Origin of the sequence: Luteibacter sp. OK325 (assembly GCF_003050935.1) — a bacterium.
Lineage (GTDB): Bacteria > Pseudomonadota > Gammaproteobacteria > Xanthomonadales > Rhodanobacteraceae > Luteibacter.
Genome location: NZ_QAOX01000002.1, coordinates 748,731 through 806,401 on the forward strand (window position 1 = coordinate 748,731; position 57,671 = coordinate 806,401).

Below are 57,671 nucleotides of genomic sequence, written 5' to 3' on the forward strand. Positions count from 1 at the left end.
CACCCGGACCTTTTCGGCCTGCATGCCGTTGAAGCCGCCGGCTTCCTTCGGACCACCATAAAACGCGGTACCTGGACCGTTGGGATTGGCGTTGTCGCACTGCGCGTAAAAGCCAGACCGACAGAGTGGACAGTAGCCGCACGCGATCGTCGACGGCACCACCACCCGGTCACCGACCTTGAGGTTGCGCACCCCTTTGCCGATGCTCTCAACCACGCCCACGCCCTCGTGGCCGAGGATGGTACCGGGCTCGACGCCGGCCATGGTGCCCCGAATAAAATGGAGATCAGTTCCGCAAATGGCCGAGCTCGTCAGACGAACAATCGCGTCCGTGTCGGCTTCGAGCTTTGGTTCGGGTACTTCGTCGAGGCGGATGTCACCGAGGGCGTGGAAAACGACGGCTTTCATCGAGACGTCTCCTGACCAAAAGGGCCAAGCTAGCGATCGCCCCGTGACCTCTCAATCAGGACGGAGCGGTCATGGGCTCACCCGCTTTTGACAGGGCCTCCTCCAGTTCGCCGAGCCCCAGCTACAATGGCGAATGCCCGAAGCCATTACTCCGTCGACCACGCCGCTCGTCCTCATCGTCCACGACGACGTGGCTGTAGCCGAGGCGGTTGCCATTGCGCTGGAGGCTACCGGTGCAAGTGCGGTGCAGGTCAATCGGACCAGCGACGCGCGGCTGGTCATCCAGGGCGCACCCGGGCTGACGGCGGTGATGGCGCGATGCTCCCTCGATCTTCCCAACGAGCAGCCCTTGTTGGCTTGGGTGGGCGAGAACCGTCCGGAGGTGGCCCTGGTCGCGCTGTGTTCGACGCCCGGACATAGCCACGAGCAGCTTCCCGCCTGGTGCCAGCTGTTGAGCCCGCCCTTTGATGGTGTCGATCTCAAGCGCGCCCTGGTGGAAGCTCGCCTGACGGTGTTCGCGAGTCGGGCTTAGCTGTTCGAGGGCCTTTGCGCCGCGCCACTCAGATGCGCAGTGTTTCCCAACTCCCGTCCGCGCGCTCGATCTTGACGACGGCTGTGCCGCCCGCGTTGAGAACCATGCGGGCGTGATCCGCAGCGAAAGCCACGGCCGATTTTTCGTCGGCTCGTTGCTCTTCCTTACGCCCATCGGAACGCACACGCCACTGGCCGCGCGTCGTTGACGGAGGCGCGATGTAGATGACGACCTCGTCGCTCATGGCTGGCTCCTTCCCATGGGTCAGCCCAAACCCTAGCTCGCAAGATGTCACGATTCGCTAGAGGGTCGGTGAAGAAAACGCCGTCATAGTTCGCGATGGGCGGACGTGTTTTCCGGCCTTACGAGCGACCGGGATGAAGCACCACCTTCGTCCAGCCGTTCTTACGGTCGTCGAAGTTGCGGTAGGCATCGGGTGCCTCTTCCAGCTCCAGCTCGTGCGAAATGATCCTTGACGGCGCGGCCTTGCCCTGGTGAATCAGTTCACGCAACCGGCGGTTGTAGTGCTTCACGTTGGCCTGGCCCGTGCGCATGAACTGTCCCTTGAACCAGAACGTTCCCATGTCGAAGGCGATCTTGCCTTCCTTGGCCAGGTCATCCTCCGCGCCCGGGTCCTTCGGTACGAACACGCCGACCACACCAAGGCCACCGGTCGGGCGAACCGATGCCACCAGGTCGTTCATCGTGGCGTTCGGGCGCTCGTGCCCGTGGTGGTCGTGGCACTGGTAGCCCACGCATTCGCAGCCGCGATCGGCGCCGCCACGGGTGAGTTCCAGGATCCGGGCGACATGGTCGCCCTTGGCATCGTTCACGACCGTGGCGCCGAATACCTCAGCCAGCTTCAAACGATCCGGATGGCGGTCCACCACGATCACCTGGGAGGCGCCTTTGATCTGCGCCGACAGCGCAGCCATCAAGCCGACGGGGCCAGCGCCGTAGATCACGATGCTTTCGCCCGGCTGAAGGCCGGAGAGTTCGGTGGCGTGCCAGCCGGTCGGGAAGATGTCGGAGAGCAGGACGTAATCCAGTTCTTTTTCCCGCGCGTCCTCAGGCAGCACAAGGCAGTTGAAGTCCGCATACGGTACGCGCAACAGCTCGGCCTGGCCGCCACTGTAAGGGCCCATGTCCGCAAAGCCATAGGCGGCGCCCGCGCTGCCCGGGTTGGTAGTCAGGCAGAAGCCCGTCAGGCCCGCTTCGCAGTTGCGGCAGAATCCGCAAGCGACGTTGAAAGGCAGCACGACGCGGTCGCCGACTTTCACGCGATCCACCGCCTGGCCTACTTCGATCACCTCGCCCATGTTCTCGTGGCCGAGAATCTTGCCCTTTTCCACGCTGGTGCGGCCCTCATACATGTGAAGGTCGGATCCACAGATGTTGGTGGTGGTGATGCGGACCAGCACGTCCGTAGGTTTTTCAATCCGGGCATCGGGTACCGCGATGACGGCAACATCCTTTGGACCGTTGTAAACCAGCGCTTTCATGGCCTCTCCTCGGGTTGGAAAGGCGCACGATGCGATATGCGGTGGTTGTGAATCGTCCTGTTCGTGTGATGGGGCGTATACACGGATGAAGGCGCCCGGCCTTACCGCTCTGCCGATGACCCGGCTGCACGTTGAACCGACAAGAAATTCTAGCGGTGGTTGAGGCGGCCTTGGATGAATAGTTCTTCGATGGTCGTAACGCTCATGGTTTTCCCTCCCAGGGATTTGATTGTGGAACCGTTGGATGCTCGCTTGCTCACCCATCCTTGACGGCCCCTTCCCTCCCAAGTGGTCTTCTCGGTCATGCATCGCCGGCATTCTTGCCGGCGACTAGACGAGGAGAGGATGCATGGGCTGGAACGACCACATCGACAACGACCTGACCGCCCTGCTCAAAGAGCTCATTTCCGCAGGATTTGTTTTTGAAGGAGGGGCGCCATTCGATGTTGCCCAGAAGGTCATCGCCGACGGGAAAGTAAGCCTGACGCCTGTCGAGACGAACGTATTTGAAGAGCAGCTTGTCCCTGCCCTCAGGGCGCTCGAGGAGGCGAAACTGGAAGACGATGTCGAGGACGCGTTGGGACTGCCGCCGCCGGGCGGCGACAGGCCTCCTAGACCTGGCTAACGGATGCCCTCGTCACGCTTTGAGGCCTTGTCCATTTTCTCCTCGCCTTCCTTGATTTCCTTATCACGTTTGTCCTGTTGCGCTTTGTCCTGGTGGGCGACCTTGTTGAGGTTGCGGTCTCCGGATTGGGGCTTGTGGTTCTGGTCAGCCATGGCACTGTCTCCTCTCAACCGTGGTCTTCGTCGTCATGGGTTTGCTGCGTGGACTCCGCGTCCTTGGGTTTCTTCTCGACCCGGTCGCCGGTGCCGGCATCGAACTCGCGGGGATTGCGGGGGGTGTCTTTGTCGTCTGGTTTGGTCATCGCCAAGCCCTCAGAGGATGGAGGCAAGAGCATCAACCTCTCTGTGTCAGGACGAACCGACAGCGGCGTGAAGGACAGCATCAACTCATCCCCTCGCGGGCTAACGAAGCTCAATGTTTCTTGTCCGCCGCACGCATGGTCTCCGTACTGCCGTTGGTCCCCTGCCCTTCGACCGGGCTGGGCACGGGCACGCCGTAGCTGTCACGAGGACCCGACGGGGGCTTTTGGTTCCGCTTGGTATTCAGGCCATCAGTGAGGCGCTGTTCGCTTTCGGCCTTCCGCGTCTTCGGGGTTTCCACAACGGTCTGGGCGCCTGAGTTGGCGGTTTGCTTTTTGACTTCCACACCGGCGCCCGCTTGTTCCTGTGCGTAAACCGAGGTGCACAACAGGGCGCAGACTACAGCAGCGTGCATGACAGTTTTCATGGAAACGGTCCTCCGGAGGCCGACCGCATGATGTAGCTGAAGCGGGTGAACACCGAAGCTGGGCAGTGTGAAATGAGCGATACACGACTGCGCCTGCATCCATTGCCAGACCTTCCGACTACAAGACCGCCGGCGGGAATGTAGACGTATCAGGCTCCCTTGGAACGAGGGCCCCCGCAGCCATGACCCTCAACACGGCGTCGGCCAGGACAACGCCACGCAAGTCGAATTCGGCTTTTTGCCCGCGAACCGACACGATGGTCAGTGATGTACCCGTTCGGACCGCCGCATACATGCTGCGTTTTTCCCTCGCGCTGTGCGGCGAAAGGACACGCGTCCCGCCCTTGCACACCACATCAAAGGAAAGCCACGCGCCGCCGACCTTATAGCGAACCGTCCTGGGTGCGCTTTCACAGGGCGCTTTCGGATCGCCGTCGGCAAGGCCGAACACTGTCTTGAGTGAGCTTTTCCAGGTCCAGGCGGCCAGCCGGACGTCGCCGCCGTTTCCTGGAGCCAACACCATCAGCCCGCCCATGTTTTTCCATCGGGAAGAAACGGGGGGATCCGCATCGGCGCTCGTAAGCTGGTCCAGGTTGGCGAACGCGTCATCGAGCGCTTTTTGAGCCGCCCGCTTATCACCCGCCGCCTGTAAGGACGAGGTCGCCACGAGCGTGGCAGTAAGCCAAATTATTGTCAGTTTTCGTCGGCGCGGCGCGCCCATCCTCGTATCCTCAATGGGACTAGTGCCTACCGGCGGATCGACGCAGTGGTTGGCCTTGCAAGACTCGTCCGAATCCGGTGTCGCCCCCCCGTAAACTTACTCCAGACATAATCCGAGGTCGCCGGGCAAGATATCCCCAAGGAGACCCATGATGCGTAAGAGCAATTTCACCGAGAGCCAGATCGTCGCGACGCTTAAGCAGGTCGATCGGGGCCGTCGAGAAACAAAGGCACGTGAATGAAGCAGACAACCTTAGCGTATTCATTACGAACTTCAGGCAGCGAACAACCGGGCTTCGATCCGTCTCACGCGACGACAGCCGTCAGCATACGAGTGCGCCGCAGTCGGCGCGACCAGAAATGCTCACGAGGTAGATTGTAAAGGGGTCCCCCGCGAGTTCGCGAAGAAGAAATCGAAGTGTTTGCACAGTATGCAGCGTTTTACCCTTCGCTCGCGCGCCCTCCTCCGTTCCGTCGTAAGCATTTAGTGCCTTGCAAACACTCCTCAGAATCGATTTCCCACAGGTTCGAAGCTTGGGATCACTGGATTCAAGTAGGTGAGAATACAATTTCGATAGTTCGACGGCTCCGCGAAACCCAAGCGGCCGAATCACATTCAGTCCTTCTTCGAGATATTCCCAGGCTAGTGCCTGACTCATGCAATCGGTAATGAAGTTGAACGAAAGTCCCGATCGCATGGAGATTCGAATGGGGTCACAGTACGCGATCTGCGTAATGGTCGTAATGTCTTCCTTTGCAAGACGCGTCGAAATGTCGTTGTTCACACCCTGAAGCTTCATGACTTCGTCCGTTTCCGAGCGAAGGCTAAGAAACTCAGAGAATCTCGATTGACAAAGAAACAGACGGCGAAGCATTCGGTGGGTCTCACTTAATGGAAACGCGGCAATCGCGAATGCAATGAACGCCGCTGCCGTCATCCTTTCGGGTTCTGCGCGGGGCGGGATGGAGGCATAGAAGTAAACAAAGGCGTACCCAAGCGGAATCGAACCTGCGATACGTAGCGTACCCCAGTGCACATCAGACGGAGAAAAATCGAGCCGGCGCGCACGCGTTATGAAATCATTCGTTACCCATATGAACGCGCCGGCAAGCGCGGTCATCGCAGGAATAGGAAGCGCGAATACCAACGGAATCCGTGCCGAGCAAGTGACTGCGTCGCAGAGTAATGCCGCCAAAGCTGTCACCTCGACGTACGCACCTATTGTCGCCACAACACTCACAATGACGAGGGGCCAGTTAAACCAATGCTCTCCGTACCATTTTTCATATTCAGACTTGAGCTTTTCGGCGTTCTTGATTGGCGTATCCGAGACGTCGGTTGCCTTGCAAAACATCCTGAAGTAGTAACCTGCCGCGAGAGGGCTTTGCCCATCCAGAATCTCCAGCTGTTTGATCTTTTGACCCGCCTTCATGTATCGGATAACGGGGAACACAACTATGCAGGGTATGAAGACGATGATCAGGCACTGCACCAACAGAGAGGTCAAGTGATAGCTCATGAGATCACCTTTTATTTTTCGAATGCCGATTTCGCCACCGAGTGGGATGGGATCGGCACGATAACTGTCGGTTGCCGATGCCCGCGGTGACGCCTCGAGTCCATGACATCGATGACTATCAGCCGCCGTCGCTTCCATTGACAATCATCCATTCGACCTAAGTAAACGGACCATATCTGCCTTGCCGAAAATGTCGTGTAACAGGTTTGGCACAGTAGAGAGCGGTCACTTGGAGGCTATCAATGATGCGTGTTTACGCACTCCGACACAGGCATAGATAAGCGAATAATCGTCGGCTCACGTCAGAGGTTCGTGCTTCACGCGCCGATCGGCGCGCTGCGCAGCCATCTACCGACAGAACTCAAGGGACCGCTCGGTGTACACGGCACTTGAACTCGGCGACCGTGGCTAAAGTGCACAACGAGATCCGTGCGATGCTTGACCTTCCTTCGCAGAAATGCGCTCCTCCCCAGCCGAGCTTGGCAGTCATAGATACAACTCACGGGAGTAGTTTTCTGCTGTGCTCGTTAGACCCGGGTCCGGACGATTCGGATCGAGGAAGTTGCCCCCTTCATGCCAGAAACCACGCTTGAAGCCTTCGCGGCCCTCGCCGTGTTTGCCGATCCAACAGGTGATGACGACGCGCCAGTCCCAAAGAGCTTGCTGCGGACCTGTGCTGTGGCAGCGGGCGGCCGCAGTGTCAGCGTCACCGTTGACACCGTGGGCAACACCAAGGGGGAGACGCAACTCGCAACGCTCTATCTCGAGTCCATCGGACGCTATTCGAAGCGGTTCGATGTGGTCGAAGCCATCGCGCGTCAGACCGGGCGCAAGACGGTCAAGGGCAAGCCACTCAAAACCCTCCCCGCCCAGATGCGTCATGCCTACGTCGGGTTTTCCCGGCCCACGCGTTTTCTGTGCCTCGCCGTCAACAGTGAACGGCTCAACGCGGATGACCGGAAAATCCTCATCGATACAGGGTGGCGCGTGGACGACATGGGCTGACGACTCAATCATCGACCGCGCCGTGAACCTGATACTAGGGCTCGCAATTGTGTGCGCCGCCCCGGTGGCAGCTCATCCAGGCAGGCGCACTACAACGTGAACTCCGCAAGGAGCAATGGGCGCTAGATGCCCCTGCCACGGCCCGGATGAAACACGACCCGGGCCCTGGCAGCGTGCCTTCGGCGTGATGCGGCCAAACGGTAGACAGCAGGCATCAAAGCCGCGCCCGCCCACGCCCCTCGCCCTGCCCCTGCGGCAACGCCTGGTTCAACCACCAGCGCTCGATGATGGCGCGTGGTGCAGGCGACAGCTTCTCGTCGGGCGTCTCTCCTTCGCAGTCTTTTGCATCTGGCGACAGGCCGTGTGCAAGCAGCCACGTGCAGACCCAGGGCGAATCAGCCAGGTGAAGCAGGGATTCTCCGACGTCGGAATGTTCCGCATGGAAATCGGCAAAGCCTTCGAAGAGCGGCATCAGGTGCACGTCGCCCGCGCGCGAGTCGAGGATGGCAGCCAGACCCAGCGCGTCGGCACCGGACCAGTCCTCGTACGGATCGCCAGGGTTTTTTCCACACGAGAAAAAGCGCCCGGCTTCCATGGCCCCGAGTTTGAGCAACCCGTGGACGCGCGCGGAGTCTCGTTCGCGCAAGGCGTGGACAATCTCGACCGTCGCGTCGAAGCGGGCAATGAGCGGCGGGGTGCCCGATGCCGAACTCGGCCGCACGGTGTCCGCATGCTCATAGCCCAGCGCCGCCATGTCGGCCACGACACCTGGGGATACGACGTGGGCGACCAGGGCGTCGGGCACGGGGCGAAGACAGCGCTCAAACCATGGGTAGTTCTTCCCCCGAAGGGCCATCACCAATGGGATTGGGGTCCCGTCCACGTCTAGATGGCCGGGTGTTGCATTGGCACCAAAAACCTTGGTGCCGGCGAGCTTGCCGAGCGCATCGAGCAGCTGCGCGCGCAGGCCTTCGGGCACGGGCGCCCCGTGTTCGAGCAGATAGCGCGCAACGACGTGGTGCCAAGCGAAGTGCAGCAACGTCCGTCCGCGCGAATCGACCTGGTTGATGTTGCCGCCCCGGTTCAAGAGGAGCGGGAGAAAAAGCAACTCCCCGCGTGTGCTGTCGACGAGGGCCGCCATGGACGTGGGCGTCAGGCCGACGACGTCGTCATCATGGATGTCCGGGGTGTAGGACAGGCACTCAAGCGTGGGGTCGGCGCGGTCGGCAAGGCACATCGCCGCGTGGGCAAGGTCCCGATACTGGATTGCGAGGCCGAGGGCCAGGGTTTCATTGATCGGGCCGAACCGCGACGTGTTCGGAGGCAATATGCAGGGCATTCTTGGCATGGGTCTCATCCTTGAGGGTTGGTCGTTCCAACCTACCCAGGAATCGGAGTCCGTCAAGGGGGACACAAACGGATTTTGAGTCCGCCGCGTAACCGGCTGCCAGGCCGGCTTCCCTGGACGACGACATCCTTTGTCGCCTAGTCCGTACAAATTCGTCGAACAGGGGCTCGCCCGCCCCTTCAACGAGGGCATGCTGGTTGGGACCGACACGACGAACAGTGTTCGTTCCGAAAACACGCGCGATTGCGACAGAGTTTATGTCTGCAAGATGACACCTCTCGCAGCAGCCAAATAGCAGAAGCGCACGCCCATTGTCTGTAGGGGAAGTCCGACAGCCCGCAATTTGTGACGGACGTCGCGGGTTGTCCAGCACTTTTGCACTGCAAGGTTGCAAGACGTTGCAACCCGACCTAGAGTCAGGTCGCAAGTTCATGGAGGATGGGCGCATGGAAAGCGGACTTTTTCGCAAGGAAGCTCTCGATAGGAAGCGCGGCGACGCACTCGGTCCGGTGCGTATTGTCGCCCCCCTCTCGCAACGCTACGCCATGCTCGCGTCAATGGCGTTCGCCGTTTGCGTGATTGCTTGGCTCGTACTGGGAACCTACACGCGCCGCGTACATGTGTCTGGCGTTCTTGTTCCCGCCGCAGGATTGATTGACGTGTCTGCCCGCACCCCAGCCACCGTCACCGCCGTCATGGTGAGAGAAGGCGAGCATGTCCGGCAAGGACAACCCGTTGTCGCTTTGTCTGCCGAGCGCAGCAGCGAAGCGCTCGGCGCGACGTCCGCGTCAATCATTGGCAATCTCCGTGCGGACGTGCAGCGTGTCGAAACAGACATTGCCCAGGCAAAGCGGCTCAGCGAGGAACAACTGACCGCACTTCGCGGACAAATTGCCACCGCGAGACAGCAGGTAAGCGACATCGACGGGCAGATAGTCCTTCAGAAAGCCCAGATCGATTTGCAGCAGGCGATGCTCGTGAAAGTGGCGCCATTGCTGGAGAAAGGATTCATCTCGGCTTTCCAGGTCCAGCAACAAAAGTCCGACTTGCTCAACACGCAAGTCCAGGTCAAAACGTTGCAGAGGCAACGCGCAGACACTGCGCAGCAGCTCTCAACGGCGCTCGCCCAGATTGCGCAGACGCCCATGCAATTGTCGGCCAAGATCAGTGAGCTGAACGGACAAAAATCTGCAGCGGAACAGGCCTTGGCCCAGGCTGAAGCCGAGCGCTCCATGGTCCTGCTGGCACCAACGTCCGGCGAGGTGTCCAGCGTCCTTGTCAAGTCCGGACAGGCAGCAGCAGCTTCCCAGACCCTTGTCTCTATCGTTCCGGACGACACGAAACTCGTTGCGCAGCTTCTGGTCAAGAGCGAGGCCGTTGGACTTGTCGGTGTTGGCAGGGACGTCGCCATTCACCTCCAGGCCTACCCCTACCAGAAGTTTGGCGTCCAAAAGGGCGTGATTTCGTCCATCTCGCGAAGTGCCATGAACCCGCAGGAAGTCGCTTTCATTCTCGGCCAGGCCCAGGTCGAACCCGACCCTTTGTACCGGATTGATGTTGCGCTCGCGTCCCAGCAGGTCACTGCCTACGGCCGTTCAGAGCTCTTGAAAGCAGGGATGACCCTCGATGCCGACCTTCTCCTCGACCGGCGCAGCCTCATTGAATGGATGTTCGAGCCGCTCATTGGCATGAAGAAGCGCTTTGAGGACCACCGGCCGTGAGCACGCCCGCAGAGGACAAGATCGTGGACGGCGAAGGCTGGAGCGAGCTTCTCCAGATGCACCCCCGCCGTCGCCTTCGGCTCGTGCGCCAGACGGAAGCGGCCGAATGCGGGCTTGCCTGCCTGTGCATGCTCTTGGGGTACTTCGGCCATCACACCACCATGTCGGAACTTCGCCAGCGGTTCCCGGTGTCCATCAAGGGCACAACGCTCGGTGAACTGGTTCGCTGGTGTGAGGCGTTGCAGCTGGTCGCTCGTCCCGTCCGGCTCGAAGTCGAGGAACTCGGCGACCTCCAGCTCCCGGCAATCTTGCACTGGAATCTCGACCACTTCGTTGTCCTGAGCGAAGTTTCCAGCGCACACGTCGTCATCCAGGACCCTGCCGGCGGCACGCGGAAGGTTTCAACGAAAGACGTTGCGTCCATGTTTACCGGCGTGGCGCTTGAGATAGGGAAGGGCCCTGCTTTCCAGCGCAAGAAAGCACCTCCGTCTGTCTCACTTCGAAAGCTCGCCGGGTCGGTCAGGGGCATCGGGTCGTCGCTGCGCAACATCTTTGGCTTTGCCATCGCGCTCGAGGTGATTGCGCTGCTGATGCCACAGCTGCTGCAAGTCGTCGTAGACCAGGTCCTTGCGGACTCGGACCACGACCTGCTCATGATGGTCGGTCTCTCGTTCGTCATGCTCGTCGTCGCCCAAACGGTCATCACGGCGTTTCGCACATGGTCTGTGGTCTGGCTGAGCACGCATTTTACGATGAACTGGACGGGCCACGTCTTCCAGCACCTGATGCGGCTGCCGCAAATCTACTTCCTCAAACGCCATCTTGGTGATGTCGTATCCCGGTTCGGGGCCATCTCGGTCATCCAGCAGAGCCTGACCACCCAATTGGTCGGCGCCATGCTTGACGGCCTCATGGCCGTGGCGACGCTCGTGCTTATCGCCATATACAGCCCCGTGCTGACATGCATCATCGTCGCCAGCGTCAGTGTGTATGCCCTGCTCCGCATCGCGTACTTCCGCTCGTTCCAGGAAGCCAATCTCAGCCAGATTGTGATGAACGCCCGGCAGCAGACCAGCCTCATGGAGTCCATCCGTGGTGTGCAGACCATCCGGCTGAACAACCAGGCAGCCATGCGCTCCGCGCGTTATCTCAATCACACCGCTGACGCGCTCAACACGCAGGTCTCCGTGCAGCGGCTGACCCTAGCCTTTGACGCGATGAGCGGATTGTCTTCCGGCCTCCAGCGCGTGGGAGTCCTGTGGCTGGGCGCGTGGCTGGCACTGAAGGGCGATATGACGGCGGGCATGCTCATGGCCTTTGTCAGCTACGCAGACCAGTTCACCACGCGTGCTACTGGCTTTGCCGACTACCTCATCCAGTTGCGCCTGCTCAGACTCCAGGGCGAGCGCCTTGCCGACATCGTGATGATGCCGCCGGAACAGCACCTCCACGGCACCTATGCGGGCCCCACGCCGGCGCCGTCCATCCGGTTCGACAATGTCAGTTTCCGGTATTCGGAGTCGGACCCGTGGATCCTGCACCGGGCGTCGTTTGAAATTGCTGCCGGGGAGTGCGTGGCCATTGTCGGGCCCTCCGGGAGCGGCAAGAGCACTGTCTTGCGCCTTCTCCTCGGGCTCCTGGACCCACAGGCGGGCAAAATTTACGTAGGTGGCATCGAGTTGTCGCAGCTCGGCAAGAGCGCACTCCGGTCTTTGCTTGGAACCGTGTTGCAAGACGACAAGATGTTTGCAGGAACTGTGTCCGACAACATCTCCTTCTTCGATGACGACGCAACGCCCTCCGATGTCCGCGACGCCGCAAGGCGCGCTGAAATCGACGACGACATCAGCGCCATGCCAATGGGCTACCACTCCTTGGTCGGCGACATGGGGTCGAGCCTCTCGGGGGGTCAGCAACAACGGATTTTTCTCGCGCGGGCCCTGTACCGGAAGCCGTCCATTCTCGTTCTCGACGAGGCCACCAGTCATCTGGACATCGAACGGGAACGTCGGATTGCAGCGCTCTTGAAAGAGATGCAGATGACGCGGGTCTTGGTCGCCCACCGACCGGAAACCGTCTCGACGGCTGACCGGGTCCTTGTTCTTTTGAACGGCCAGCTGATTGCAGCGAGCATCCAGACCGCCAGTCCGTCCACGGCCGATGCCGACGAGACAGAGGCAGCGTGAAGCTTCTGCCCATTGAGATTTGTCTGGTGCCGGCCCCTGTCGCCGGCCCGGATGACAAACCGAAGTCCGGGACGGTGAATTTCCGGACACCCTCACATGGAAAAGATTGCAATGCGTACTCTTACTAAGGACGAGCTTGAGTTGGTTGCGGGTGGCCTTGATACGATTGTCGTTAACGGGCCAGGTGGCTCGGGTGACGGCGGCGGCAATGGCGGTTGGGGCGGCGGTGCCGAGGGCGGCAGCGGCGGCGGTGGTGGTGGCGGCAGTGGCAGCGGCAGCGGTAGTGGTGGCGACAGTCCGGCACACGGTGACGCGCCGCCGGTTGATGCAAACTTCACGTTCCACGCCTCCGACAACGCGCAGTCGCCGGGTGTCAACCACGGCAACTGGACCTTGTCTGCGGGGGACTGGGCCTTCTCGGGCGCCATGGACATCACCGACGCCGGTCACATCAACACCCTGTCTGCCAATGCGAGCCTGACGACGCCGAACGGAACCTTCGTGTTCAGCTCGTCGAGCCCGGGCACGGGCTTCGTCCCGAGCGTGGTCGGCGGATATGACTGGGATCTCGGAAACGGGTTGCAGCTTCACTTTGATGCTGGCTTCAACACCGGCAACGACGAAGTGTCTGCCCATCTCCAGGTCAAATACACTTTCTGATTCACCGGAGGGGCGCGCGCGCCCCTCCACCATTTAGGTAAGACTTCCGTGACCAACGCTCATACCAGATTGTGCCTCCTGACCGCCCTTCTCTCCGCAAGCCTTGCGTCGGCGAGTGTCGCGGCGCAAACCCCCGGCAAGCCTGCACTGAAGTACAACGACATGTCCGACAACACCGGCGTCATCAAGGCGGTCGAAAGCGGAGACAGTGAGGCGTTGCTCGCGCTGGAGAAAAGGCCGCCCTCGCCGCTGACTGCCCTGTTTGCGAAGGCTGCCCGCGCGCGCATCGGCATGGATTTCCAGGCATCAACGGCGGCAGCAAACCAGTGCATTGAAGAGAGTCAGAAACAGAAAAACATGGTCCAGGAGCTTGCCTGCGCCATGCTGAAAGCCGGCAACGAGCTCCTCCAGGATCACCCCGGCGAGTGGGCGCGACAGCTGAATGCCATGAGGACGAAATTCTATCCTCTGCTGCGGCAATCGCAGGGTCAGGCGTTCGCGTTGAGCGATCTCGAGAAGATCCCGGATTACGCACCGTTCCTGCAGTTCAAAGACGACGTTGCCATCGAAGGCAACAGCGGCGCGCCGTGGTCCCTCGGCATCCACGTTCTCAAGAAGGGCCCGCTCAATCCGGTATCAACCATTGAGCCCATGGCAGTCGAGGTCCGCTCCGGGGAGACCCGTTTTGATGCGGTGCTCGACACCGCAGGGCTCATGTCCCTGCTCAACAGCCCGACAGCGGAAGCTCTCGGCATTCACGCCATTCCCCACTGGATTTCGACCGGTAGCGGCGACTCGGGGCTTGGCACGGTGCCTTCCCTCTCCATCGGCCAGGTAACCTTGCGCAATGTGCCCATTGCGGTGGGGTCGTCGGGCACCCCCAACGTCATCGGGCTGGGCACCTTGCGCCAGCTGGGCCAGGTCACCTTTTCGTCGAAGGTGGTTGTCGTCGGTGCAGATGCCCCGGCCCGTTGCCAGACCCATCCCCTCGTCATGCGCTCCACCCTCATTGGGACCGCGCCAAAGCTCATTGTTCCCATCGAGGTCAATGGCGGCCGCGTGCGCGCCGTGCTCGACACCGGCTTTACGGGGGTGCTTGACCAGTACGGCACGGACAACCCCGACGAGCTCAACGGCAAGGTCGAACAAACCATGCAAATCACGGCGCAGGGCCCCGTTGCTTCGACGTATGTGGTCAAGAGCAAACAGATTGGTCTCGGAGACGCAAGCCAGCAGGTCGCCGTCCGGGTGCGCGCGGCAAAGTCTGGCGTGATCTATGTGGCCGGCCTCAAGCTTCTCGACGGCACCAGCGCCTATATCGATTTCAACCGCCGGGTGATGTGCTTTGGCGGTTGAGGCAGGCTCGCTGACGTTGAAGCGGGCGCAATGAAGACGGCCCGCACCCGAACGGCTGCGCCAGCTCAGGCCACGATAAAGGTGGTGACCCGGCAAGCGGTGGTGCCGCCGACGGCCGCCAGCCTTTCACCTCGGTTGATTGATATGGCCCGGGAAGCGGATTTATTGCTGCCGTCCCTTGGGATTTTTCCTCTTCACCTGGCGGTGTCCGAGCTGGTGCCGGAAGACGACGCCGTTTGGACGGCGCTCGAGCATCCGCTGTCGTTTGCAGCACCGGCCTCAGAAGTGGCTGACGGCTGGTTGCGCACGCAAGACGAGCTGCGCACGCTCCAGCACCGCCAGGACGCCCTTCGGGACGCGTTGGCGGCCCCTGACATCGAATCACTCATGCGCTTGCTCCCGGCTCTTTGTAGTGGCGTCACCGGCCGTGCGGCCGTGACCCACCCTTCTGGCAGAAACCGGACCGAGCCTTTCATGGGCGTCAGCGTCGCCTTCCTCTCCCCCGAGGAAGGCATCGCATCATTTGAGCGCATGCGCGTGTGGCTTCGTGAGAATGCCGACCTTCCAGCGGTCATACGCGCGAGTGTGGCCCTCGCCACCGTGACCAACGTGCATGCCTTCGGCGACGGCAACGGCCGCGTGGCAAGAATCCTTGCCAACCACGTGCTGCTGGCCAACACCGCCCCGGGCGCTTACGTCCCGTTGCATGAATACGCCCTGGGCAGCCGCAGGAGCCTCACGTTTCGCATCCGGGAAGCGGAGCTGCGGAACGACTGGTCCGGTCTTGTCGGCTTTGTCTCCACGGTGGTGACCCACTGGGCGACCCGTTCCACCACATAAACCCGCCTACACCCATTATTGGACCCGCCATCATGGACACCCGGACGCATCAGGACCCTGCGACAGAACGATTCCTGGCAGCGGCGGCGGCCTCGTTTCCGGTCTTTACACCGAGCGAGCGCGAGAGCACGCCCCAGAACTCGACCCCGTATGTCATTGGCATCGACAGCTTCAAACGGATAGCGTCCACGTGGCCCGGCCGGGAGGATTTGGTCGGCAAGCTGGTTGCAGCACTGGACGGGGCCACCCACGCTGGCATCGCGGTTGACTTCGTGCTCATCGGCGGCAGCTTTACGGTCCTTGCCAACAGTGCCCCCCGCGATCTGGATGCGGTGTGCCTTTACCGCGTGGCCGATGAGCACCTGTTCGACGCCGGCCAGCTGAAGGTGCTCCAGTCGGCGTGGAAAAGACTTGGCCTGGACGCCCGGCTGGTTCCCTGCGATGGCGACCCACTCGTTCTCATCAAGACCATTTCATACTTCAGCGTTCTGTATTCCAAAAAGACCGGAGACATGGTCGTCAAGCAGGGCCTGGTGCTGGTCGATTGCAGGGACAACGGCACGTGATGGACAACGACATCCGCGCCATTGCCATGTACCTGCCGCAATTCCACCCGGTGGAGGAAAACGACACGTGGTGGGGAAAGGGCTTTACCGAGTGGCGCGCAACGAGCCGCGCGCGCCCTGCCTTCGAAGGCCACCTCCAGCCGCATGAACCAGCGGATCTGGGCTTCTACGATTTGCGCGTCGGGAAAGTCCGGCAGGCACAGGCTGACCTTGCCCGCACCTACGGCATCCACGGTTTTTGCTATTACCACTACTGGTTCGACGGCAAGCGCATCCTCGAACGCCCTCTCGACGAGGTCCTCCGGCTCGGCTCCCCCGACTTTCCGTTCTGCCTTGCCTGGGCAAACGAGCCCTGGGTCAGGAGCTGGACCGGCCAGCCGGACGATACGCTCGTCCCGCAAAGCTACGGCGAAGGCTGGGAAACCCGGTTTTTTCTCGACACCCTGCCTTACCTGAAGGACCCCCGTTACATCAGGGTCAAGGGTATGCCCTTGCTGCTCGTGTCCCGGGCGCTTGCCATCCCCGACGTCGGCCGTTGCGCAGCGCTCTGGCGAGCACTGGCGACGTTGCACGGACTCGATGGCCTGTATCTCGCCGCCGTCCAGTCCAAAGACATGGTCGACCCCCGCTTGTGCGGATTCGACGCGGCCGTGGAATTTCCACCGTTTGGCGCGCCGATCCTCCGGTATCCGAACGCATCGCTTCCTGGCAAGGCGCCGGAGTTCCAGGGAACCGTTGCCTCCTACGAAGGGTTCGTCGACACCTGCCTCGAGAAAGACAACCCGCCGTACACGTGGTTTCGCGGCGTCATGCCCGGATGGGACAACTCGCCCAGACGCGGCGACCACGCTATGCTTTTTGCCGACGGCTCACCCGCCATCTATGAGCGCTGGGTTTCTGGCGTGTCCAGGTGGACCCATCGTCACAGGGAAGACAGCGAACGACTGGTGTTTGTCAACGCTTGGAACGAATGGGGAGAAGGCGCGCACCTCGAACCTGATCTTGCATCGGGTCACGCCTATCTCGAAGCAACGCGGGCAGGCCTTGCCTGTGTCCTGGTCGAGAGCGCCATCGAAGTCTGACCCGGACATCCCGCTTCGTAGCGAACCGCCGCGCAGTGCGAACGCGGTTACCGAGGGTCTGGCGTGGCTGTCATGTTGCCATTGTCGATGACCCAGCGCGTCTTGGCCTTGCCAGCGGCGTCAAACAGTTTGAGTTCCCCGCCTTTTCCCCGAGCGGTCAGCTCAAGCAGGCTCTTGTCTCCGACAGCGGCATCGGGATTTTCAAGAACGAAAGTGGCGGACCTGTCCTTGTCATCGACATACATGCCGATGGCGTCGCGCTCGGGATAATCAAACGCAATGCCGCCCCGACCATTGCTGAGCCATGACATGCCACCGCGCTCGTTGCCGTCAGTGTCGTGGAGCGTAATGCCGACGCCCGCCCCAATGCGGTGGAAATTCGCCGGAACCACCCCTTTGATTTGGGGTGTAAAGGAATCGCCGACCGTCAGCCTGTCATGACCCTTCTCGTCCAGGAACTCCATCGCGGCCGTCCGCTCATCGTGGCGGATGCGAGCCGGAACGTCCGGAAACGGCGCACCGATGAGAATGCGGGGATGACCGTTGGCATCCTCAATCACGAGTCCCTTGGCGTGAATGACGTCGGGCTGGCTCCGTGTGGGTCCGGCGACGGCGAAGGTCGTGCCCAATCCCATACAGAGGACTGCCAATGCGCCGCAGATGACGGTGAGCTTCGTGTTGCGGGCCTCCAGTGTGGCCAGCCGTGTTTCGATGTCCATGTCTTCCCTTTTCGATTGGCACGCATTGTGCCATGCATGTGGATGCTGTTTGCCCGCAAAGGGTTTATAGCATCGGTGCGTCGGAATTCGGAGGACACCGTCACGGCGCCGAACAACCGTCGTTTTACGCGTGGAGATCCTCCCCGCCATGCCTCAGTGAAGCGATGGTGGGGTCCCGGCCTCGCTCTAGACAGTGATGCAATGTGGCCCCTCCAAACGTCGCTGAGCCCGTCCGCACATCGCTCGCCCGGCTCACCATCAGGGCGGTTCCCCGAGAGCTCTGGCAATACAATGAGGGACACGGGCATGCGCCGACGAAAGTGCCAGGTGCCACTTGGGGATTTGACGAGGTAGTGCGGGATGCGCATGCGAGACCTTATGTGTCCCGAAATGTGTCCCGATTGCGTATTTCGCTGACCACTCCAAGTAACTGCTTTTACTATGACATTAGTGGTATGGCGGAGAGAGTGGGAGACCGTACGTCGATCCACCCCACCCCGCAAAACATGCCTTTTTCGGTGGCGACCGCCCGCAACAAAGTGCCTAGGGAAGGTGTCCACGCAACGTAGCACCCGCCGCGCGCTGAATCCACGTCGGCTGCCCCTCTCATCAAGGCGCCGCTTGGGTGATAACATCTCGCGCCGATCGCGAAACTCACGACGGTAGTCGTTCGCCCCTTCCCAAGATCGAACAGCTGTATCGACGAAGGCAAGATACTTCAGAGAGGCGCCGAGGGATGTCTCGAAGGGCAGGCTGACGTCGTCCGTAGAAAGCTCAACCCATCGTTTCAACTCGCTCAAGTCTTTAATCGGCAGCACGTCGCATCCTGACGGTTCGGATGCCCGCACCCGGCGCGCGCAGTCTTCGGCGCCGCGCAGTCACTGGGAAATATTTGGCGTCAAGCGCGGCCATTCTTCCGCCCGCGGCGCTACAGGCATGATCGGCTCATGCCTGTAGCAGCTGAATTGGCAAAGACCACAGCCCCTCACGCCTTGGTGCGCCCGGTCTCATATCGCAAGAGACCGCCAGTTTGCATATCGGCCAAGACGTCTGCGAACTGTTCCGACTTATCGGCAGAAACACTGAGTGCGAGCAGATTTTCTGACGACCATTCCATGATAGGACCTTCCGTTTCGATGCGCTCAAGCGCGGCCTCCCGGCGGTCTGGTGCCACATCCCCGAACCATACTCGATACGTCCACTGCCCCGACGGCTTTGGAATCTCGAGGATGCTGCGGTCGGCGTCTACGACTACTTCATCTCCCAAAGAAAGGTCATAGGCGAAAAAAGAAATACAGCACAGTACAAAGCGGGTATCGCTCAGCCTCTCCCACCATAGCTGTTCCCAATGGCGCTCGTCGCCTTCACCTTCGATAGGCATCCGAAAAACGAAATTCGACCGCACCCGCCAAACCGGGTCTGCATGCACCGCGACATAGTCTCCCTGCTGATACTTCATGCTTCTATTCCGACTGAAAAGTTCGTCGCTGTGTCGTACCAATGCAACATCATGCCGATGGAACTCGCAGCAATACTGCAAGATTTTCCACCACAGGGAACTCGTCCACTACTTTCCACCAGGGTCGGCCACCTCGACCGACGTAGCATCAATTAGTTCGAGACCAAGATCGCGACACGCGGCAAGACGAATAACAGCACCTCTTCCGCTGGCGTCGCTTCGAACGATTCCTGTCGCCTTTACGCGGTGGCCGTCGAGCAGCGAAGCCTTGCCCGAGAGCACGTCGTAGTTCATCAACGAAATACATTTCCGGGTCTCCCACCGTTCATGGTCGTTCCAGCTTGCCCAAAGGTTCTGGTCCTCACTGCGGAGAGTAATCCACGCGGTGAGCGTGACTCGCTTCCCGTTGTAAAGGTCGGGGTGCGCGAGAACATCTTCCATACGAGTGGTCGCCCCCTGATTTCCACCGGCAGGGATGGAGCACGAAAACAACAAGAGTGACGCTGTCAGTAGTGAAACCTGTGCTCGCATCATCAATTCTCCGGGCCCGAAAAGTCAGGTCCAAGTTGCTGCTTGTCTAAACTTTTCTGAAGCGCGTCCGATTCATGTGCCGACATACGACCCTCCAACATCTGGAACTGAAGTCTGCCATTCACCAATTCCGTCACACCGACCCGTCCCTCACTCACTACGCCGTTCGGGAGACCCTGTGCGAGGGGCCGAGCGTCTGCAGGGCTGACTACGCCGTCGGAACGCCCATCAATATGACCGTGTATGACAGCAACGGCATCCTCCGGCTTTGCGGCTGTTGCGGAGTCGGTTGTGCGACTACTCGAAGTAGTAGCGTCGGTTGACGCTATGGCGCCAAGTTCTCCTTTGGCATCCCGCTTGATGAAACCGATTTTCTCTTTCGTTTCTTTTGCGCTAACACTTACCGCACCCATGCCCGATACCATGGCGGCACGCACCGTCGGCGAAGCTTGAACGGTCTCTCCAGCTGACCGACTAGCGTTGTACGTGTCAGACTGAATGCAGACAAACTTGCTTTGGCCAGGGCAGGATGAGCGTCCATCAAGGTCAATGTTCGTTATTGGGTTGTCGTTGGCGTAGCTGTAGCGGTTGAACCCATGAGAATCTCCGGCCTTGAGCATAACGGGATCCCGACTGAGGAAGCGACCCGCCGTGGGATCGTAGTATCTCGCTTGCATGTAGATGAGCTCCGAGTCCGGGTCGTTCACGTGGCCCGAATAACCTGGTCCGACTTCTGGCGCGCCGAGCGCCTGAATGCCGTAGGGCCGGTAGTCGGCGTTGCTGATGACATTGCCGGCCGCATCAGCCTTGGCCAGAACCGTCCCTTGGGGACTGGTGTAGTAATAGGTCACCGTCGCCGCAGCGAATGCCCCCTGGGCGAATGCGAGGGCGAAACCGGTAACTGTCAGGAAGACAGCAATACGGGGTGGCGCCCTGCGCACAGGCCAACCTGATGCCGTGATACCGATGCAGCGTTGCCTAATCCGGTCGAGAATCTGCTTCATCATGTCGGTTGCCTGTCCTTGCATTGGTTTTGCTGGAATTGGGCCTTTTATCGTCTCAGGGGCGCCGATGGGTGCCACGAGACGAGCGTATTTGTAGATCCCTTCCCGTGCCGCGCTTGCCAGCGCACATATGGCAAGCGCTACTCGCGCCGCCGAACCGGCCGACGACGCGATACCGACACATCACGGATTCGCCGTTTCAGACTCACTCCAGCCAGAACAGCCCGAAGCGTTACAGGCGCGAACAACATAAGTAAGCCGTGCCCCCGCGTCCTGCAGGTTGCTGTAAAACAGCTCCGCCCCGCCATACACCGATATGTTGTTTTCCAGCACCTCGTATCGCGTCGCGTACGGCTGCGCTGCCCAGACGACCCTCACTGTTCGCTTGTCACGGTTGACGACATGCACGGTCGCTGTAGGGCGCGGCGGCGTTGGGGGAATGTTCGACACCGTGACTGCGACCTGGTTGCTCCAGTTCGTGCATGCCGACGCGTTGCAGCCCTGAACCAGGTAGTAATACGTCCCGTTCCCCCGTCCCGCTGTAGACCAGGACTGTGATGCCGAGTACTGGACTGCCGTCCAACCCGCACCGTTGATGTTTTCGAGTAGGTTGTAGACCGTTGCCCCCGGAGAGGCAGACCAGTTGAGGCCGTAAGCACCATTGGTGCTCGTCCCACCGCCGTTGAGGGTCGGCGGTGTGGTGGGCGGCAGCAGAACGGACACGGGTGCACTCGTCGTGTATCCGCTACAGCCGTTGGCGTTACAGGCCCGCACTCGGTAATACCAACCGGCTGACACACCCTCGTTGACGGTCGCAGACGTTGCCCCGCCAACGTACACCTCGGTCCAGGCTCCGGTGTAGGTGTGCTCAAGACGGTAGAGGGTCGCGTAAGGCGCCGCCGGCCAGCTGACCGGCACAGCACCCGTCGAAGTGGCGGGAACCGTGATGCCGGACGGGGCCGGGGGAATGTGCGCGACGGTGACGGTGTTTGACACCGTCGGGTCCCCGCAGCCGATGGCATTGCAACCCCGCGCACGGAATGCATAGGTTCCGTCCGCCGGATTGCTGACGGTCGCCGTCCTGGCCGTTCCGGTGTAGACGACCGTCCATGTCGCGCCGCCGTTGTACTGCTGCTCGAGCTTGTAGCTCGTGGTGTTGGCCGTCGCGGACCAGGTCACGGTGATGGTGGCAAGGTCACCCGACAGTGCCGTGCTCGTCGACGCAGGTGGCACCGGCGCCCGAACGGACGCCGGCATGTTGAACGTCCCGGACCCGGTGAGCTGGGTATCTGCGCCACCGGTGACGGAAATGCCATTCACATACAGGGGCTGCCCGGCATAGGCGATCCGGTCTGCCTCGGCAAATGTGATGGTGAAGCGGTACGCGCTGCCCGTTGAGTGGCATTGCGACTGCAGGGCCGCCTCACTGGCGAGGTTGGCGTGATACACGCCGACAGCGGTTCCCGTCCCCGTAGGTCCGCCGGCATAGAGCCGGACGTCGAGCGAGGTCGGCAAGCCGGTCGAGCACGTCCATCCGCCCAAGGAGGCGCTTGCCCCCTCCACAAACCGGTCGATGGCGCCGATAACGACTGAATTGGTCGCTTTGGCGCTCGCAATGAGCTTCTTGCCGAGATAGACGTAGTTCGTACCATTGGTCGATGCATTGTCGTACTCGAACATCAGCTGACCGGCGCTGTTGTAAGCGTAGTAGGTCGTGGCCGAGGGGGTTTTCTTCTCCACCCGACGTCCAGCCGCGTCGTACAGGTAAGTCCCGCCGTTCGCTGCTGTGGCCACAAGCCTGTTTGCTTCGTCGAAGGTCAGCGTTTTTGCGTCCTTGACGACGGTATTCCCGCGAGCGTCGTAGGTGAACGCGTGAACCTGTCCGGACGCATTGCTGATGGACGTGAGGAGGTTCGAGTCGTTGTACGTGTACGTGTTGGTGCCACTGCTGTTGACGATGCTGCGAATGTTGTTGAGCGTGTCGTAGGTGTACGTCTCGCTGCCCCACAGGTTGTCGGCGGTTGCCGAAGTCAGGCGATTGAGACCGTCGTAGGTCATCACCTTCCTGCGTTGCCCGTTTCCAGCGACGTCATTGATTGCCGCCACATTGCCGGCGGGGTCGTAGACGAAGTCCTCGCTGACGTTGAAGACCCCACCCTTGGCGTAAGTAAAATTGCTGGGCAATTTGCGGTCGTTTTTCTCTGCCGAGTACACGGCACCATTGCCGAGGTTGAAAGATGCCACGTCCCCGTCGGGGAAATAGGCGATGGACGTCGCGTAATTTTCCACCGACGTCGGGCGACCCATCGCATCGGGGTGGTACTGCAGGATGTCCCCGTTCGGGTAGTGCACCTTGCTCAAGGCACCGTTGCCGTCGTACTCATACCCGAGTGCCCAGTTCCACCCGTCAACGGCGAGCACCTCCGCGGTCAGCGCGCCCAGCTTGCTGTGACCGAATGTCCAGGTCACCTTGTCGCCAACCGTCGAACCGGATGGATTGCCGAGGGCATCGTAGGAGAACGTACTGGCCGGGGTGCCCATCGGGTAGGTGACCGACGTCAGGCGGTTCATCGCGTCGTAACCGCGCACGGTCTTTGCGGCCTCGGCCACCTGGTCCCGACCGCAGCCTGCGTCATTGAATGACGCGCCGGAGACACTCCAGACCAGATTGTCGGCAGCATCGTAGTCCATGATCTGACTGCCGGACTCCGGCTCGAACGACCGGCACAGACGCCTGTCGTCGTCGTAGGTCATCGTTTTCGATATCGTCTTGCCGGAGTCAACCTGGCTAATCGACCTCGGATTGCCCAAGGTATCGCGGCTGATGGTTTGCTCGACACCCTCTTCGCCCACGACGCGGGTCACGCTCCCATAGGACGGTTGATCAAAGGCTTGTCCCCATATCGAGGTCTTCTTGCCGCGAGGATCCGTCGTTCGTTTCTCGCCGCCCGGCAGGTATTCGGTCGCGGTATAGAGGTCGCCAAGTTCGGAGTGCTGGAAGGACTGGGTCGGGCGACCCAGCGCGTCATAACGGTCAGCGACACCAAAGTCCATCGCCGCCAGTGCGGGCAGCGTGCCATCGCCGTTGCGCGAATACGCGTACGAATGGAATGTCTTTCGCCCCTTCCAGTCGTAGTCTGTGCGCGTGCTTGCCGACGGCGTTCCATCGGTGCCGTAAGTGTCATCGATAACCGGCCGAAGCATGGCGTCGAAGGCGGTGAGTTGGACCTTGGCGCCCTGAACGACCGAGCGCTGCCAATGCGCACCGGGCAAACCACGCGTGGCGTCGCCAGCGAACGCGTAGCTGAAGGTCTTCGTGTTCCAGGGAATTGAATCGTCCGCAGGGTACGTGATGCTGGCGATGCGTCCGATGGCGTCGTAGCCGTAGGTCGTCGTCGCACCCACCTGGTTGGTAATGGCGGCGATCTGGCCGAAGTCGTCGACCTGCAGGCTCTGCGTCGTCACCACGGGCGCGGCAGGATAAGTAATCGTCTGGGGAATGCCCCGCTTGTAGTTCGAAAGTGCGGTGGTGTGGCCGTTGCCGTCGGTGAAAGTCGCAAGCTCTCCCTGCCCATCAAACGTGTAGTCAACGACTTTCCGTCCAAACCTGTAGCGCTGGGAAAGCGTGAGATTCGTCAGCTCATAGACATCCCGGCTGACGACAACCCCTTCAGTCAGGTTCTCAGCCTGCAACGGGATGCCCAAAACCCAGCGTGCGAAGAAAGCCGGGGCGTAGTCCGGAGAGTCTTCCTGAAATGTCGTCTTCTCGGTGACCCCGTATCCCAGCGAGCTGCTGCGCTGAATTTGAGTGGGCCTCGCAAACGCGTTGAACGCGGTCGCGCTCCATGTGTAGGTATCGTTCTCGGACGTCACGACCTGAGTGCCTACCGGAAAGCGCTGCCGGTACTGCGCCTCGTTGACGCGGTTCGACGGAGGGAAACCCCAGTACTGTGGGTAAGCCGCAGCACGACCGTCCTTGCTCGTGCCGTCCAGGTTCTTTTCGGGGTTTACATACTGGTATTCAGTGAGGCGGCGACGGGTGGTGCTGTCGGCTGCTCCATCAAAAACCTCTTCCGTTTGAAGCAGGCTCTCGGACCAGTCGTAAACATTGCTGAAGGTGCTGCGTTCTGCGTGCAGGTCAGGATACGTCACGGTCGTCGAGACCGTGTTCGGGCACCCGTTGGTGCAATTGATTGACCAGCTCTCGTTGGAGGGCGAGTAGGCATAGTTCCAGATTTGCGGTTGCTCCGGCGTGGCGACGCCCGCGCCGTAGACCTGCTTTTGCGTGATGCCCATACCGTACGACGCGTTCGGAATCAGTGCGTGTGTACCCGGCCCACTGGGACTCGGGGATGTGTTCGTGCCGGCGGCACACACACGGCTCACGTGTGATCGGCCGCGCTTGAGAGGCGTGACATTGAAGGTTCCGGTCAATCCCGACGGATGCGTGATGCTGCCGGTATAAGGCCTGCCGAGATTTCCTGGCTCACCAATGGCGTCGCACGTGCCCGCTGAAGACATGTCGACCCAAGCATTGAGTCCAAAGTCACCCAGATTGAAGGACCAGGCCGACCCATCCGGTTGCGTCACGGAGGTCAGCGTGTTGAGGAGTCCCTGCTTCGTATAGGCGTACGTCCAGGTTCGGGTGCCAGCCGCCCCGCCCTGCACGGTAACGCCGTGGACGCGGGGCGTTCCGGCGTCATAGGCAATCGTGACATGCCGGCCATCGCTCGCCGTGATATCCGTGACAAGGTCACCGCTGTAAGCATAGGTGACCCAGTTGCCAAACCGGTCCTCGATGCGGGTGACCAGCATGCGACCTTCGCGGCGAAGCAGCAGGTCGGAGTCAAGCGCGTTCGGCTTGAACGTGCCATCAGCTTTGGCCGCCCGGTCGCCCGGACCCGCATCGAGGGCTCGCGTGATGTTTGGCATGTAGCGGTAAGACAGGTGGTCCAGCCAATACTTCGTTCCGTCCGGGCCTACTGCAAGAAAACCTTCGGTCGTCGGATCGTTGCTCGCTTGGGGGAGGCAGCCAACCGCCCAGTCTTGCTTGGTTACAATCGGGTAGACCAGTCCACCGACTCCGGGCGTAGCGGTGTTCTCTGCCGACCGTTGCAGCAGCTCCTGGCTTCCTTCGCCGGGAATGTGAAGCTGGTAACCGGTCCACCACGATGCCGGCTCCCAGTCCGCACGTTCAGAATCCCCACCCGGCGCGGCCACACTTGGCGGCGCGCGAAAATCGCTGCAGATGGTTTTTGGATTGGTCGAGGCGACAAGCCAACCCTTGACGTTATTTTGATTGGCGGTGGTCGTGGTGATGAGGGGAAGCTCAATGTCCCAGTCGCCAAAGGCGCGGTTTTGCAAATCCGGCCTGTCATCCATGCTGTGGAGAATGAACTCCCGACCGACAGTGATGGTTGGCCCGGTGCCGGTGACCGTGACGTCGACCTGGCGGAAGGACAGGCTGCCGTCATAAAGGCCGATGCGCTCACCGAAGGGATTGTCGCCAAGGGGCTGGATGTCCTGGGACACCTGGATGAGTTTTTTGTACTCGTCCTCGGGCTGCGCGTTGCTTTGTGCCAAGACGGATCCTGTCACTGACGCCAGCACAGTCGCAATCAATAGAGCCCTGGAGATACTCACACCGCGCCGCACACGACCGAAGGCCGTGTCTTGCATCGTCAACATCATTCCCTTGTCCCCTGTAAACCGGGCCTTTTCAGGCCATGAGTGGTGTTTCCGTGGCTTTCTTTCGGCGCAAGCCTGCAGACAGATGCTGCGACGCGCACCGACGCGTCGCGCATCTGTCCCCCTCCTTAACGAAATGTCTGACCATCCCCGAAGCCGCGTCGCTCACAGCACTGGAGGCGCTGGATGTGCCGTCTTCGGTCTTTCCGGCATAGCAGCGTCGGCTGCCCTGACGCTCAGCACCGCGTCGGCGAACGGCGCGCCTTGCAGGTCAAAATCGACTGTCCAGCCCTTGCCCGACTCAATGGTCAGATTCCCACCGTTCCGCACGACGGCGTAGAGACCGTTCTTCCCGGCGACGCTCTGGGGCGAAAGGACCCGCTTTCCCCCGACACACACAACCTTGAACGAAAACCAGGTGCCCCCGACCTTGTACCGGTCGGTTCTGCCGGTGTCCTCACACGCTGCTTGCAAATTGTCGCTCGCCAATCCGTACGCTGGCCTTGTCGAACCTTTCTCCGTCCAGCCGACGAGTTGTATCCGACCTCCACTTCGCGGGGCCAGGACCATCAGTCCGCCAAGCGGTGTCCACCTGGATGACGCAGGGTCATCAGCGTGTTCGCCCATCACCTTGTCGAGGTTGGCAAACGCATCGCTCATGACTTTTTGGGGAGATGGATTCTGAGCCATTGCTTGCGGCACGGAGGTAGCCAAAGTGGTGACCCAACCAAGTACCCAAATGAGTCTCCGGCGCGTCATTTGCATTGACGCCGCTTGCAGAGCTCGTCAGCCGCCTTCTGTCCCATGAAGTGCACGGCATTGCTCATGTCATCAGGCGACATGCCCGGCTGCCAAAGATGCCAGGCAGAGATGTTTCTCACGCTTTCATTGAACAAGGCCTGCGTATTGAACGCATGCTTCTCGCTCAATTCCACGTCCGCCCGACGATGCAAATCGAAAGGTCGATTGCTCTGCCTCTGTGACAACCATTCGGTCACGACTTTGCCAATCGGCAACGCGGGAATGGCAGCCAGCGACTGAGGCGAAGGAAATGCCGTCTGCGTGGCGGGAGGTAAGGGCGGGGGTGCTTGGTTTGGCAATGCCGGTGCGTGCTGGTTGGCAATGGCCTGCTGCGCCGCTTCGCGCATCAGTTGCTGGACGTACGGCTCGTTGGCGAGTGTCCCGATTTTCTCAACCGCCTCCATCGCAAAGGCATGGTCTTCCTTGCCCTTCGCTTCTACTTCGATTGAACCATCCGGTTTTCGGATGAGGCGGTAGTGGCGACCTTCGCCCGTCAGCCCCGCGATGATCTCGGCAACGTCCTTCTTCCCTGCCATGCCCAACTTCCGCACATAGGTGTTGAGCTCATCATACGCACGCCAAAGAGTGAGTGCGACGTCGCGGGCAACGGGCAGGTCACGGGTGCCAAGGGTCCGCTTGATGACGGGTTTGTTGAAGATGTCAATGAGCGACACGGGCATGCGCCGACGGAAGTGCCAGGTGCCAGACGGGGTTTTGACGAGGTAGTGCGGGATGCGCATGCGAGACCTATGTGTCCCGAAATGTGTCCCGATGGCAATTTTTCCTGACCAATACAAGGAATTGCTTTTTACTTGGAAAAATACGGTCTGGCGGAGAGAGTGGGACACGATCAACCGACTCTCCCCCAACGCTTCGGACACTTCCGGTGTGTACGGGAATGTGTACCGGGATCCTAGCGGGTCGGATGGGTCTGTCAATGGCGAAGAATATTTCCGCCTACCCCCTTGACGAGGCCGGGATCCTGGTTATCGTTGATGAAGAGATGCAGCACGGTGTGCCACGGTGAACGTGGCTTAGAAAAAACGGTGCCTGGTTTGACCATGCGCAATAGCTGCATCTTTGAAGCCGTCCTTCGGGGCGGCTTTTCTGTCGCCCTGCTTCCGCCTGCCCCGCCCGAGCGCCACTCCCTGGCCAGAGATTGCGCGAACGAGCATGTGACGAGAAACGCTGCCACGGATCGTCATGGCCGCCAGGAGCCAGCTCAAAAGGGATATTCGTTAAGTGGACAGACCGCCAAACTGCTGAAGCGCGCCTCCCACGATTGCGCCGCCCACGGCACCCACAACGAGTATCGCGCCGCCTATGGCCTGTCGTACAAAGTATCTGTGTCTTTCAGAAAGAATCATTTCCTTGGCTACGCGCGTCCCTTTGCTGTCCTCTCCGCGAACGTAGCGCTGAGGGTGGAAGATGAAGTTAAAACTGTCCGACCATGATGAGAACTCGAGCCACTTTTCTCCCTGCTCGCGTGCCAGCTCTTTCGCCTTGTCGCGGACGCGCAGCATATGTTCTATGTTTATGAGAATGTAGATGATCCCAGGACTTGCTCCCAAAAAAAATCCGAGCTCAAATGATTCCATAGTGCTACTCCGGCGGATTCGCCGCATCTCGACAAGCCGTCCTTCGGGACGGCTTTTTTAGTGGCGCTGCTGTGCCTCGAGATGCGATGGCAGCCGCGCCGCAAAGGCGGGCGTCATAGCCACAGTCAACGCCCGCCCCTTCCTGACCGACGAACCGAGCTCACAGTACGACCTGACGACGGTCCCCCGGCCGACGTCACGCCCCTCCAACGCTGCCGTGTATTTCGGAGCTCCTTCTCCACCAGTTATCCATTAGCGCTGAAATGGCTTGCGGTCATGGCTTTATTCTTTCACTCAGGTCCCGGGCAACAAGCCTGCCGCCGTCAACACTTCGTCTCGCGAGGTCATACAGCTGAATCGGTTTCCCAATCGCATACTCAGCGGCATTCTGACTGTCCTCGGGGTGTCGGCAAGACCGGCCCCAACATGGCATCCCCTTCAGAATCGAAACGATGAGAACTCTCTCAGCCCTTCCGGACAATGGCACCCCATCCAGTGTACTCAGCGCGAAAAAGCCGCGCGACGCAATGTAGAAGACCAGACGCCATGATCAGGCGAGAGCCGTCGATTGCCATGACTATTGTCGCTGTCACTTTGTAGGCATCATCGCTCAAATCCAGGCTGGATTCCGCGTAGCCAGCGCTCCGAAGATAAGCCGATAAATCTTTTGCCGCATCGAGGCTGTTGCACTCAAAGAAAAAATCGACAGGTCGTTCCTTCTCGGCAATATCGCCCTGCCCGGCGAATCCCTTCAGTGCCTCTGAGTCCTCAGACGACAGCTCCAACAGTTCCTGAAGAAGCACAGTTACCTCTCCCTTTTGAAGAATCGTTTGCGCCGTTTTTCGGCTGGGACATCAAGTGATCAGGCGTAGCAACTCAACCCACTTGTTCTTCCGACCGAAATACTCGTCTCGGATTCGGTCCTCAACATGCTCGGCGCTCCACACGGCTGTCCGCTCCAATCCAACCACCTCGTCAAGGGTTGCGGGCAAGATCGCTCCGTTACGGTAAATTCGCACTTTCTCCGGCCGACCATGCTCCTGAATGAATGTTGGCGGTGCCGCGACCTCTGGGACCAATTCCTTTGGAACGTCCATGATGGGCCAACGGCCTGACTTGATGGCGCTGTCCATTACCGCGACGTAAAACATAGGGGCGCGCTGCAGAGCATCTGCGACAGTGGAATGCCCTCGGGCATCGAAGATCGCAAAATTTGCGTCCGGCAAAATCACCGCATACGCAAGCAGATCGTCCTCACCCAAAGCGATGGCTACGACGTCGCCAACACGTATTCGAATACGACCTTTTCTCATCACCTATTCACCAAATTCTCTTAAAGCATCGCGATAGTATTGAATACGGTTCACGTTTTTCGTACTAACTCCGTTGATCTTGTTCGGGGAGCTACCGTCCATAGATTGGGAACCGCCATATTTCTCAATGAGCATGTTCTCCCACAAGGTGAACTCGCGACCCTCGGTCAGCAATGGCTTGATGTCCTGCGGACAGAGAAAGGCAACCCCGACAACCCGTCTCCCGCCGGGCTTCATCGGCTGCTTCAACTCTCACTGTCGACTCCCTGCAAAGTACCGAACCCGGCGACACCGTGGTAAATGCCCGGGCCCATGGGTGTCTGTCTGCCCCCATCCGAAGTACTCGCAAAATGAAGGTCGAGGATGGCGTCGACTCGCATTGCATTTCCCGAATACGATCTATCCACTCCGCCGACTAATGCTCGTCGCCCGGTTGAGACCGAAGTCGCCGCTTCGTGTTCAACATCTCACCGATACGCTTGCACACTGCGCCAATAACACACGCAATACCGAGGTTGATCATGGTGGCAAGCGCGAGGCCCACGAGCCCAATGGTCAATCGGGAAGCCATCATCCACAGCGGTTGCTCCGCTGCCCAATGTCCAAAGACACTACCGGGGAGGCCTAGCAACCAGCTGGCGAACCACAATCCGTCCGGCCACAGGCGGGCTGCTTGAGCGAGCCAGATGAGTATGCTTGCCACCTGGATCGCAGCGACAAATATCATCCATTTCTTCATGTGTCATCCTCATCCCCGGGCTCCATTGTTCTTCCCCGTTGCCGTCACCGTATCTTCCGAGGTTCTCCTTACACACTCACCCCGTGTTCGCTAAGCCAAACCGCGAAGCCAGGCACGCACTGATAGAAGACCATCGATATTCTTGCCAAGTCCAGCCCGACCCATTCCGCCTGCATCACCACAAAGTCTGCGGATTCCACCGACAACGTGCTGTTTTTGGTAAGCGCGCACCATACAAGTCGGTTTCTTGCCGATTCCGCCTTGTCCACATATCCCCGTCGCATGTCTGCATCAATATCATCTGCAAACATCTTGAGGAATCGCGAGTATTCACCATGCTCCCTGCCGTCGAGGCGAGCGCGAGCAACGTCGACCGCTTCGCGCTGCACCGTGCTCAGCGTGTCTCCGATAAGGTCGCACAACTGCACTGAAACCCTCGGCATTGTTTCTTTGTCGGGCGGCGGGTTCGTCTCCTCAAGAAACAGGTACATGGCGTCCGCAATTTCGGACGACTTTGTTGCCGACCATTCGCTGCCTGCCATTGTGCTAGCCCCGGGTGACGGAGTCAGAACCTTAACGCCAAGCTTATCGGTAACGTAAGTGCACGTCGGAGTTGGAGTCCTTACCAGAGACGAGTCATGGACGAACGACATCGCCGGGCTCGACTTTGATATATCGGGTACTCCGGAAGGGTACGCCGAGGCGTCGGAAGCCTTCAACGCGACTGTCTGCGAGGCATACGCGTTGAGTCAGGCAACTGAGCACCTGCAGGCCGGTTCCGGTCAGGTCGAACTCAACGTCATGGCCTGGGTGCGACAATAGGGTCGGCTCTGGCGCCTTCCTTACGGCTTCTCAAGCCACTTCACAATGTCCGGACCGAGCGTGCTTTGCAGCGGGCAGGAAAGATCCTCCGGCGACACCCGACGACAGGGTCGCATCCCCGCCAAGGCGCGCGCAACTTCGCCACGCTCCGCATCGTTCACGCCGGCATAAACATGGACAACACCATTCGACTTCACATCTGGGACGAGGATGATGTCAATCCGGGGATGACCGTCGGGCGCGGACTTGTAGCCCTTCACTCGGAATCCTTCAACTTTCTCGTCGAATGACTGTGGCGCGTTAATTTTGTCCTCCTGACTTTGAAGATACGCCCGCAGAAGGACCCGATTATTCTGGTTAAACGTATAACGCGCGACATCAACCGGGACTTCGAAGGTCACAGACGCGTTTACCGGCAGTGTTATGCAAACCGCACCCATGAACACATTGCAGCGTTCCTGCGACAGGTCCATCGCTTTCGCGGAGCCTGCTGAGCCCAACCAAAGGAAAAACAGGTAAGTGAGACACAGCGCGGCACGATTTGATCTATTTGGTCTCATCACGCTGAACATTTCCTTTCGAGTTGATTAACGTCTCGACGTCAGACGAGCTAATACGGCCAGGCACCGTGTTCATGATGTCGTCGTTATTCGGAATTATTCCTCCGTCTGGACTTTTTTGATCGTCAACGCCGCCGAGGTGAAGCACCTCATGCTGAGCTACTCCTTCGCCGAATCGGTCGTCGGTACGAATCGTCGTCTTGTTACCACCTAGGTCAGCATTGCTTCGACCGGTGGGGTCCGAGGTACTGCCTTTCATCAGCGTTATGGTGTTTACAGCCTTCGACGGCGTTCCCGTGAAGAGACCTTTCGTCACCGTGGTTGTCTCGAAGTTAACGTTGGTCGCCTTTCCATTCACGACATAGTTGCCCGACATAGCAGCTACCTGAGAAATGAAGATTTCCCTGTTCGATGCACTTGATGCTTCTGCTCCCGCGAATATTACAGGATACTGTACTGAAATCGATCCATCCGTGCGCCGAGTTACTATAGGAACACGGCCATCCGGGTCAACGTTCCCGACCGGATTATCGTTCGCGTAGCTATAAGGCCCGAACCGATCCACCTTGCCTTCCTTGTCCGGTGACGGATCTACACTCAAGAACCGCCCCACCACCGGGTCGTAATACCGGGCCTGCATGTACACCAGGCCCGTATCCGGGTCATTCACATGCCCCGTGTACCCCGGCCCCCCAGCCGGTGAGCCCAGCACCTGGCTGCCGTAAGGCCGGTAGTCGGACGTCGTCAGGATGTTTCCGGACGCGTCAGCCGTGGCCAGCGGGGTCCCCTGCTGGTTGGTGTAATAGTAAGTGACCGTCTCGGCGGTGGACGCGCCTGCAAAGAGCACCAAGAGCGACAGCACCAACACACGGCGCCAGGGCTCGCTCATGCTTCTAAAATTCATTGAACGTGTGCCTCGGGCCAGCCGTGAAAGGAAACGAACAACATTCATGCATGAGGTCATGAGAATTCTCCGAATCACGGTGACGGGAAGGACACGTAAGCCGAACAACCAGACGCATTGCACGCCCGGACCGAGTACGTGCCGGTCAGCGTGGTCGATGTACCACTCTGCAGAATGTACGAAGTGGCAGTTCCGCTGTAGGCAGTCGTTGTGCCGGAGAGCACTTCATACCGGGTCGCACTCGCGACTGCAGCCCAGGAACCGGTGAAGTTGTATGTCGTCGTCCCAACGACCGTCCGGGTGACCTGCAACCCGGTTGGCACAGTCGGCGGTAACGTCACTGTGACCGTGGAATATGAGCCCACGGGGCCACATCCGGCGGCATTGCAGGCCTCGGCCCGATAGCTGTAAGACCCGGTGGCCTTGCCGCAAAGGGCGAGTGTTCCCGAACCGTCATTGCCGATGGCAACGAAGCTCCCCGAGCCCACCTTCTCCTGCAGCACATACGACGTCGCCCCGGACACGAGCGACCAACTCACCGTGTAGCACCCCGTGGTGTTCGTCGCCGGTACCGAAACAGTCGGCGAGTTTGTCGGCACGATGGACACGTTCGACGATCCGACCGGGCTGTATCCGCCGCACGGGCCGCTGTTGCACGCGCGGACCCGAAAGTAGTACACCCCGCCGGTTGATACCGTCTGCGTGTAGGTCGTCGGCTCGCCTGAATAGATGGTGCTGAAACTGATGTTGTCGAGGCTTTGCTGGAGTTCGTACGTCCGCGCGTACATGGCGGCCGGCCAACTCATAGCAATCCTTCCCGTGCTCGTTGCCGGCACGGAGATGGTCGCCGGGGCGGCCGGGGTGTGCAAGACGACCAACCCCGCACTGGTGGTCCAGCCGCTGCAGCCTGCGGTATTGCAAGCTTCCGTCTGGAAAACATAGGTACCGTCGGTGGTTGATGCCACCGAAGTCGAAGTTCCTGTCACCGTGAAATTGTTGCCCAACGATGGGTTATGCATTCTCACGGTGTAGTACGTGGCACCGCTTGCTGCGGGCCAAGCGACGGTGACGCTCTGCTGGTCGGCATTGAGGATGACGGTGACATTCGATGGGGCCGGAGGAATCGTCACCGGCACCGACACCACGGTCGTCGCTATCGGGCTCCAGTTGCCGCACCCACTGGCACCGCACGCACGCACCTGGTAGTGGAACGTGCCCGCTGCTGCATGCGTGATGGACTTGCTCAGCGCGGTCCCTGTGTAGACGGCCGTCCACGTACCGCCGTCGGGCTCTTCCTGGAGCTGGTAGCTTGTCGTCGACGGGATTGAGGTCCAGGACACGGTGTACGCGGTATTGGGCTTGCCGGTCGCCGGTGCTGTGAGCACGGGTGCCCCGGCTCCGGCCACACTGTCCGTGCGGGCAACGAGCTTCTTGCCGAGGTAGATGTAGTCCGTCCCGTTGTTGCCGCTGGGATTGAACTGCCAAAGCAGCTGCCCGTCGTGCGTGTACAGGGAATACGTGGTCGCCCCCGACACGACTGCCTTCACCCGCCGACCTTCGGCGTCGTAGGTGTACTTGTCAGTGCTGGTGTTGACCGAGGTCAAGCGGTCGGCTTGGTCGAAGGTGTAGTGCTCGGTGCCGTTCAAAGTCACGTTCCCCCGCGCGTCGTAGGCAAAGGTCCGCGACACGCTCCCACCTCCAATGCTGGTGAGCTTGTTGGTCGCATCGTAGGCGTACGTGTTGGTTTGTGTCCCCGAGACGATGGTGGTCAGGTTGTTGAGAGGGTCGTAGTTGTACGTATCCGAACCCCACAGGCCGCTTGCAGCAGTCTTCAGACGGTTCAGCCCGTCGTAGCCGAACGTGCGGGAGCGCGGGCCGCTGGCGACCAAGTCATCGAGCTCGGTGATGTTGGCGTTCGGGTCGTACTTGAAGCCCTCGCTGAGCGTGAGGGTCGTGCCTTGGGTGTACGAGAAGTCCGACATCAGCTGCCGGGTGTTTCGTTGGGCGAGATAGTCCACCCCGTTACCCAGCGTAAAGTGCAGCAACTGGTCGTCCGGGAAATACGAGGCACCGGTCGCATAGGTGCCGGCCTGGGTGGGACGGCCGAAGGCGTCGGGAGCAAGCGGAACAGCTTTGCCATCCGGATAGCTCACTGCCGCCACGACGCCATTGACGTCATACCCCAGGCCCACCGGCCAGACGTGGCCATCGACGGACAAGCTCTGCCCAGTGGTCAGGTCGCGCTTGTTGTAGGTAAACAGCCACTGGACCGCCGCCGCGCCAGTCCCTGACGATTCGGTCGACGGCTTGCCGGTCAGCGTGTAGCTGAAGTCTGCTTCCGGCGTCAACCCATCACCGTAGGCGACCTTCGTGACACGGTTGAGTGTGTCGTAGGTGCGGGAAACCATGGCGGCGGCAAGCACTTGGTCATAGCCGCAACCAGCTTCAGTGATGTTCTGGCCCTTCGAGCTCCAGACGACGTTGTTGGCCGCGTCAAAGCTCGTGACCGTGCTCATGGTCTCCGGCTCGAAGGTGCGACAAACCCGCTTGAAGCTGTCGTAGACCATGGACTTGGTGATGCCGCCCTGAATGACGGTTTGCGGATTGCCGTACAAGTCGCGCGTGATTTGCTGGACGACGCCTTCCGGGGCTTCCACCTTCACTGCATTTTTCAACTCGGGCTCGTCGAACACCTGGTAGGTCGTGGTCGTGGTGTTGTTGTTCGGATCCGTGACCTGCTTCCTCGCACCCCCCGGGTAGCCCGTCGTCGTGACTGCTGCGGGATGGTTGAGGTCTTCAGACGGCTGTATGGTCTGGATGGCCCGGGAGAGCGCGTCATAGTTCGTTGTGATGCCGTTGGTCACGGCGCTAGAGTTGTACGCCTGCAGCCCGTCAACCGCGTAGGACTGGAAAGTGGTGTTGCCCTTCCAGTCGTGCACGGTCACGGTGGTTGTCGGCATCGCACCATCGAGGGTGCGATAACGCTGAGCCACCATGGGCCGCAAGAGCGAGTCGAAATAGGTCACCTGCGTGTAATTGGTGGCCGTGCCGTCGCCCTGCGTCACCGTGCGCCGCCAGTGTCCCGTGTCGACGCCCTGCTCGGCAGCCGCCACGAAGTTGTAAGTGAAGACCTTCGGTGCCCAGGCCACGGTGTCACCGGCTGGATAGCTGATTTGTCCCAGACGCCCGACCGAGTCGTAGCTGTAGGTCGTCGCATTGCCGTTCTGGTCAGTGAGGGATGCCACTTCACCAAACGCGTCGACGCCGATGTGTTCGGTCGTCTGGTCCGGATAGGTCACCAGGGTCGGCAGGCCGCGCTGGTACCCGCTCAGGGTCGTGGTGTGGCTCAAGGGGTCGGTAAAGGTCGCAAGCTGTCCCTGGCCGTCGTAGGTGTAGCTCATCAACGTCTGCCCAAAGCGCGAACGGCTTTGCAGCTGGTCAAGTGCTGTGTACGTATTGACGGATTCGGTCTCCGGAGTGGACAGCGTCGGGGAGACGTTGGTCACCGTCTGCGGAAGGCCCAGCACCCAGTGCGAGGTGTCATTGAGGTAGGTCGTCGTCTCAACGAGGGCCGTCTGGCCGGCAATCGAGTTCGAGCGGGTGGCTTGGGTGGGATTGGCAAAGGCATCAAACGCATTCACCGTCCAGAGGTAGGTGTCGTTGTCCTGAACCGTGGTCTTTTGGTTGACCGGGGTGAGCCGTCCCATCTGGTCGGAGTTCACCGCGAGCACAGCCGAGCGGCCCAGCGTCTGCGGCCAGGGGTAAGGCCAGGGTCCACTCGCTGGCGGCAATGCGTAGCTGCTGGCTTCGGACCTGACCAATGCCGACGTGTCGCTGGCAGCGAAGAACTCGGACTTCTGCAGGAGGCTTTCGGACGCATCGAAGCTGTTGCTGAAGGTGTAGCGCGTCGTGCGGTTGGACGGGTCGACCATTTCGGTCGACACGCTCGTGGCGCACCCGGTGCACGGCGACCAGCTGTCGTTCGGTGACGAGTAGCTGTACGTCCAGCTCTGCGTTCCGATGCCGGCACCACTCAAGGTTCGCTGGATGAGCGAATTGGATTTGTACGCAGCGGGAAAGCGCAGCTGGGGGGAAGAGTTGGGATTGAGACACACCTTGGGCACGTTCGACCGTCCCCGGATGGTGCTCTTGAGGATAAAGGTGCCAGTGACGCCGGAAGGCTGCGTGATCGAGCCCGATGACGTGACGGCATCTTGCGGCCGCAGCGTGTAGTCGCAGCCCTGGTTGCTGATGAGCGAACCGTCGCCAGGCAATGGGGCAAATCCCGCGAGGTGGAACTGCCATGAGCTGCCATCTGGCAAGGTCACCGCACTCAGACGGGGGATGACCGGGTCCGTGGTGGTGTCGTAGGTGTACGTCCAGGTGCGCGGTGCGGCACTGGCTGGCTGCACTGTGATGCTGTGGACACGGTAGCCCGGCGGGTCGAAGTAGTTGCCGCCAGTGTCCTTGAACGGGTTCTGCCAGGACTCGTAGGTCAACGTCACCTGTCGACCATCGCTGCCATCGACCTCGCTGAGATTGCCGCTGGCGTCATACGTGTAGGTGACCGAATTGCCGAAGCGGTCGACCACGTGGGAGGCGACCATGGTCGCGACACGACGGTGTAAAGCACCACCGCCGCCCTCGGCGACGCCGTCGGTTTTCTTGAACAGCAACACATCCATGTAGTACTTCGTGCCATCCGGGGAAACGGCAATGAAGCCCTCGCCCGGCTGGCCGTTCGCCGTCGCCGCCGTACAACCCAAGGCCCAACGCGACTTGGTCACCAAGGGAAAATTGATGGCAGCGCCGTTGGCATCCGTCATCGCCGGGAACTGGCTGTTGTACGTCGTGTCGCGCTTGAGGACATCCTGGCTGCCCTGCCCTGGCACGATGAGCTGGTAGCCGTGCCACCAGTCGTCCGCCGGATAGGTGATGACCGTGCCCTTGAACGTCACGAACTCGTCTGGCGCGCCATCGGCTGCGCTGCAGCGGTTTGTGTCGGTGATGAAAAACCACGGCGCGTTTGGCGCCGGGTCCTGGTTGGCGATGCTGCTTGCGGCCGACAATGTCTCGATGCGCGGCGTTTCGAGCGACCAGTCGACGAACGCGTTGTCGATGAAGTCGTAGTAGACCGAATCGGGCGGTACGTCTGCAGGATGGAACGAGCGCGTTAGCTCGATGTCCGGCCCCTGGCCCGAGAGCTTGATGTCGTTTTCCTCAAACGACAATCCGCCGTTGTACAGGCTGATGTTCTCGCCAAAGGGATGGTCCCCGACGGGGTTGATGTCTTCGGACACCTTGATGCGCTTTTGGAACTCGCTCTCTGGCGTGACCGCTGCCGATTGGGCAACCGTCTGGCTCGCAAAGAGGGCCACCACTACCGTGCACGCGACGTTGTCGCGCGCCACCGAAATCCGAAGTCCGACATCCGTCGTCTCCCGTTCCCTTGCTGTCTTGTTGCATGGACGACCCGCCCTGCCAGGTGTCGTCGCCCCTGCCGCCATTGCGCGCGGCTCGGCGAACGTCGGAAAACGCGTATTAGTGCCGCGTGAAACGCATTCGTGAGTTATTGCGGCAGACCGAGTGCGAGAAAGAGCAAGAGGCTGCAAACGAGAGAGTGCGGTCAGCGGCGCGGGAACGAAGCTCCTGAGAGCGCCATCTGTGATCTCAGGACATTCGTCAACAAGTGCAAACCACCGATCTGATCGGTAATTTCTTGCGACGTCGATCTCGCAAAGCGTTGGGACAGGATGCCCCTATAACTTTCGCCGTAGGAAACCGCTTACACGACGACGCGGCGAATGCCTACACAAAAGAATGGACGCGTCGGTACCGCCCTGAACCGCGTGGCCCTCCCATCAGATTTGTCGGTCGGAAAACGTGGGAAATTTGCCGAATTCCCGCAACACAGCGGGACGAAGAAAAGGCCTCGCAAAGTTCGGCAAGGCGACCGCACAACGCGCAGGTCAGCACTTCTCCTTAGCACTTCGGATAGTGTGCCGCACCTGTCGCACAAATGTTACACCGGTACGCGCGGGGCCGGTCCTGCGGGCTTGCGAGCTCGGTGGAAACAGCGCCGCCATCTCATCGCTGCGGCCCTCAAGGGCGCCCACGCAACGACAGTGGAAGGCTCCCGCTAATGGCGACCATCAGGGTCTCGTGACCGCTCCTGCAGGCTCCCGATGTTGCGGAGGACGTCGGATCCTGCCTGGAACATTGCGAGGTTTGCGGGGTGATGCCTCGCCAGCGGCCCGACGGGGACGCAAGCCAGGGCTGCGCTTCCTCAGTTTCCGCACTCCAGTCCACCTGCCTGGCTCGGATGAATCGACTCTTCATGAGCGCAACGGCTTCGTTGAACAACGCAACATCTGTATCCGACGATGTACCGAGTTCCTCTTTCGGCACTAACGCAATGCGAAAATGTCGCAGCTCGAAATCAGTCGAAAAACCGACGACCGCTGCCTAAATGGAGATGACATTGTTCGGGATGAACGCGTAAGTGGTACAGGTCACCCAACCATCGTCAATGCGACGACACACAGCGACTATTGCAACCATCGCTGTAGGATTGGTGACCGAGCCCGCCCACGCCGAGGCCATCATTGCCAGTGAACAGGCCGACCTAGTGGCCGTTGCCCGGGACATGCTCTATGACCCGCGTTGGGGATGGCATGCTGCTGCCGCCTTAGGAGCGACCGTCGATGCACCGCGTCCGTACTGGCGCGCACCGCCGCACGGTCATGCTGACCTTTTCAACGATACGACCTTCGGCGCCCGTTGAAACGACGCACGGCAGACCGATTCCTGCCGTGCGCCATGATCACTCCAACCTGGCCTATCCATCGACCCTCGGAAAGAGATTCTCAGTCAGAAAGTCGACGAAGGCGCGGACTTTCGGGGCGATGAAACGATTGGACGGCCATACTGCGCAAAGAACGCTGGCGAACGTCATGTACTCGTCCAGGACGACAATCAATCTCCCGTCGGCGATCTGCTGCCGGATGGCGAAGTCGGGAAGACACGCCAGGCCGTTTCCCCTTTCCGCCAGCGTGATCAATGGTTCAATGGCGGTCGACGTCACGGCGACGGGAAGAACCAGACCCCGTTCCGTTGTCGTCACCTCCAACGGCCAACGTCGTATGCGCCCAGACGTTGCATATCGGTGATGCAAGCAGGCGTGCACCATTAGATCCCGGGGAACGATCGGCATGCCTGCACGTTCCAGGTAAGCCGGCGAGCCGACGATTCGCAGATGAAACGCCCCCAAAGGTCGTGAGATAAGGCCGGAGTCCGCCCCCTTCCCTGTGCGGATGACCACGTCATAACCATCATCGACGATATTCACCAGATGATCGGTGAAATTCAGATCGAGCTCGATGTCGGGGTAGGCAGAGACGAAATCGCTGATCGCCGGCATAATCAGCTCCCCCACCATAGGCAAACTCACTTTGAGCCTACCCATGGGCGTGATCTTCGAATGAGCGAGTTCTGCGTGGACCGCGTCGATCTCTGAGAAGATCCGATAGCAACTATCGAGAAATAACGCCCCTTCCTGTGTGAGAGTCAGGCCGCGCGTATTCCGGTGAAACAACCGGACACCGAGCCTTTCCTCCAGGCGAGAGACCGCCTTGGTGACGGCAGAAGGCGACACGTTCAATAGCCGCCCGGCCTCCGTGTAGCTCCGGGCCTCCGCTGCCCGCACGAATGCATTGAACGCGCTTAGGCTGTCCATTCCCTCCATTACCTCATCGACTCGGACACCGGCGTCCGACAAACGTCGACTATAGGCCCTCGATTAGCGCCCCTCAATAGATGTCGATCATTATACAAGAAGACAAAAAAGTCCGAAATGTTCGGACTGTCCCACCCCTTCAAAACATCCTGATGAGGTCGGAAACTGCGGCTCCCGGCCAGCATGGCCAGCCAACGAAATATGACCATGAATAAATTACAGGGAAAGATGGCCGTCATCACCGGAGGCACTCGAGGAATCGGTCTTGCGACCGCAACATTGTTTGCGAACGAAGGCGCTTACGTTTTCGTTACAGGACGCCACCAGAAGGAACTTGACGAGGCCGTGGCTTCCATCGGCAAGAACGTCACTGGCGTCCAGGGAGACGTGGCCAATCCCGACGACCTCGATCGTCTCTACGAGCGCGTCAAAGCCAGGGGTGGCATCGATATCCTTTTCGCCAACGTCGGCCTAGGGGGATTTGTTCCCTTGGGAAGCATCACCGAGGACTACTACGACAAGATGTTCGACACGAACGTCAAAGGTCTGCTCTTCACCGTCCAGAAAGCGCTACCGCTTTTAAACAATGGCGCTTCCATCATCCTGACCGGCTCGGCCGCGGCCGCCAAGGGCACTCCCGGTTTTGGCGTCTACGCGGCGAGCAAAGCGGCGATCCGCTCGTTCGTGCGAACCTGGACCGTCGAACTGAAAGACCGGCACATACGGTCGAATGTCCTCAGTCCCGGGCCAGTATCCACACCCCAGACGGCGATCCAACCGCCCGAAGCCATTGCCCGCATCGTAGCCTCCGTGCCGATGGGCCGCATGGCGGAGCCCGAGGAGATCGCGAAAGCGGCCCTCTTCCTGGCGTCGGACGAATCCAGCTTCATCACGGGGATCGAACTGTTCGCCGATGGCGGTAGGGCGCAGGTCTAACTTTCGATGCCTATGTCACGCAACGTCCGGTCGGTCGTCTTCGCCAACACCTTCGAACACCTGCATCATTTTCTCCCAGCGACCTGACCGGGACCTCTAGATGAACGGCGGATCACCTGTGGCTGTAAAGGCAGCCCGGCTAAGCGCGACTTGTCGCTTCTTCTCATCGTGCACGAACTGGTCGTAGGTCGCTCAGCGAATAGATGACACCCTGCGTCGACAAGAGGGCGTCACCGAAAATCTCTCCAAGAGCCTTGTGGAAATCGGCTTGCTTGTCCCCGCAGCCGACATGCACGCACGCGTACGCACGCCAAAGAGCGAGCGCGATGTCGCGGGCAACGGGCAGCTCGCGTGCCGAGTGTTCGTTTGATGACCGGTTTGCCGAGGACGCTGACGAGCGACACGGGTGTGCGCCGGCGAAAGTGCCAGGTGCCGCAAGGTGTTTTGACGAGGTAGTGCGGAACGCGCATCGGAAGACCTATGTGTCCCGAAATGTGTCCCGATGGCAATTTTTCCTGACCAACACACGTAATTGATTTTACTTGGAAAAATACGGTCTGGCGGAGAGAGTGGGATTCGAACCCACGGTAGGCTCACACCTACGGCAGTTTTCAAGACTGCTGCCTTAAACCACTCGGCCATCTCTCCGTATTTTCAAGCACCGAAAGGGCATTGCACCCTACCCGGCTCTAAACATTGACGCCCCCAGGGAAACCCCCGAGGGCGCCAATCATACCCGACGATCAGGCAATAGCCTCAATCCCCGCCATATACGGCCGCAGCACTTCGGGCACCTCGATCGACCCATCGGCTTGCTGGAAGTTCTCCATCACCGCCACCAGGGTCCGGCCCACGGCTAACCCCGACCCATTCAACGTATGCACCAGCTCCGGCTTGCTACTCGCCGGATTCCGCCAGCGAGCCGACATCCGCCGCGCCTGGAAGTCCGTGCAGTTGGAGCAGCTGCTGATCTCCCGATACGTATTCTGGCTAGGCAGCCAAACCTCGAGGTCATAGGTCTTCGCCACAGCAAATCCCATATCCCCCGTGCACAGCTGCACCTTGCGGTACGGCAGCTTCAGCGCCTGAAGCACGGCTTCGGCGTGGCCAACCATTTCCTCGAGCTGCGCGAAGCTGGTGTCGGCGGTGGCAATCTGCACCATCTCGACCTTCTCGAACTGGTGCTGACGGATCATGCCGCGGGTGTCGCGGCCGTAGCTGCCGGCTTCCGCGCGGAAGCACATGGAATGCGCGGTCATCCGCATGGGCAGCTCGCCGGCGTCGACGATGCTCTCGCGTACGAGGTTGGTCAGCGTCACTTCGGAGGTGGGGATGAGGTAGCGCTTTACCTCGTCGACCATCGTGCCGAACAAATCGTCTTCGAACTTGGGCAGCTGGCTGGTGCCTTCCATCGCGGCGGCATTCACGATCAACGGCACGTTGTGCTCGAGGTAGCCGTGGCGCGTGGTGTGCAGGTCCAGCATGAACTGGGCGAGCGCGCGGTGCAGGTGCGCGAGCTGGCCACGCAGCACGGTGAAGCGTGCACCGGACAGCTTGGCCCCGGCTTCGCCGTCGAGCCAGCCGTGACGGGCACCCAGGTCCACGTGGTCCTTCACCGGGAAGTCGAACGGACGCGGGTGACCCCAACGGAGGATCTCCACGTTGTCGTTCTCGTCCTTGCCGATGGGCACGGATTCGTCCGGGAGGTTCGGGATGCCCAGGGCGATGTCCGCCAGCCTGGCCTGGACCTCGGCGAGCGCCTGCTCGTTGGTCTTGAGCTTGTCGCCGATACCGGCAACCTCGGCCATGAGCCCATCCACGCTTTCGCCCTTGCCCTTGGCCTGGCCGATGGCCTTGGAACGGGTATTGCGCAGGTTCTGCAGCTCCTGGGTCTCGGTGGAAAGCGCCTTGCGCTCGGATTCGAGGCGCTCGATCGTCGCGACGTCGAGGTCGAAGTTCCGGGTGGCGCGCAGGCGCTCAGCCGTTTCGGCGAGCTTGCCGCGCAGGAGGGCGGGATCCAGCATAAGAAGGGGTTCCGTGGTGTGTATACGATACGGACGTACTGTCCGCCCGCGATTATCGCTGGCGCAGCATCCGGCCCGCAAACCGGGCCGGATGCTGGCCTGCCTTCCTTACCTTACGTAGACGCGCGCGGTGCCGTCTGGCTTCAGACCCGCGACGGGGCTGGAGCAGTTCGCCGTTTTAAAATACTCGAACAAATACGTGATGTTACGAACGATCCAGCCGGCCTGCGAGGAAGCGTTCATGGACAGGCAGGCCCAGAGCTTCCGCGGCTCACCCGGAAGGGTCACGAAGACCTGGTAGGCCATCTCGGTCGGGGGGTTCCAGTAGTTGAAATTGCCCTGGATGGTGCAGGTCGCCGTTGTGGTCGCCGCGCAATTGATGTCCGAGAAGGACATCAGCTCCGGGTTGCTCGGCTCTTGAGAGAACTTGGCGACGATCGGAGCCATCGCTGACAGCTGGCTCGATGTCGTCAGGTCCGCTACGGCGGCGTCCGAGACATTGCCGTCGCAACCGGCACAGGGCGTGCCGCGATTAAGCGGCCACTGGGTCACTGCGAACAGATTGAACGTCGGGTGCTGGTTCAAGAAAAGTGCAATCTGCGCTGCGGTCGTGGCGTCGTTGTGATACGTCTCGATGAGCATGACCGGCTTGACGCGCTCGCTGGCCGGCAAGGTATTCCACACGTCGGTAAGGTTCGCGTAGACGTCGCCATAGGCAGTGAACGCATAACGCGACGGACGGGCCGCCCCATACGCCGCCAGGGTTCGGGAAACGTTGTCGGCATTGGCGATAGACGAAAAACCGAACGTGTCCGACGAGCCGAACACAAAGGTGTAGTCCGCCCACAGACGCTGCATGTACTGAAGCGTCATGCCATTGCGATCCGCGGCCCCTTCGCCACCCAGATCGTATATGGCCCCTGTGACGCTTCCGGCCAGTTCCTGGTCGGTGATCGTGTGCACCTTTACGATGTAGTTCCAGGAATGCTGATAGGCCACCTCGTCCCAGCTTGCCCAACCCGCGGCGGCACCGTCGGTGAACCGAATGACGACGTTCCGGAAACCGAGTGCTACGGCGCGCTTCAACAACGCCCGCAGGTTGGCTTCGTGCGTCGGATGCATGGTGCCCAGACTATTGTCGATCGTCTCGCCCCATACCCAATCGTCCGGAAACCCGTTGTAACAGGCGCCGCTGGCGGCACAGACGGATAGATCCCGCATGCCGAACTGGAGAACGATGTAGTCCATTCCCGAAGCTCGCATGGCCGCGAGTTGCGAATTCGCCAGCGTCGGATTGATGTTGTACAGCCCAATCGGCGTCTTGAAGTTACGCCCGGGGACATACCACCAGTTGTTCACGGTTGACCACGGAATCGTCGATGAGTACGTGCCGAGGTCGTAGGTGAAATAAACCACGCCCTGCCCGCCTACGGAGGCCGCCCGGGCCGAAGGGAAAAGACTGGTGACAAACAGACAAAATAGCGCCGCGATAGATCGAAATTTCACGAAACCCTCCTGGTTAATGTCGCAAGTGCGCCGACGTCCACCAGGGGACGCGTGCAATGCGACGATCCGTCGTCGGCGCTGGGCCGGATACGTTGCGACATCCCCTGTGGCGTCGCGGAGTCTACTCTCGGCCCAGGGTTGCGCAAATCGTAATATCTTGCCACCAACGGAGGGGATGGCTCATGGGGGCGATGTACTTCGCCCGGCCAGATCAGAACTTGTAAGTGAACTTCAGCGCCCCGCTGTTCGACTGGAAGTGACTGGCGAACTCGCCCTGGTATTCCAGACGAATGTCGACATCCTTGCTCGCCTTCAGGTCCACGCCGGCCACGCCCTTGAGGCGGTCCTGTGGCATATCGCTGGTCATGTGGAAGTAGACCGGACCCGGCGCGTCGGCGAACTGCATGTCCGTGCCCAGTTTGTTCTGGCTGTAGAACGAGCCGCCCAGGCCCGCATAGACCTGCAAAGCCATGCCGCCGGTGAAGGCGAAACGACTGCCGGCCTCGATCATGGGCGACGCGCCGAGGACGTGGGAATGCGAGGCCGCCACGTGCAGATCAAGGGGGCCGGCGCCTTTCTCGGTGTATCCATCCGAGTCGATGCGCGTCGCGTGCAGGTCCATGTACGGCTTCAGGTACCAGCTAGCGAAGGCGAATTGTCGGCTGATGCGCGAATGCAGGCCCCAGTGAGACACGTCGAACGAGGCGCGAGCCGCACCACCCAAGCCGGGCAACTGTGCCTGGCGCGTGGAGGTGTAGGACATCTCGCCGCCTTCGAGCGCGGCCGAAACCAGCCAGTCGCCCATCTGGTGCTTGACCACCGCGCCAGCCGTCCAGCCACTGCCGTTGATCGAATCCGAAGCTGACTTCGTGTCGAGGTCGCTGTGGTCCGACGAGACGGAGCCACCGACGAACCAGTCGGAATCCACCTCCTTCTGGCCACCGAGCTGGAACACCTGTCCATTCTGGTGGTACCCGACGCTCTCATTCCCGGCATCGCGATCGGTACTGTTGGAAATCACGCGGCCCCACGCGCAATCGTGCTCGCGCTGGAACAGGCCACCGTCTTCGAATCTCGGGCAGCTGTTCATGCGTTCGACGAAGGCATTGCTCGCCACGACATGCGCAACGCTCGCCGCCTGGCTTCCTTCATCCGCGATGTTCGTCAGGGCGGTGATGTACTCATTCGAGTTCTTCACCGACGCAAGGCTGGCGTAGGTCTGCGCGAGCGACTGTGACATGCCGCTGTTCCAGTTCCTATCCAGGTAGAGCGCCTCGGCAACCAAGGATAAAGGTGCCTGTGCTTGTGTGGCCGTGGACGAGAAATGCGATACCGCATCGGCGCTCACGAGCAGTCCGCTCTGGCTGGCCAGCGCAGTGTAGTTGAACAGATAGTTGCCGCCTGGATCGACGACGGGCGTGGATGGTGCATTGTTCTGGAAATCCACCGCATCCACGATGGCGATGTTGGTTTCGGGCATGAGCGACTTGGGAACGATGGCTATGTTCGATCCGATGTTCCAGTTGACCTTCCCGGTGATGGCCAGATGGTTAGCTGTCCGGTTGTAGAAATCGACGTTCGTCTTGATGGCGCCGGTATTGGTCAGGTTGCCATCGATATTGCTGGTGAGATCCGCGTTGGCGATACCACTGTTGGCCCCGCCGATTTCAAGCGTGCCGGAGTTGATCACGTTACCCGTGGTGTTCCCGTTGGTTCCCCAATATCCCTGGTTGTCGAAGGTTCCGCCCTTGCCGCTGTTACCCAGGACACCGATACTCACGTCCCCGTAGATCGCGCCACCGGCATAGTTGGTCGCATTGGCGAAGCTCAGCGCTGTCGACGTTGCCGCGATGGCTGTGCCGTCCAGGCCATTGATGGTCCCGTAGTTGCTCACCTGACCGTCGCCGTTGCTGTTTCCACCCGCCAGCACGATCGCCGGCGCGGAGATGTTTCCCATAATGGTGGCGCCGCCGGTATTGGTGATCGCCACGAGCGAATTACCGTTATATCCCTGCGAATCGACATAGACCGCGCTCGACCCTTTACCCGTCGCCTGAACCGTCCCACTGTTCGTGATCACGATGGTGCCCGCATTGCCCGAACCGCCGGACGAGCCCATGTAAACGCCTCCGGTGGTCGCGTAGTAACCGCCGCCGCCCCCGACGCTCTGCGCAAAGATGGCGTGGGCATTGGCGCCGGAGGTCGACACCGAGCCGGTGTTATCGATGGTGATATTGCCGCCCGCACCGATGCGGGCAACATGTGCGTTCTCGTTGTCATGCGGAAACGCGATCGTCGTCGCGCCTGCAGCGAAATCGCCCGCCAGGACACCGCCGGCACCCACCGTCTGCGCGAGGACGCCATAAGCGCCGTCACCAAGCGTGTTGATGCTTCCACCCAAGGTCATGCTGATGTTGCCGCCGTCGCCTATCATGAGCGGGTTATTGAACGGATTGGTGTTCCCTTCGGTCAATCCGACAATCCAGCCGCCGCCACCGCCGATGCTCTGGGCGAGCACGCCATGCGCATCGCGCTTTGCGGTACTCACGCTGCTTCCCGCCGACGTGGTCACGTTGACATCGCCACCATCGCCGCAGGCGTTAGTGAGCAGCTGTGTCGTCTTGCACGTCGGGTAGGCGGTCGCAGCGATGGCGTTGCTACCCACGCTCACGGCATTCAGGCTTCCCTTGGGGTCGGCAAGCGGATTGGTGACGCCCGACGACAAGCCGGCGAGGACGCCCTGGGTGGCCGCTGTCTGCATCACCACCACATCGCCGCCGCCACCGCCCACGCTCTGCGCGACGATACCGACCGCATCGTTGCCGGCCGTCGTGATGCTGCCGTTGTTCGTCACCGACACAGCGCCGCCATCACCCGTGGTGCCCAGGCTGCCGGCGAGCGAAATCTGGATGGGTGCGTCGCTCCCGGACGAAGCGTAGTTGCTTGCCGTCAACAGCGTATGGCCACCACCACCGCCGACGCTCTGCGCCAGCACGCCGAACGATGCATCCCCGGCGGTGCCGACCGTGCCGGTATTGGTCGCCGTGACCGCGCCGCCGTTACCGAAATTGTAGGCTTTGCCGCCGTTGGTGGCCTTGAAGGCCACGCCTGGCTTGAAGTTGGAGTTCTGTGTCTGCGTCACAGTGGTAGCGCCGGCGACACCACCGCCCGCGCCCACGCTCTGGGCGAGGATGCCGGGTGAGGCCGGGCCGAACGTCTGCACGGTGAAGGCATTGGTCGCTGCGACGTTGCCGCCGTCACCTTGCGTCGAGGAGCCTGCTGGCTCGTTATCGAGATTGGTGCCACCGCCAACGTTCAGCACGACAGCGGCAACCACATCGGACGTATCCGGGGAGTCGTTCGAAGGATGGGCGGCCGCGTAGGTGAGATAGTCCTGAGCCCAGCCTTCCATCTGCTCCAGGCTCGTCAGGTACCACCCCGCGGGGCCCCAGGCTTGCACGCCGGCATAGGTGTTCAAGCGCTTGTCGCTGGCACTGTTCAGCACCGTGCTTGCCGCAAGGTAATCGGCGAGCGTCGTGGCCGAGGTGGGAAGCCCGGCCGTCGTACCCGTGCCGGCCTTACCGCCACCACCGCCGACCGACTGGACGAACATGCCCGCGGCGTCACCGCCGTAAGTGACGATGGTCGCGTTGTTGGTGGCACTCACCGTGCCGCCATTACCGGCCTCGCCACCGCCGCCGGACAGCGTCATGGTTTCGTTTTGCTTGCCGGCGGCACTTTTGATCGTGCCGCCGGTGAACAGGCCACCACCGCCACCGACGCTCTGCGCAAAGATGCCGTTCGCGCCATCACCGATGGTGAGGAGATTGCCCGCGTTCGTCACGGTGATGCCGCCGCCGTTGGCACCGGAGCCACCGCTGCCGCCGAGGGAGATAGAGGCTGAGCTCGTGCTCTTGGCCTGCAACGACGTTGCGGTGTCTTTGCTGGTGCCGCCGGAACCGCCGCCACCGCCCACGCTCTGCGCGAAGATGGCATCCGAGCTATCGCCCAGCGTCCAGACGAGCGAGTTTTGCGTGTTGGTCACGGTGACATTGCCCGCCGCCCCGCCGTTACCGCCCGAACCGCCGAGCGATACGGTGAGGTTGGCGCTGGCGGCGGTCTTGGGGCCCACGATCGCCGTGATCACGCTCGAGTCGCCGCCGTTGCCACCGCCACCGGCGACACTCTGGGCAAGTACGCCGTGGGCAGCGGCACCCGCGGTCATGATCACGCCATCATTGGTAGCGGTGACATTGCCGCTGGGCGAGCCATCGCCACCCTTTCCGCCCACCGACGTATTGATGACGACGGTAGGCATGTCGGGCGGTGCGATCGCGAACGCGTCGGAGAGGCTGGCACCACCATTGCCGCCACCGCCCGCGATGCTCTGCGCCAGCAGGCCCCACGCGTCGCTACCACCGGTCAGGATCTGGCCCTGGTTGGTCGCGATGACGTCGCCGGCACTGCCGCCCGAGCCGCCATTGCCACCCACCGTCACGTTGATATCGAGTACCGCGCTCGCGGAGTACGACGTAGCGCCACCGCCGTCGCCGCCACCGCCGCCGACCGCCTGGGCAACGACGCCCTTGGCGTGATCGCCTGTGGTACTGACGATGCCGAGGTTGGCGAGGCTCACTTGCGTGGTGCCAGGCGTGCCTGCTTCTCCACCCGTGCCACCCGTGCCGCCCACCGTATAGCTGAAGGGGCCGAGCGACGCGTTGGTCGATGAGCCGCCGGTGCCACCGCCACCGCCGATGCTTTGCGCGACGAGGCCGCTGGAGCGGGTGCCGTTCGTTGCGATGATGAAGCCCGCCTGGGCCGGGTCACTTCCCGAAGCAAGGCTGCCGTTGTTCAACGTCACCGTGCCCGATGCGCCGCCGCTTTCGCCGTCACCGCCAATGGACACGCCTCCGCCGATCGCGCCGCCTTCGACGGAGCCACCCGACCCACCGCCGCCGCCGATGCTCTGCGCCACCACGCCCATGGAGTCGTCGCCCGTCGTCGCGATGAGGTCCGACGGCCAGTTCGTGTTGGACGAATCGCCCATGGTGACCGACACGACACCGGCCGTACCGCCGGCGGCGCCATTACCACCCTTCTTCGAGAACATGCCGCCCGCACCGGAACCATTGCCACCGGCGCCGCCAATGCTCTGCGCAAGGACGCCTGCCGCGGCGAAGCCGCTGGTGGAGATGTTCACATCGTTCAGGGCCATGGAAACGTTCCCGGCGTTCCCGGCGCCGCCGCCCGCACCCGCGGACCCAGCGGTGCCGTCGCCTTCGCCGCCGTTGCCGCCCAAACCGCCGATGCTCTGCGCCTGGATGCCCGCTGCCATGACGGCCGCCTGCGCCACGCCGCCGCTCGCGTCGATCGGGACGATGGCGCCGGTAGCGACTGTCGGGGCACCGACGGCCGTGATGAAGGGCGTGGTCGACGCACCAGGCGCACCGACGGTCACGTTGATATCGCCGCCGTTACCGCCCGCGCCGCCGATGCCGCCGATACCGACCCCGAGATCCGAGTAGGAACCTGTGCCGTCGCCACCCTTGCCACCCTGGCTCAGCAGCACGACGGCTGCACCCTGGGACGACACGCCACCGGTGTGCAGGTTATAGGTGAGGTAACCGCCGTTACCGCCTGTGTTCCCCGCAGCGCCCTTAACCTTGCCCGCCCCGCTCGCGCCATCGCTCGGCAGCGGGTTGGCGGCATCGCCGCCGATGGCCTGCATCAAGACCGCCGTGGTGCCGGGCTGGCTGTTGTTCCAGCCGCTACTGCTGGCGACGGTCACGAACTGGTCGAACAACACGCCATACGACGAGCCACCGCCACCGGGCTGCCCCGGGTGCCCGTTGTTGCCGCTCATCTTGCCCGCCGTGGCGCCGTCGCCGCCGAGGCTTTGCAGCCAGACGGCCGCGTTGGCATTGTCCGCCGTGCTGACGTTGGTGCTGTTGACCCAAGCCCCGCTGCCAATGGTCAACTCGACGAGGTTGCCATCGCCACCCTGACCGCCATTGCCGGTGGGATTGCCGCCGTCGGAGCCGGTTCCACCCTGGCCGCCAGCACTGATCATGGTGATCGATGGCGCCGTGTCGCCAGGCGACAGCCCGTAGTAGACCGCGGTCGACTGCGAGCCCTGCACGCCGGTCTCGTCGAGGCCGCTGTTCCCGATCGACTGCACGTTCACCGCCGGGACATTAGGCGTCGGCAGGCCTGGCGTCGCAAGCACGTCGCCGCTGTAGAGGGTCGCCACAACGAGAAAGGCGAGGGCCTGCGAAAGCGGGCGACGCGCAAGACGACGGAGCGTGTCGGGACCGTTGGATCGGCGATGCGGGAGCGTTTTCATAGTCGGAATGTCCGGTGTGATCGATGACACGATCGTCGCGAACATCGCCGGGCCAATCTGTCGCTTTGCAGCTCGCTATGTCTGAATCGCACGGCCGCTGGACCATGCGAGCCATGCGTCGTGCGAATCGACAAGTCAAAACAGGGGAAGCCTGTAGCGTCAGTGACGGCAAACACCGCTCAAAAGCACTTTCTCCAGGCAAGACCGTGATCAGAACCCGACCAGAACTTCAGGCAAGGCTCGACGCACTTGCTGCGACGCTGCACCAGCTGAATGTCGATGGCGCTCGACAGCAATCGCTGTGGGAAGCGTTTGAGCTCTACACCAACATTTCCGTGGATGCATACGTCGACGAGGTCGACCGCGCCTGGTGGTGCGAGCAGGTCTGCGCGGCTGCCGAGCACTACGGCCTGGCGAATCATCTCTGGTTGCAAATGCCGGACATGCTTTAGTGCGCGCTTATCGCTTGAGATAGGCGCCCGGGGTGCAGCCGATCATTTGCTTGAAGAACGAGATGAACGCGCTGTCGCTCGCAAATCCCAGCTCAGCCGAGGTATGCGAAACCGGCTGTCCTGTCACGAGCATCTCCACGCCGCGGAGCACACGCCACTGCTGCCGCCACTGCTGGTAACTCATGCCGGTTTCCCGCTGGAAGATGCGCCCTATCGTCTTGGCCGTCGCGCCGATGACATTCGCCAGCTCGCGGAGCTCGGGTGGGAGGACGTCTGGCTGTGCCATGAGCGGAGCCAGACGCCTGTCCTGCGGCATCGGTAACAGCATCGGCTGCCGGGGCGCCTCCCGAATCTCATGAAGGCTGAGTTCGATCAGATGGTCGAACGGCGGCTCTGCCCAGTCCTGATCGACGGGCGCCACGACGAGCGCTTCAACAATCGCTTCCATGAGGGGACTCACGGCCATGACAAAGGCCTGTTGCGGAAGCTGCGCACTGGTTTGCTCGTCATAGAAGACCAGGCGGACGTCCGCCGAATGACGAACAACCGTGCGGTGCGGTATGTGGGGAGGAATCCACACGGCGCGCGAGGGCGGAAGCAGGCAGAGCAAATCTCCCACCGTGAGCCGGGTGCACCCCTGCACGGCGAAACAAAGCTGCCCCTGCGCATGTTGATGAAAGTCGGTGTCATCGTCGGACACGACGATGGCGAACGCTGCCACCTTACCCGCCAGGGTTGGCGTGTCAGGGCAGATCTTAGTGCGCACGTAGGACTCGATCCTGGGCATGGAGCTAGTGTGCGCGCGGGCTGGGACCCTGTCCACGAGGCCGAAATTGCCGAAAGCGTGCATGGTGCATGTTGTCCGATTTCAAGAACTTTATGTCCCGTCGCAGAAAGCGCAATGCCGCGCGTTCTTGAACAATAAGCGTGCCTTCAAGGCATCTGTTCAAAGGGGCTGGGGACCAAACCCCTTCAACCATCCGAGGCAACGTTGCGACAAGCCAAAGGCTTCGTTGCGGGGGACGTGCGGCCTGAATCAACACGCATCCACGTGCATCTGCATCAGAGGTCGGCTGTATGACGGTTTTTCACGATTCCCACTGCATGGCGTTGCATAGCGTCACCGAGGTCATCCCACCGAATGGCGTCGCCGTCACCGTGATCGTCGTGATGGGCCCGTATGCCATCCAGCGTCGCGTCGATGGCGAATGGGCCGATCACCTCAAGCTCCCGGAGGGTGGTGTACTGGTGATGAAGTCGACCGATGCCATCCGACTCGTGGGTGTGGCGCCGAAAGGCGTGGCACTCATGGTGTCGGAGGCCAGTGCCGCCGCGCATCTGGGCCACCTTGGCGAGGATCTCGGCGCAGGGCGTCTGGTGCGGCTATCACTGGATCCACTCATCCTTAGTCTCGGGAAGGCGCTAATCACCTCGATGTACGACGGTGTCGATAACCTCGTCACAAAGAACGTGATGGACGTCCTCGTCACGCGGCTCGGTCAGGTGTCGCGACAGCCGCTAAGCGCAACCGAATTCGAGCGGACTTCGCTGCCGAACTGGCGTTTGCGCCGTGTCATCAATTACGTGGATGGGCGGTTAGACGAGGGCATTTCCCTCACCGAGATGGCGTCGGTCGCTGGCCTGTCGGCCATGTATTTTGCAGCACAGTTCAAGGCAGCGACGGGAATGCGGCCTCATCACTATGTGATTGCGCGACGGATCCAGCATGCCAAGCACCTCCTCCACCGATCAGAACACACGGTGTTGCACATCGCCCTGGCCGTGGGATTCCGAACGCAGTCACACTTCACAACGGTGTTCAAGAAACACGAGTCAATAACGCCTGCGCGTTGGCGTCGGGGGCAGCTTGCGGCCTGATCAGGAGCCATTCTGACTTGAAGCCTCCCGATGCCGCTGCATGGACCGGCACACCCAGTTCACCATCAGCAAGGCCGTGCCGAGGTTGGTCATCACCTCACCGGGCCAAACGTGTCCATAGCTGATGTCTTCAAAGCCCATCTGGTCGGCGACGATACCCAGCACGTTCACCAACCCGCCTGCCGCGATGCAGGCGTGGCACAAGCGCAGCAAGCGGCGAATATGACGATCGGTGAGCAGCCAACAACCGCATACGACCATGACCAGGCTGCATGAGAGGTCGGCGTAGAGATAGAAAAGCCCATCGTTCATGGTTTATCGCCTCCGGCGATGCGGTCGATCATACGATTGGCCAGCGAGTCGCCGCGCGAGTCGATCAGCCGCTGGGCAATCATCGTCAGCCGCAGCCCGAAACAGCCGACCAGGAAGGAAACGCCGGCCTGGATCTCGGCCGGCGAATCCGGAAGGAAACGTCGTTCCAGCATGGGCGCGAGGAAGATCGCCATCATCGCCCCGCACACCACCTGCACGACGGCACGTTTGCGCGAGGCCTCGTTACCCAGCGCCACCGGAAGGATGGCGCCACCCACCGCCGCCAGCAGCAGCCAGAAGCGGGTGAAGAGCAGCATGGTGTCCATGATGGTGACCTCGCTCAGGGTTGCGCGGCAGCCGCCGGCGACGGCTTGAGATCGCCGTGCCACGTGGTCTTCGCCGAGGGGAAATCGATCGCCAGGCGGCCGTCCTTGCCCGGCTTGAAGGTGACGTCACGACCCTGAAGGTCCTGGCAGAACTTCCCGCCGTTCGTGGACACCCCGAAGCGATACACCGTGGCCACATCGGCTTCCTTCAGGTACTTCGCCGGCACGTTGCACGCAAACGGCTCGTCAAAATGCACATCCGCCTTGTCCGCACTAAACGCCACCTGCGCACCCACATCCGAATTCGCCTGCTGCACCAACCCACTCCACCTCCCCTGCGGCTGCCCCGCCAATGCCAACCCAGGCACCAGACAACCCAGGACCAGAGCCCCCTGTAGGAGCCGATTCATCGGCGATGCTCTTCCAATATTCAAAAACATAAAACCTCCTAATGATTGAAATACCCAAACCCAACAACCCCGGCACCAACAACGACAGCAACCACCATCCCCAAAACCCACCCACGCCTCCGCCGCAACGACCCAGCCGGAACGTGATCCACACAAGCCAACACCGCCCTCGCCCACTCCGCCGACACCCGCAACCCCGAAAGCTTCTCCATCACCCCACCTCCGCCACGACCGGCACGCTCACCACCCGATCGTCCAGGACGATCCGCGGTTGCCACGCATCCGCCGCGCGAAAACTGATGCTCATGTGATGCATCCGCAGCCGCCGGAACCACCTGCGCCGCGCCGGCCGCATGTCGATCACCAGCTCGTCGACACCAAAGGGCCCGCGCTCGTAACGCAGCCGGCAATCGAACGCCACCGATAACTCGGTCACCAGCGGCACGCGCGGATCGCGGAACGCACGCAGCGGAATTACCACCGGCTCGAGCGGCGCATCCGGACCGGGATCGCGCGGAATCTCAACGTGCAGGGCCTGGGCATCGGTATCGCCCGCTTCGATATGCATGGCACGGCGTCGCCGCAGAGCCTCGTTGGCCGCTTCCACGGACACGCGCAGCGCGTACAACAACTGGTCGAACGTGCAGACAGCCATGTGCCCTACTCCCCGATCAGCCAGGATGGTTTGCGTGGAAAACCCACGTGGTAGCAGATCCACTGCAGCACTACCTGGTGCTCGCCGATCTGCAGAATGGTGAAGCTCTTTTCCATGCCGATGACCGAACCGCGCGGCGAATCGGTAAGGCAGCGGTTGAGCAAGGCGCGTGCTTCTTCGATCTTCGCCTCGCTATTCATCTGGTTGGGGTTGTCGCTACCGACAACCACGCGTTTGACGAACTTCACGTCGGTCAGGTCGAACATCCTGTGTCTCCCGCAGAAGGGATCGCGACACCTCGGGGGTATCGCGATCCAATGGATCGAAGCGATTAACCGCCCGCCGCCGCACCACCGCCAGCAGCCGCACCACCACCCGCCGCACCGCCACCGGCAAGCGCCGGCGTGGCCGACACAGGCACCGGCTTACTGATCTTGCGCGGGGCGCAAGCCGTCTGCAGGATGTCCAGCACACGCATCAGGCCTTCCGGCGCGCCACCGTCTTCGGCGTGAACCGCGACGTTGTACTTGGCGGAGTTGTCAGACGCGCGGGTGCTTTCCTTCGACGAGGACACGGCACCGGAGACCTTCGCCGTGGCCTTGAAAATGCCCCAGCCGATCGACATCGACGCATCGAACGAGCCGCTCTTGGAGTCCTTCTCGGTCTGGCTGAAGGATGACTTCACTTCCATGTTGAAGGTGATGTCCACCGTCGTGATGCTCAGGTTGGGAACCTTGACGATGGCCAGCAGCGGCACTTCCAGCTCGACCTCTTCTTCGGCGATGCCAGCGCCGCTCGGGTCGTCCACGGGACGCTTGAACTTGAAGCTTGCGGTACGCGTGGCACCCACGCCGGTCGGATCGTTCGCGGCCGGCGGCAGGAAGCCGATGACCTTGATGAAATCCGCGGTGGCCTGGGCGAGCTTTACCTGGGCTTCGCAGGCGGCGGTGAGCGGCGAGCCGATCAGGTCGGCAATGGGCAGACCCTTGAACTGGCTTGAGATGTTGACGAGTTCGTCAGCCATGATGTGACTCCTTGTGATATTTGACGCGCCGCGCGGAATGCGCACCGCGGTTCAGCGCGATCGACGGATCAGTCGCCGGGCTTGAACGTCTTGAAGACCCCCTGGGTCTGTGAGAGGTGGTTCATCAGCCGCGCGGCGCCATCGGTGGGCTCGCTGCCTTCGACGCGGATCATCACGTGCACCGCGCCGCTCTTGCCTTCCTTGCCGCCGGCCGTCGGGTCCACGCGAAGGTGCGGGCGTGAGGACGCCGGCTTGCCTTTCCATCCGGGCTGCGCGGTCGAATCGTCGTCGGGCGTGTCGCCTTCGATCAGCGGACCGATGTCCGCATCGAAGGTGATCTCCACTTCCTTGATGCGCAGCACGTTGGTCGAGACCAGCGGCAGGATCGGCGCGCGGTAGAGATCTTCATCGTCTTCGCCGGCTTCCGGATGCATGGACGGCATGCGGATGACGACGCTCTTCGGCCGGTTGTCTTCGTCGAAGAAGTCGCTCAGGTGCGACATCTGGTGTTGCTCGATGCGGTCCTGTGCATCGACGACCGCGCCGGCAATGGCTTCGATCAGGGTGTTCAGTGAGGTCTGCGCGGCCATGGCTCAGACGCCTCCCTTTGCAGCGGGCGCCAGGTCGGGGAACGAGTCCACGCGGGCCAGCCAGCCTTTAAGGAACTTGCCCAGGCCCGGCCGCTGGTTCACCAGGTTGGTGTAGTAGTCCTTGCGGCCTTGCTTATAGGCCGTGTAAACGGCTACCGAATCGGCCGTGGCCAGGGCGGCCATCGTGCCGGCGCCGATCGCACCATCCACACCGAGCTGCGGCGAGGCACCGAGTGAGTTCAACACCCGTTGCAGCAGCTTCGAGGCATTGGCGCCGGCATTGACCTGGAAGTCGAAGACGATGTTCGCCAGCGGCTGCAGGGCGATCTCGTCGCCGTGCACCTTGTCCCAGTAGAGCGCCTTGTAGATCGTGCCGGCCTGGGCGTCGGTCAGGGCGCGCAGGTTGTCGAGCGTGGGCTGGAGGTTCAGCAGGCGCAGCGCGCACTGCTGGAACGTCCCGATGGTTACGCCCTTGTTGGTCGCGCCGCCCGGATCGGCGGGGTCGTTGACGAACCCGCCCTCGTGCTTGAGCAACGTGGGAAAAA

At 61.1% G+C, this 57,671-nt stretch carries 49 protein-coding genes, 1 tRNA gene and 2 pseudogenes (2 of these 52 cut by a window edge); 14 read left to right on the forward strand and 38 right to left on the reverse strand.

What is annotated here, in order from left to right:
- A protein-coding gene (locus tag C8J98_RS07115; protein WP_107912363.1) for a zinc-dependent alcohol dehydrogenase crosses the window boundary here: on the reverse strand, positions 1-408 show its 5' end (the start). It extends 783 nt beyond the left edge of the window; 408 of the gene's 1,191 nt are visible here — the first part of the coding sequence; the start codon lies at positions 406-408; the stop codon falls past the left edge of the window.
- 133 nt (positions 409-541) lie between these two features.
- On the opposite strand from C8J98_RS07115, the gene C8J98_RS07120 reads away from it, so the two are divergent.
- Positions 542-940, forward strand: coding sequence for a hypothetical protein (locus C8J98_RS07120; RefSeq protein ID WP_107912365.1), 399 nt, complete (start codon positions 542-544; stop codon positions 938-940).
- 28 nt (positions 941-968) lie between these two features.
- Here C8J98_RS07120 and C8J98_RS07125 read toward each other — a convergent pair whose 3' ends face one another.
- The gene (locus C8J98_RS07125; RefSeq protein WP_107912367.1) at positions 969-1,184 is read right to left on the reverse strand and encodes a hypothetical protein; all 216 of its coding nucleotides are present in this window, start codon (positions 1,182-1,184) and stop codon (positions 969-971) included.
- A 118-nt stretch (positions 1,185-1,302) separates the two neighbouring features.
- A complete protein-coding gene (locus C8J98_RS07130) occupies positions 1,303-2,442 on the reverse strand; it encodes a glutathione-independent formaldehyde dehydrogenase (protein ID WP_107912369.1) in 1,140 nt (379 codons plus the stop codon).
- Between the two features lie 349 nt (positions 2,443-2,791).
- Here C8J98_RS07130 and C8J98_RS07135 point away from each other — a divergent pair, with 349 nt between their 5' ends.
- A complete protein-coding gene (locus tag C8J98_RS07135) occupies positions 2,792-3,067 on the forward strand; it encodes a hypothetical protein (RefSeq protein ID WP_107912371.1) in 276 nt (91 codons plus the stop codon).
- Here the strand turns inward: C8J98_RS07135 and C8J98_RS22020 are convergent.
- The 5 genes from C8J98_RS22020 to C8J98_RS07155 all read right to left on the reverse strand — a co-directional run bounded on the left by C8J98_RS22020 (position 3,064) and on the right by C8J98_RS07155 (position 6,171).
- Positions 3,064-3,219: a hypothetical protein gene (locus C8J98_RS22020; protein ID WP_158272636.1), complete on the reverse strand. Its 156-nt coding sequence runs from the start codon at positions 3,217-3,219 to the stop codon at positions 3,064-3,066. The two genes, C8J98_RS07135 and C8J98_RS22020, sit on opposite strands and share 4 nt — an antisense overlap.
- A gap of 14 nt (positions 3,220-3,233) precedes the next feature.
- A complete protein-coding gene (locus C8J98_RS22470; RefSeq protein WP_255417722.1) occupies positions 3,234-3,368 on the reverse strand; it encodes a hypothetical protein in 135 nt (44 codons plus the stop codon).
- 110 nt (positions 3,369-3,478) lie between these two features.
- Positions 3,479-3,793 carry a hypothetical protein gene (locus tag C8J98_RS07145; protein WP_146171578.1) on the reverse strand — a complete coding sequence of 105 codons (315 nt, stop codon included), beginning with the start codon at positions 3,791-3,793 and terminating at the stop codon, positions 3,479-3,481.
- 118 nt (positions 3,794-3,911) lie between these two features.
- The gene (locus C8J98_RS07150) at positions 3,912-4,514 is read right to left on the reverse strand and encodes a hypothetical protein (protein ID WP_107912377.1); all 603 of its coding nucleotides are present in this window, start codon (positions 4,512-4,514) and stop codon (positions 3,912-3,914) included.
- 322 nt (positions 4,515-4,836) lie between these two features.
- On the reverse strand, positions 4,837-6,171 hold the full coding sequence (locus C8J98_RS07155; RefSeq protein ID WP_146171580.1) for a hypothetical protein: 1,335 nt from the start codon (positions 6,169-6,171) through the stop codon (positions 4,837-4,839).
- Between the two features lie 435 nt (positions 6,172-6,606).
- Here C8J98_RS07155 and C8J98_RS07160 point away from each other — a divergent pair, with 435 nt between their 5' ends.
- Positions 6,607-7,038: a hypothetical protein gene (locus C8J98_RS07160; RefSeq protein ID WP_107912380.1), complete on the forward strand. Its 432-nt coding sequence runs from the start codon at positions 6,607-6,609 to the stop codon at positions 7,036-7,038.
- A gap of 214 nt (positions 7,039-7,252) precedes the next feature.
- On the opposite strand, the gene C8J98_RS07165 is transcribed toward C8J98_RS07160, so the two are convergent.
- Entirely contained in the window at positions 7,253-8,365 is a 1,113-nt protein-coding gene (locus C8J98_RS07165) for an ankyrin repeat domain-containing protein (RefSeq protein ID WP_107912382.1), read from the reverse strand.
- Positions 8,366-8,832: 467 nt separating this feature from the next.
- On the opposite strand from C8J98_RS07165, the gene C8J98_RS07170 reads away from it, so the two are divergent.
- The 7 genes from C8J98_RS07170 to C8J98_RS07205 all read left to right on the forward strand — a co-directional run bounded on the left by C8J98_RS07170 (position 8,833) and on the right by C8J98_RS07205 (position 16,797).
- The gene (locus C8J98_RS07170; RefSeq protein WP_158272637.1) at positions 8,833-10,107 is read left to right on the forward strand and encodes an HlyD family efflux transporter periplasmic adaptor subunit; all 1,275 of its coding nucleotides are present in this window, start codon (positions 8,833-8,835) and stop codon (positions 10,105-10,107) included.
- Entirely contained in the window at positions 10,104-12,293 is a 2,190-nt protein-coding gene (locus C8J98_RS07175) for a peptidase domain-containing ABC transporter (protein ID WP_233260148.1), read from the forward strand. Before C8J98_RS07170 ends, C8J98_RS07175 begins: the two co-directional genes overlap by 4 nt.
- 111 nt (positions 12,294-12,404) lie before the next feature.
- Positions 12,405-12,953 carry a hypothetical protein gene (locus tag C8J98_RS22025; protein WP_158272638.1) on the forward strand — a complete coding sequence of 183 codons (549 nt, stop codon included), beginning with the start codon at positions 12,405-12,407 and terminating at the stop codon, positions 12,951-12,953.
- A 48-nt stretch (positions 12,954-13,001) separates the two neighbouring features.
- Positions 13,002-14,309 (forward strand): retropepsin-like aspartic protease, encoded by a 1,308-nt coding sequence (locus tag C8J98_RS07190; protein WP_146171584.1) that lies wholly within the window; start codon positions 13,002-13,004, stop codon positions 14,307-14,309.
- Positions 14,310-14,339: 30 nt separating this feature from the next.
- Positions 14,340-15,149, forward strand: coding sequence for a Fic family protein (locus tag C8J98_RS07195; RefSeq protein WP_107912392.1), 810 nt, complete (start codon positions 14,340-14,342; stop codon positions 15,147-15,149).
- Between the two features lie 32 nt (positions 15,150-15,181).
- Positions 15,182-15,715 carry a hypothetical protein gene (locus tag C8J98_RS07200; protein WP_107912393.1) on the forward strand — a complete coding sequence of 178 codons (534 nt, stop codon included), beginning with the start codon at positions 15,182-15,184 and terminating at the stop codon, positions 15,713-15,715.
- Positions 15,715-16,797, forward strand: a complete 1,083-nt coding sequence (locus tag C8J98_RS07205; protein WP_107912395.1) for a glycoside hydrolase family 99-like domain-containing protein — start codon at positions 15,715-15,717, stop codon at positions 16,795-16,797. Before C8J98_RS07200 ends, C8J98_RS07205 begins: the two co-directional genes overlap by 1 nt.
- 47 nt (positions 16,798-16,844) lie before the next feature.
- Here C8J98_RS07205 and C8J98_RS07210 read toward each other — a convergent pair whose 3' ends face one another.
- The 15 genes from C8J98_RS07210 to C8J98_RS07295 form a co-directional block, all read right to left on the reverse strand.
- Positions 16,845-17,516: a hypothetical protein gene (locus tag C8J98_RS07210; protein WP_107912397.1), complete on the reverse strand. Its 672-nt coding sequence runs from the start codon at positions 17,514-17,516 to the stop codon at positions 16,845-16,847.
- A 985-nt stretch (positions 17,517-18,501) separates the two neighbouring features.
- Positions 18,502-18,975 carry a DUF4265 domain-containing protein gene (locus C8J98_RS07215; protein WP_107912399.1) on the reverse strand — a complete coding sequence of 158 codons (474 nt, stop codon included), beginning with the start codon at positions 18,973-18,975 and terminating at the stop codon, positions 18,502-18,504.
- Positions 18,976-19,083: 108 nt separating this feature from the next.
- A complete protein-coding gene (locus tag C8J98_RS07220) occupies positions 19,084-19,416 on the reverse strand; it encodes a hypothetical protein (RefSeq protein WP_146171586.1) in 333 nt (110 codons plus the stop codon).
- 92 nt (positions 19,417-19,508) lie between these two features.
- Positions 19,509-20,513 carry an RHS repeat-associated core domain-containing protein gene (locus C8J98_RS07225; protein ID WP_158272639.1) on the reverse strand — a complete coding sequence of 335 codons (1,005 nt, stop codon included), beginning with the start codon at positions 20,511-20,513 and terminating at the stop codon, positions 19,509-19,511.
- 180 nt (positions 20,514-20,693) lie between these two features.
- A complete protein-coding gene (locus tag C8J98_RS07230; RefSeq protein ID WP_158272640.1) occupies positions 20,694-26,093 on the reverse strand; it encodes a hypothetical protein in 5,400 nt (1,799 codons plus the stop codon).
- A 270-nt stretch (positions 26,094-26,363) separates the two neighbouring features.
- A complete protein-coding gene (locus tag C8J98_RS07235; protein WP_107912406.1) occupies positions 26,364-26,858 on the reverse strand; it encodes a hypothetical protein in 495 nt (164 codons plus the stop codon).
- A 95-nt stretch (positions 26,859-26,953) separates the two neighbouring features.
- Positions 26,954-27,739: a DUF6538 domain-containing protein gene (locus tag C8J98_RS07240; protein WP_107912408.1), complete on the reverse strand. Its 786-nt coding sequence runs from the start codon at positions 27,737-27,739 to the stop codon at positions 26,954-26,956.
- Between the two features lie 498 nt (positions 27,740-28,237).
- Positions 28,238-28,597 (reverse strand): hypothetical protein, encoded by a 360-nt coding sequence (locus C8J98_RS07250; RefSeq protein WP_107912411.1) that lies wholly within the window; start codon positions 28,595-28,597, stop codon positions 28,238-28,240.
- A 464-nt stretch (positions 28,598-29,061) separates the two neighbouring features.
- Positions 29,062-29,400, reverse strand: coding sequence for a ribonuclease E inhibitor RraB (locus tag C8J98_RS07255; protein ID WP_158272641.1), 339 nt, complete (start codon positions 29,398-29,400; stop codon positions 29,062-29,064).
- A 51-nt stretch (positions 29,401-29,451) separates the two neighbouring features.
- On the reverse strand, positions 29,452-29,910 hold the full coding sequence (locus C8J98_RS07260; RefSeq protein ID WP_107912415.1) for a hypothetical protein: 459 nt from the start codon (positions 29,908-29,910) through the stop codon (positions 29,452-29,454).
- Between the two features lie 415 nt (positions 29,911-30,325).
- Positions 30,326-30,649: a hypothetical protein gene (locus C8J98_RS07270; protein ID WP_107912419.1), complete on the reverse strand. Its 324-nt coding sequence runs from the start codon at positions 30,647-30,649 to the stop codon at positions 30,326-30,328.
- A gap of 68 nt (positions 30,650-30,717) precedes the next feature.
- Positions 30,718-31,191 carry a hypothetical protein gene (locus tag C8J98_RS07275; RefSeq protein WP_146171590.1) on the reverse strand — a complete coding sequence of 158 codons (474 nt, stop codon included), beginning with the start codon at positions 31,189-31,191 and terminating at the stop codon, positions 30,718-30,720.
- A gap of 300 nt (positions 31,192-31,491) precedes the next feature.
- Entirely contained in the window at positions 31,492-31,944 is a 453-nt protein-coding gene (locus C8J98_RS07285; RefSeq protein WP_107912425.1) for a hypothetical protein, read from the reverse strand.
- 73 nt (positions 31,945-32,017) lie between these two features.
- Entirely contained in the window at positions 32,018-32,920 is a 903-nt protein-coding gene (locus C8J98_RS07290) for an RHS repeat-associated core domain-containing protein (protein ID WP_158272642.1), read from the reverse strand.
- Between the two features lie 89 nt (positions 32,921-33,009).
- Positions 33,010-38,346 (reverse strand): hypothetical protein, encoded by a 5,337-nt coding sequence (locus tag C8J98_RS07295; RefSeq protein WP_158272643.1) that lies wholly within the window; start codon positions 38,344-38,346, stop codon positions 33,010-33,012.
- Positions 38,347-39,494: 1,148 nt separating this feature from the next.
- Between C8J98_RS07295 and C8J98_RS07300 the strand changes: the two are divergent.
- Positions 39,495-39,719 (forward strand): annotated as a pseudogene (locus C8J98_RS07300) (oxidoreductase); the annotation flags it as partial.
- A 54-nt stretch (positions 39,720-39,773) separates the two neighbouring features.
- Here C8J98_RS07300 and C8J98_RS07305 read toward each other — a convergent pair.
- Positions 39,774-40,670, reverse strand: a complete 897-nt coding sequence (locus C8J98_RS07305; RefSeq protein WP_107912654.1) for a LysR family transcriptional regulator — start codon at positions 40,668-40,670, stop codon at positions 39,774-39,776.
- Between the two features lie 207 nt (positions 40,671-40,877).
- Between C8J98_RS07305 and C8J98_RS07310 the strand changes: the two genes are divergently transcribed.
- Positions 40,878-41,606 carry an SDR family oxidoreductase gene (locus C8J98_RS07310; protein ID WP_107912433.1) on the forward strand — a complete coding sequence of 243 codons (729 nt, stop codon included), beginning with the start codon at positions 40,878-40,880 and terminating at the stop codon, positions 41,604-41,606.
- A gap of 558 nt (positions 41,607-42,164) precedes the next feature.
- Here C8J98_RS07310 and C8J98_RS07315 read toward each other — a convergent pair.
- The 4 genes from C8J98_RS07315 to C8J98_RS07330 all read right to left on the reverse strand — a co-directional run bounded on the left by C8J98_RS07315 (position 42,165) and on the right by C8J98_RS07330 (position 51,479).
- Positions 42,165-42,254 (reverse strand) — tRNA-Ser (locus tag C8J98_RS07315).
- 95 nt (positions 42,255-42,349) lie between these two features.
- Entirely contained in the window at positions 42,350-43,630 is a 1,281-nt protein-coding gene (gene serS / locus C8J98_RS07320; RefSeq protein ID WP_107912435.1) for a serine--tRNA ligase, read from the reverse strand.
- Positions 43,631-43,738: 108 nt separating this feature from the next.
- Positions 43,739-45,136, reverse strand: a complete 1,398-nt coding sequence (locus C8J98_RS07325) for a hypothetical protein (protein ID WP_146171592.1) — start codon at positions 45,134-45,136, stop codon at positions 43,739-43,741.
- Positions 45,137-45,347: 211 nt separating this feature from the next.
- Positions 45,348-51,479, reverse strand: a complete 6,132-nt coding sequence (locus tag C8J98_RS07330) for an autotransporter outer membrane beta-barrel domain-containing protein (RefSeq protein ID WP_146171594.1) — start codon at positions 51,477-51,479, stop codon at positions 45,348-45,350.
- Positions 51,480-51,592: 113 nt separating this feature from the next.
- Here C8J98_RS07330 and C8J98_RS07335 point away from each other — a divergent pair, with 113 nt between their 5' ends.
- Positions 51,593-51,931 carry a hypothetical protein gene (locus C8J98_RS07335; RefSeq protein ID WP_146171595.1) on the forward strand — a complete coding sequence of 113 codons (339 nt, stop codon included), beginning with the start codon at positions 51,593-51,595 and terminating at the stop codon, positions 51,929-51,931.
- 7 nt (positions 51,932-51,938) lie between these two features.
- Here C8J98_RS07335 and C8J98_RS07340 read toward each other — a convergent pair whose 3' ends face one another.
- Positions 51,939-52,697: a helix-turn-helix transcriptional regulator gene (locus C8J98_RS07340; RefSeq protein WP_158272644.1), complete on the reverse strand. Its 759-nt coding sequence runs from the start codon at positions 52,695-52,697 to the stop codon at positions 51,939-51,941.
- Between the two features lie 338 nt (positions 52,698-53,035).
- On the opposite strand from C8J98_RS07340, the gene C8J98_RS07345 reads away from it, so the two are divergent.
- A complete protein-coding gene (locus C8J98_RS07345; RefSeq protein ID WP_158272645.1) occupies positions 53,036-53,809 on the forward strand; it encodes an AraC family transcriptional regulator in 774 nt (257 codons plus the stop codon).
- On the opposite strand, the gene C8J98_RS07350 is transcribed toward C8J98_RS07345, so the two are convergent.
- The 8 genes and pseudogenes from C8J98_RS07350 to C8J98_RS07385 form a co-directional block, all read right to left on the reverse strand.
- Positions 53,810-54,121 carry a hypothetical protein gene (locus C8J98_RS07350; RefSeq protein ID WP_107912446.1) on the reverse strand — a complete coding sequence of 104 codons (312 nt, stop codon included), beginning with the start codon at positions 54,119-54,121 and terminating at the stop codon, positions 53,810-53,812.
- Positions 54,118-54,447 carry a hypothetical protein gene (locus C8J98_RS07355; RefSeq protein ID WP_107912448.1) on the reverse strand — a complete coding sequence of 110 codons (330 nt, stop codon included), beginning with the start codon at positions 54,445-54,447 and terminating at the stop codon, positions 54,118-54,120. The genes C8J98_RS07350 and C8J98_RS07355 overlap by 4 nt, the downstream gene beginning before the upstream one ends.
- 14 nt (positions 54,448-54,461) lie before the next feature.
- Positions 54,462-54,764, reverse strand: a complete 303-nt coding sequence (locus C8J98_RS07360; RefSeq protein ID WP_107912449.1) for a hypothetical protein — start codon at positions 54,762-54,764, stop codon at positions 54,462-54,464.
- A gap of 304 nt (positions 54,765-55,068) precedes the next feature.
- Positions 55,069-55,512: a hypothetical protein gene (locus C8J98_RS07365; RefSeq protein ID WP_107912451.1), complete on the reverse strand. Its 444-nt coding sequence runs from the start codon at positions 55,510-55,512 to the stop codon at positions 55,069-55,071.
- Between the two features lie 5 nt (positions 55,513-55,517).
- Positions 55,518-55,778: a hypothetical protein gene (locus C8J98_RS07370; protein ID WP_107912453.1), complete on the reverse strand. Its 261-nt coding sequence runs from the start codon at positions 55,776-55,778 to the stop codon at positions 55,518-55,520.
- A 146-nt stretch (positions 55,779-55,924) separates the two neighbouring features.
- Positions 55,925-56,536 (reverse strand): annotated as a pseudogene (locus C8J98_RS07375) (DUF2589 domain-containing protein); the annotation flags it as partial.
- Between the two features lie 68 nt (positions 56,537-56,604).
- Positions 56,605-57,126 carry a DUF2589 domain-containing protein gene (locus C8J98_RS07380; protein WP_107912455.1) on the reverse strand — a complete coding sequence of 174 codons (522 nt, stop codon included), beginning with the start codon at positions 57,124-57,126 and terminating at the stop codon, positions 56,605-56,607.
- Between the two features lie 3 nt (positions 57,127-57,129).
- On the reverse strand, positions 57,130-57,671 hold the 3' portion of the coding sequence (locus C8J98_RS07385) for a glycosyl hydrolase 108 family protein (protein WP_107912457.1). 19 nt of this gene lie beyond the right edge of the window; 542 of the gene's 561 nt are visible here — the last part of the coding sequence; its start codon lies beyond the right edge, outside the window; the stop codon is at positions 57,130-57,132.

Coding starts and splice junctions, on each gene's coding strand:
- C8J98_RS07155 (WP_146171580.1), bottom strand. CDS start 6,171: ATGGAAGCGACGGCGGCTGATAGTCATCGATGTCATGGACTCGAGGCG.
- C8J98_RS07170 (WP_158272637.1), top strand. CDS start 8,833: ATGGAAAGCGGACTTTTTCGCAAGGAAGCTCTCGATAGGAAGCGCGGC.
- C8J98_RS07380 (WP_107912455.1), bottom strand. CDS start 57,126: ATGGCCGCGCAGACCTCACTGAACACCCTGATCGAAGCCATTGCCGGC.
- C8J98_RS07350 (WP_107912446.1), bottom strand. CDS start 54,121: ATGAACGATGGGCTTTTCTATCTCTACGCCGACCTCTCATGCAGCCTG.
- C8J98_RS07345 (WP_158272645.1), top strand. CDS start 53,036: ATGGCGTTGCATAGCGTCACCGAGGTCATCCCACCGAATGGCGTCGCC.
- C8J98_RS07215 (WP_107912399.1), bottom strand. CDS start 18,975: ATGAAGTATCAGCAGGGAGACTATGTCGCGGTGCATGCAGACCCGGTT.
- C8J98_RS22025 (WP_158272638.1), top strand. CDS start 12,405: ATGCGTACTCTTACTAAGGACGAGCTTGAGTTGGTTGCGGGTGGCCTT.
- serS (WP_107912435.1), bottom strand. CDS start 43,630: ATGCTGGATCCCGCCCTCCTGCGCGGCAAGCTCGCCGAAACGGCTGAG.
- C8J98_RS07250 (WP_107912411.1), bottom strand. CDS start 28,597: ATGGAATCATTTGAGCTCGGATTTTTTTTGGGAGCAAGTCCTGGGATC.
- C8J98_RS07240 (WP_107912408.1), bottom strand. CDS start 27,739: ATGCGCATCCCGCACTACCTCGTCAAAACCCCGTCTGGCACCTGGCAC.
- C8J98_RS07270 (WP_107912419.1), bottom strand. CDS start 30,649: ATGAAGAAATGGATGATATTTGTCGCTGCGATCCAGGTGGCAAGCATA.
- C8J98_RS07225 (WP_158272639.1), bottom strand. CDS start 20,513: ATGATGAAGCAGATTCTCGACCGGATTAGGCAACGCTGCATCGGTATC.
- C8J98_RS07235 (WP_107912406.1), bottom strand. CDS start 26,858: ATGAGCGATGCGTTTGCCAACCTCGACAAGGTGATGGGCGAACACGCT.
- C8J98_RS07305 (WP_107912654.1), bottom strand. CDS start 40,670: ATGGACAGCCTAAGCGCGTTCAATGCATTCGTGCGGGCAGCGGAGGCC.
- C8J98_RS07200 (WP_107912393.1), top strand. CDS start 15,182: ATGGACACCCGGACGCATCAGGACCCTGCGACAGAACGATTCCTGGCA.
- C8J98_RS07125 (WP_107912367.1), bottom strand. CDS start 1,184: ATGAGCGACGAGGTCGTCATCTACATCGCGCCTCCGTCAACGACGCGC.
- C8J98_RS07120 (WP_107912365.1), top strand. CDS start 542: ATGCCCGAAGCCATTACTCCGTCGACCACGCCGCTCGTCCTCATCGTC.
- C8J98_RS07220 (WP_146171586.1), bottom strand. CDS start 19,416: ATGGAAGATGTTCTCGCGCACCCCGACCTTTACAACGGGAAGCGAGTC.
- C8J98_RS07210 (WP_107912397.1), bottom strand. CDS start 17,516: ATGGACATCGAAACACGGCTGGCCACACTGGAGGCCCGCAACACGAAG.
- C8J98_RS07130 (WP_107912369.1), bottom strand. CDS start 2,442: ATGAAAGCGCTGGTTTACAACGGTCCAAAGGATGTTGCCGTCATCGCG.
- C8J98_RS07260 (WP_107912415.1), bottom strand. CDS start 29,910: ATGAGAAAAGGTCGTATTCGAATACGTGTTGGCGACGTCGTAGCCATC.
- C8J98_RS07160 (WP_107912380.1), top strand. CDS start 6,607: ATGCCAGAAACCACGCTTGAAGCCTTCGCGGCCCTCGCCGTGTTTGCC.
- C8J98_RS07370 (WP_107912453.1), bottom strand. CDS start 55,778: ATGTTCGACCTGACCGACGTGAAGTTCGTCAAACGCGTGGTTGTCGGT.
- C8J98_RS07290 (WP_158272642.1), bottom strand. CDS start 32,920: ATGAGCGAGCCCTGGCGCCGTGTGTTGGTGCTGTCGCTCTTGGTGCTC.
- C8J98_RS07355 (WP_107912448.1), bottom strand. CDS start 54,447: ATGGACACCATGCTGCTCTTCACCCGCTTCTGGCTGCTGCTGGCGGCG.
- C8J98_RS22470 (WP_255417722.1), bottom strand. CDS start 3,368: ATGACCAAACCAGACGACAAAGACACCCCCCGCAATCCCCGCGAGTTC.
- C8J98_RS07275 (WP_146171590.1), bottom strand. CDS start 31,191: ATGGCAGGCAGCGAATGGTCGGCAACAAAGTCGTCCGAAATTGCGGAC.
- C8J98_RS07195 (WP_107912392.1), top strand. CDS start 14,340: ATGAAGACGGCCCGCACCCGAACGGCTGCGCCAGCTCAGGCCACGATA.
- C8J98_RS07135 (WP_107912371.1), top strand. CDS start 2,792: ATGGGCTGGAACGACCACATCGACAACGACCTGACCGCCCTGCTCAAA.
- C8J98_RS07285 (WP_107912425.1), bottom strand. CDS start 31,944: ATGGACCTGTCGCAGGAACGCTGCAATGTGTTCATGGGTGCGGTTTGC.
- C8J98_RS07335 (WP_146171595.1), top strand. CDS start 51,593: ATGCGTCGTGCGAATCGACAAGTCAAAACAGGGGAAGCCTGTAGCGTC.
- C8J98_RS22020 (WP_158272636.1), bottom strand. CDS start 3,219: ATGGCTGACCAGAACCACAAGCCCCAATCCGGAGACCGCAACCTCAAC.
- C8J98_RS07310 (WP_107912433.1), top strand. CDS start 40,878: ATGAATAAATTACAGGGAAAGATGGCCGTCATCACCGGAGGCACTCGA.
- C8J98_RS07205 (WP_107912395.1), top strand. CDS start 15,715: ATGGACAACGACATCCGCGCCATTGCCATGTACCTGCCGCAATTCCAC.
- C8J98_RS07150 (WP_107912377.1), bottom strand. CDS start 4,514: ATGGGCGCGCCGCGCCGACGAAAACTGACAATAATTTGGCTTACTGCC.
- C8J98_RS07145 (WP_146171578.1), bottom strand. CDS start 3,793: ATGAAAACTGTCATGCACGCTGCTGTAGTCTGCGCCCTGTTGTGCACC.
- C8J98_RS07365 (WP_107912451.1), bottom strand. CDS start 55,512: ATGGCTGTCTGCACGTTCGACCAGTTGTTGTACGCGCTGCGCGTGTCC.
- C8J98_RS07330 (WP_146171594.1), bottom strand. CDS start 51,479: ATGAAAACGCTCCCGCATCGCCGATCCAACGGTCCCGACACGCTCCGT.